The sequence below is a fragment of the Paenibacillus aceti genome, assembly GCF_003614185.1.
Classification (GTDB): Bacteria; Bacillota; Bacilli; order Paenibacillales; family Paenibacillaceae; genus Fontibacillus; species Fontibacillus aceti.
On the sequence record NZ_KZ987724.1, the window covers coordinates 946,113 to 1,003,783 of the forward strand.

Annotated in this window: 47 protein-coding genes, 1 pseudogene and 1 riboswitch (1 of these 49 only partly in view); of the genes and pseudogenes, 37 read left to right on the forward strand and 11 right to left on the reverse strand. The window is 45.5% G+C overall.

Annotation, left to right across the window (positions count from 1 at the left end):
• Together BFJ94_RS04310 and BFJ94_RS04315 are read left to right on the forward strand one after the other, a co-directional pair.
• Window positions 1-620 carry the 3' portion of an ABC-2 transporter permease gene (locus tag BFJ94_RS04310; protein WP_120461529.1) on the forward strand. The gene continues 19 nt to the left of window position 1, outside the view, so 620 of the gene's 639 nt are visible here — the last part of the coding sequence; its start codon lies beyond the left edge, outside the window; the stop codon is at window positions 618-620.
• A gap of 388 nt (window positions 621-1,008) precedes the next feature.
• Entirely contained in the window at window positions 1,009-1,824 is an 816-nt protein-coding gene (locus BFJ94_RS04315; protein ID WP_438803712.1) for an SDR family oxidoreductase, read from the forward strand.
• Window positions 1,825-2,305: 481 nt separating this feature from the next.
• Here the strand turns inward: BFJ94_RS04315 and gluQRS are convergent, their stop codons facing one another.
• Window positions 2,306-3,268: a tRNA glutamyl-Q(34) synthetase GluQRS gene (gluQRS, locus tag BFJ94_RS04320; RefSeq protein WP_120461532.1), complete on the reverse strand. Its 963-nt coding sequence runs from the start codon at window positions 3,266-3,268 to the stop codon at window positions 2,306-2,308.
• Window positions 3,269-4,183: 915 nt separating this feature from the next.
• On the opposite strand from gluQRS, the gene hrpB reads away from it, so the two are divergent.
• Window positions 4,184-6,709 carry an ATP-dependent helicase HrpB gene (hrpB, locus tag BFJ94_RS04325; protein ID WP_120461534.1) on the forward strand — a complete coding sequence of 842 codons (2,526 nt, stop codon included), beginning with the start codon at window positions 4,184-4,186 and terminating at the stop codon, window positions 6,707-6,709.
• Window positions 6,710-6,965: 256 nt separating this feature from the next.
• Here the strand turns inward: hrpB and BFJ94_RS04330 are convergent, their stop codons facing one another.
• Window positions 6,966-7,799, reverse strand: coding sequence for an AraC family transcriptional regulator (locus BFJ94_RS04330; RefSeq protein WP_162944159.1), 834 nt, complete (start codon window positions 7,797-7,799; stop codon window positions 6,966-6,968).
• 226 nt (window positions 7,800-8,025) lie between these two features.
• Here BFJ94_RS04330 and BFJ94_RS04335 point away from each other — a divergent pair, with 226 nt between their 5' ends.
• Together BFJ94_RS04335 and BFJ94_RS04340 are read left to right on the forward strand one after the other, a co-directional pair.
• Entirely contained in the window at window positions 8,026-10,155 is a 2,130-nt protein-coding gene (locus tag BFJ94_RS04335) for an alpha-L-fucosidase (RefSeq protein WP_120461538.1), read from the forward strand.
• 20 nt (window positions 10,156-10,175) lie between these two features.
• Window positions 10,176-11,204: a glycoside hydrolase family protein gene (locus tag BFJ94_RS04340; protein ID WP_120461540.1), complete on the forward strand. Its 1,029-nt coding sequence runs from the start codon at window positions 10,176-10,178 to the stop codon at window positions 11,202-11,204.
• Between the two features lie 195 nt (window positions 11,205-11,399).
• On the opposite strand, the gene BFJ94_RS04345 is transcribed toward BFJ94_RS04340, so the two are convergent.
• Entirely contained in the window at window positions 11,400-13,565 is a 2,166-nt protein-coding gene (locus tag BFJ94_RS04345) for a YhgE/Pip domain-containing protein (protein ID WP_120465084.1), read from the reverse strand.
• A gap of 599 nt (window positions 13,566-14,164) precedes the next feature.
• Between BFJ94_RS04345 and BFJ94_RS04350 the strand changes: the two genes are divergently transcribed.
• The 6 genes from BFJ94_RS04350 (at window position 14,165) to BFJ94_RS04375 (ending at window position 20,113) form a co-directional block, all read left to right on the forward strand.
• Window positions 14,165-14,665 carry a PTS sugar transporter subunit IIA gene (locus BFJ94_RS04350; protein ID WP_120461542.1) on the forward strand — a complete coding sequence of 167 codons (501 nt, stop codon included), beginning with the start codon at window positions 14,165-14,167 and terminating at the stop codon, window positions 14,663-14,665.
• 30 nt (window positions 14,666-14,695) lie between these two features.
• Entirely contained in the window at window positions 14,696-16,162 is a 1,467-nt protein-coding gene (locus tag BFJ94_RS04355; protein ID WP_120461544.1) for a PTS transporter subunit EIIC, read from the forward strand.
• 234 nt (window positions 16,163-16,396) lie between these two features.
• Window positions 16,397-17,575: an FtsW/RodA/SpoVE family cell cycle protein gene (locus BFJ94_RS04360; protein WP_120461546.1), complete on the forward strand. Its 1,179-nt coding sequence runs from the start codon at window positions 16,397-16,399 to the stop codon at window positions 17,573-17,575.
• A gap of 72 nt (window positions 17,576-17,647) precedes the next feature.
• Window positions 17,648-18,505, forward strand: coding sequence for a sensor histidine kinase (locus BFJ94_RS04365; protein ID WP_120461548.1), 858 nt, complete (start codon window positions 17,648-17,650; stop codon window positions 18,503-18,505).
• Window positions 18,474-19,112 carry a response regulator gene (locus BFJ94_RS04370; RefSeq protein ID WP_120461550.1) on the forward strand — a complete coding sequence of 213 codons (639 nt, stop codon included), beginning with the start codon at window positions 18,474-18,476 and terminating at the stop codon, window positions 19,110-19,112. Before BFJ94_RS04365 ends, BFJ94_RS04370 begins: the two co-directional genes overlap by 32 nt.
• A 266-nt stretch (window positions 19,113-19,378) precedes the next feature.
• On the forward strand, window positions 19,379-20,113 hold the full coding sequence (locus BFJ94_RS04375) for a TRADD-N-associated membrane domain-containing protein (protein WP_120461552.1): 735 nt from the start codon (window positions 19,379-19,381) through the stop codon (window positions 20,111-20,113).
• Between the two features lie 93 nt (window positions 20,114-20,206).
• Here the strand turns inward: BFJ94_RS04375 and BFJ94_RS04380 are convergent, their stop codons facing one another.
• Window positions 20,207-21,400 (reverse strand): transposase, encoded by a 1,194-nt coding sequence (locus tag BFJ94_RS04380; RefSeq protein ID WP_016311143.1) that lies wholly within the window; start codon window positions 21,398-21,400, stop codon window positions 20,207-20,209.
• 78 nt (window positions 21,401-21,478) lie between these two features.
• On the opposite strand from BFJ94_RS04380, the gene BFJ94_RS04385 reads away from it, so the two are divergent.
• From BFJ94_RS04385 to BFJ94_RS04425, 8 genes and pseudogenes are all read left to right on the forward strand, one after another.
• Window positions 21,479-21,883, forward strand: a complete 405-nt coding sequence (locus tag BFJ94_RS04385; RefSeq protein ID WP_120461554.1) for an RNA-dependent RNA polymerase family protein — start codon at window positions 21,479-21,481, stop codon at window positions 21,881-21,883.
• Window positions 21,884-22,137: 254 nt separating this feature from the next.
• Window positions 22,138-22,368, forward strand: a complete 231-nt coding sequence (locus tag BFJ94_RS04390; RefSeq protein WP_162944161.1) for a hypothetical protein — start codon at window positions 22,138-22,140, stop codon at window positions 22,366-22,368.
• Window positions 22,369-22,385: 17 nt separating this feature from the next.
• Window positions 22,386-22,943 carry a hypothetical protein gene (locus BFJ94_RS04395; protein ID WP_120461558.1) on the forward strand — a complete coding sequence of 186 codons (558 nt, stop codon included), beginning with the start codon at window positions 22,386-22,388 and terminating at the stop codon, window positions 22,941-22,943.
• 113 nt (window positions 22,944-23,056) lie between these two features.
• Window positions 23,057-23,213: pseudogene (locus BFJ94_RS04400) on the forward strand (DUF255 domain-containing protein); the annotation flags it as partial.
• A gap of 695 nt (window positions 23,214-23,908) precedes the next feature.
• The gene (locus tag BFJ94_RS04410) at window positions 23,909-24,271 is read left to right on the forward strand and encodes a replication termination protein (protein ID WP_120461562.1); all 363 of its coding nucleotides are present in this window, start codon (window positions 23,909-23,911) and stop codon (window positions 24,269-24,271) included.
• A gap of 112 nt (window positions 24,272-24,383) precedes the next feature.
• Window positions 24,384-24,583: riboswitch (cobalamin riboswitch) on the forward strand.
• Between the two features lie 157 nt (window positions 24,584-24,740).
• Window positions 24,741-27,047 (forward strand): 5-methyltetrahydropteroyltriglutamate--homocysteine S-methyltransferase, encoded by a 2,307-nt coding sequence (metE, locus tag BFJ94_RS04415; RefSeq protein ID WP_120461564.1) that lies wholly within the window; start codon window positions 24,741-24,743, stop codon window positions 27,045-27,047.
• 130 nt (window positions 27,048-27,177) lie between these two features.
• On the forward strand, window positions 27,178-27,804 hold the full coding sequence (locus BFJ94_RS04420; protein ID WP_120461566.1) for an FMN-dependent NADH-azoreductase: 627 nt from the start codon (window positions 27,178-27,180) through the stop codon (window positions 27,802-27,804).
• A gap of 125 nt (window positions 27,805-27,929) precedes the next feature.
• The gene (locus tag BFJ94_RS04425; RefSeq protein ID WP_162944163.1) at window positions 27,930-28,499 is read left to right on the forward strand and encodes an RpnC/YadD family protein; all 570 of its coding nucleotides are present in this window, start codon (window positions 27,930-27,932) and stop codon (window positions 28,497-28,499) included.
• Window positions 28,500-28,998: 499 nt separating this feature from the next.
• Here BFJ94_RS04425 and BFJ94_RS04430 read toward each other — a convergent pair whose 3' ends face one another.
• A complete protein-coding gene (locus tag BFJ94_RS04430) occupies window positions 28,999-29,139 on the reverse strand; it encodes an aspartyl-phosphate phosphatase Spo0E family protein (protein WP_120461570.1) in 141 nt (46 codons plus the stop codon).
• Window positions 29,140-29,400: 261 nt separating this feature from the next.
• Here BFJ94_RS04430 and BFJ94_RS04435 point away from each other — a divergent pair, with 261 nt between their 5' ends.
• The 13 genes from BFJ94_RS04435 (at window position 29,401) to BFJ94_RS04490 (ending at window position 40,699) form a co-directional block, all read left to right on the forward strand.
• Window positions 29,401-29,898: a metal-dependent hydrolase gene (locus BFJ94_RS04435; protein WP_120461572.1), complete on the forward strand. Its 498-nt coding sequence runs from the start codon at window positions 29,401-29,403 to the stop codon at window positions 29,896-29,898.
• A gap of 572 nt (window positions 29,899-30,470) precedes the next feature.
• Window positions 30,471-31,184, forward strand: a complete 714-nt coding sequence (locus BFJ94_RS04440) for an MgtC/SapB family protein (protein ID WP_120461574.1) — start codon at window positions 30,471-30,473, stop codon at window positions 31,182-31,184.
• A gap of 105 nt (window positions 31,185-31,289) precedes the next feature.
• Window positions 31,290-33,074 carry an ABC transporter ATP-binding protein gene (locus BFJ94_RS04445; RefSeq protein ID WP_120461576.1) on the forward strand — a complete coding sequence of 595 codons (1,785 nt, stop codon included), beginning with the start codon at window positions 31,290-31,292 and terminating at the stop codon, window positions 33,072-33,074.
• Between the two features lie 25 nt (window positions 33,075-33,099).
• Window positions 33,100-33,786: a response regulator transcription factor gene (locus tag BFJ94_RS04450; protein ID WP_120461577.1), complete on the forward strand. Its 687-nt coding sequence runs from the start codon at window positions 33,100-33,102 to the stop codon at window positions 33,784-33,786.
• A complete protein-coding gene (locus tag BFJ94_RS04455) occupies window positions 33,783-34,841 on the forward strand; it encodes a HAMP domain-containing sensor histidine kinase (RefSeq protein ID WP_120461579.1) in 1,059 nt (352 codons plus the stop codon). Before BFJ94_RS04450 ends, BFJ94_RS04455 begins: the two co-directional genes overlap by 4 nt.
• Before the next feature lie 120 nt (window positions 34,842-34,961).
• Entirely contained in the window at window positions 34,962-35,657 is a 696-nt protein-coding gene (locus tag BFJ94_RS04460) for a response regulator transcription factor (protein ID WP_120461581.1), read from the forward strand.
• Window positions 35,647-36,744 (forward strand): sensor histidine kinase, encoded by a 1,098-nt coding sequence (locus BFJ94_RS04465; RefSeq protein WP_120461583.1) that lies wholly within the window; start codon window positions 35,647-35,649, stop codon window positions 36,742-36,744. The genes BFJ94_RS04460 and BFJ94_RS04465 overlap by 11 nt, the downstream gene beginning before the upstream one ends.
• 224 nt (window positions 36,745-36,968) lie before the next feature.
• The gene (locus BFJ94_RS04470) at window positions 36,969-37,460 is read left to right on the forward strand and encodes an RNA polymerase sigma factor (RefSeq protein ID WP_120461584.1); all 492 of its coding nucleotides are present in this window, start codon (window positions 36,969-36,971) and stop codon (window positions 37,458-37,460) included.
• A 107-nt stretch (window positions 37,461-37,567) separates the two neighbouring features.
• On the forward strand, window positions 37,568-38,347 hold the full coding sequence (locus BFJ94_RS04475) for a DUF817 domain-containing protein (protein ID WP_120461585.1): 780 nt from the start codon (window positions 37,568-37,570) through the stop codon (window positions 38,345-38,347).
• A 52-nt stretch (window positions 38,348-38,399) separates the two neighbouring features.
• Window positions 38,400-38,798, forward strand: a complete 399-nt coding sequence (locus BFJ94_RS04480; protein WP_120461586.1) for a hypothetical protein — start codon at window positions 38,400-38,402, stop codon at window positions 38,796-38,798.
• A gap of 17 nt (window positions 38,799-38,815) precedes the next feature.
• Window positions 38,816-39,103 carry an NAD-dependent epimerase/dehydratase family protein gene (locus tag BFJ94_RS26115; RefSeq protein ID WP_308424707.1) on the forward strand — a complete coding sequence of 96 codons (288 nt, stop codon included), beginning with the start codon at window positions 38,816-38,818 and terminating at the stop codon, window positions 39,101-39,103.
• Complete coding sequence (locus BFJ94_RS26120; protein WP_338044281.1) at window positions 39,100-39,318, forward strand: hypothetical protein; 219 nt, start codon at window positions 39,100-39,102, stop codon at window positions 39,316-39,318. The genes BFJ94_RS26115 and BFJ94_RS26120 overlap by 4 nt, the downstream gene beginning before the upstream one ends.
• A gap of 91 nt (window positions 39,319-39,409) precedes the next feature.
• Window positions 39,410-40,699 carry an MFS transporter gene (locus BFJ94_RS04490; RefSeq protein WP_120461587.1) on the forward strand — a complete coding sequence of 430 codons (1,290 nt, stop codon included), beginning with the start codon at window positions 39,410-39,412 and terminating at the stop codon, window positions 40,697-40,699.
• Window positions 40,700-41,098: 399 nt separating this feature from the next.
• Here BFJ94_RS04490 and BFJ94_RS04495 read toward each other — a convergent pair whose 3' ends face one another.
• The 5 genes from BFJ94_RS04495 to BFJ94_RS04510 all read right to left on the reverse strand — a co-directional run bounded on the left by BFJ94_RS04495 (window position 41,099) and on the right by BFJ94_RS04510 (window position 44,880).
• Window positions 41,099-42,310: an MFS transporter gene (locus tag BFJ94_RS04495; protein WP_120461588.1), complete on the reverse strand. Its 1,212-nt coding sequence runs from the start codon at window positions 42,308-42,310 to the stop codon at window positions 41,099-41,101.
• 97 nt (window positions 42,311-42,407) lie between these two features.
• Window positions 42,408-43,019 (reverse strand): TetR/AcrR family transcriptional regulator, encoded by a 612-nt coding sequence (locus BFJ94_RS04500; protein ID WP_120461589.1) that lies wholly within the window; start codon window positions 43,017-43,019, stop codon window positions 42,408-42,410.
• 171 nt (window positions 43,020-43,190) lie between these two features.
• A complete protein-coding gene (locus BFJ94_RS04505) occupies window positions 43,191-44,081 on the reverse strand; it encodes a serine hydrolase domain-containing protein (protein WP_268238246.1) in 891 nt (296 codons plus the stop codon).
• Entirely contained in the window at window positions 44,078-44,392 is a 315-nt protein-coding gene (locus BFJ94_RS26040) for a serine hydrolase domain-containing protein (RefSeq protein WP_268238245.1), read from the reverse strand. The genes BFJ94_RS04505 and BFJ94_RS26040 overlap by 4 nt, the downstream gene beginning before the upstream one ends.
• Before the next feature lie 53 nt (window positions 44,393-44,445).
• On the reverse strand, window positions 44,446-44,880 hold the full coding sequence (locus BFJ94_RS04510) for a MarR family winged helix-turn-helix transcriptional regulator (RefSeq protein WP_120461590.1): 435 nt from the start codon (window positions 44,878-44,880) through the stop codon (window positions 44,446-44,448).
• Between the two features lie 185 nt (window positions 44,881-45,065).
• Here BFJ94_RS04510 and BFJ94_RS04515 point away from each other — a divergent pair, with 185 nt between their 5' ends.
• The 5 genes from BFJ94_RS04515 (at window position 45,066) to BFJ94_RS04540 (ending at window position 55,799) form a co-directional block, all read left to right on the forward strand.
• Window positions 45,066-48,257, forward strand: a complete 3,192-nt coding sequence (locus BFJ94_RS04515) for an RCC1 domain-containing protein (protein ID WP_120461591.1) — start codon at window positions 45,066-45,068, stop codon at window positions 48,255-48,257.
• Window positions 48,258-48,338: 81 nt separating this feature from the next.
• The gene (locus tag BFJ94_RS04520) at window positions 48,339-53,960 is read left to right on the forward strand and encodes an RHS repeat domain-containing protein (protein ID WP_120461592.1); all 5,622 of its coding nucleotides are present in this window, start codon (window positions 48,339-48,341) and stop codon (window positions 53,958-53,960) included.
• Between the two features lie 263 nt (window positions 53,961-54,223).
• Window positions 54,224-54,640 carry an RHS repeat domain-containing protein gene (locus tag BFJ94_RS04530; protein WP_120461594.1) on the forward strand — a complete coding sequence of 139 codons (417 nt, stop codon included), beginning with the start codon at window positions 54,224-54,226 and terminating at the stop codon, window positions 54,638-54,640.
• A gap of 274 nt (window positions 54,641-54,914) precedes the next feature.
• Complete coding sequence (locus BFJ94_RS04535; protein WP_120461595.1) at window positions 54,915-55,265, forward strand: ParB/RepB/Spo0J family partition protein; 351 nt, start codon at window positions 54,915-54,917, stop codon at window positions 55,263-55,265.
• Window positions 55,266-55,799 carry a hypothetical protein gene (locus tag BFJ94_RS04540; RefSeq protein WP_120461596.1) on the forward strand — a complete coding sequence of 178 codons (534 nt, stop codon included), beginning with the start codon at window positions 55,266-55,268 and terminating at the stop codon, window positions 55,797-55,799.
• 205 nt (window positions 55,800-56,004) lie between these two features.
• Here BFJ94_RS04540 and BFJ94_RS04545 read toward each other — a convergent pair whose 3' ends face one another.
• The gene (locus BFJ94_RS04545) at window positions 56,005-56,961 is read right to left on the reverse strand and encodes an IS30 family transposase (protein ID WP_120461597.1); all 957 of its coding nucleotides are present in this window, start codon (window positions 56,959-56,961) and stop codon (window positions 56,005-56,007) included.
• Between the last annotated feature and the right edge of the window lie 710 nt (window positions 56,962-57,671).

Sequence of the window (57,671 nt, forward strand, 5' to 3'; positions counted from 1 at the left end):
TGGTGCGTAAAGATTTCATATTGCAACGGCGTTATATCTGGATCATTGCTCTGTATGTAATCGGGTTCTCAGGATTGTTCATGAACAGTAATTTGAACATGCTATATGGACTGCTGCCGGGGATGATGTTAATCCTGGTCGTGAGCTCGGATATGCGGCAGGCTAATCAGCAATTTCTCGTGACATTGCCGGTTAAGCGCAGCCGCCTGGTGCTGTCCAAATATGTGACTTCAATCCTCTTTGTCCTGCTGGCGCTGGCAACATGCTCCATAGTTAACATGGGGATGTCGTTGTATCACTCACATTCTGCCAGTATTGATTATACCATGCTGTTGGCCAGTCTAATCTCAGTGCTGGTGTTGATGAGTATTTATCTGCCCCTGTACTATTGGCTCGGCATCCATGGAGGGCAGTATCTGAATGTGGCCATGATGATGCTGGTCATGCTGGGAAATGGCGCTGTATCTGGCATTGCTTCCGAATATGACTTTACGAACATGAGCACGTGGCTAAATTCACATCCGGTCGGTAGTATCGCGCTTGGCGTAAGCTCACTCCTGCTAATCATCGTTATATCCTACTTGATTTCTGTGAGGATTTTTAAGGGGAGGGATTTATAAGAGCGGGGATTTATGGGGGATGGATGGTCGATGCTGATGATATTCGTCTGCCTGTTGACAACAATGATAAGGTGAACTAGGTGTGATAGTTAGGTAAATTTTGGGAAAATCTATGCTCCGCTTGTCGATACATGATCGCATCAAGGGGGGCAAATACACCGGATATTACACGCGGCTACGCCATAACTTGTAGCCTGATTGCATCAAGCTTCACGCCATACAATGGTGTGTTCATCGCGGTCGCTGTGCCATCTGAATCTCGGTATTTAGGTGGTTCTACTGCTGTGGCAGCATGGGGAAATGAAGGTTCAGTGATTAAATAGCCCCTCATTATGGGTAATCTTGTGACATAGGCTTCTTCCTGGTTCGCATGATCTATAATGAGGAGATGTTGAAAATGGTAGGTAATTCGAGGAATACGGGCAGGTTCAGCGGGAAAACGGCACTCATCACCGGAGCTGGCTCCGGGATTGGCAGAGCTGCTGCTTTAAGGCTGGCGGGAGAGGGGGCGCAGATCGCTCTCTTGGATCTGATTGATGAGCGTACCCGCAGCACGGAGCGGCATATCAATGAAGTGATTCGTGGTAACTCGCGTGCCTTCGATGTGGATGTCTCTGATCCAATCCGGGTGGAGCGGGCGGTAAAGGAAGCGGCTGATCAGTTTGGCGGGATCGATGTGGTATTCGCCAATGCGGGGATTAACGGCACGCTGGCCCCTGTGGAGGAACTGAGCTTCGAGGACTGGGAGAAGACGCTGAGTATTAATCTGAGCGGCACCTTTCTGACTGTGAAGCATACCGTCCCGTATCTTAAGCAGCAAGGCGGGGGGAGTATCATTATTACGAGCTCGATTAATGGGAATGACCGGTTCTCCGGCTTCGGCATGTCCGCTTACAGCACGACGAAGGCTGGGCAGGTTGGCTTTGCGAGAATGATGGCGCTGGAGCTGGCCCAATATAAAATCCGCGTCAACGTCATCTGTCCGGGAGCCATCGCCACGAATATTGATTCATCTACCGAGCTGAGCGAGGACCTGCAAGAAATCGTCATTCCCGTCGAATACCCTGAGGGTGCCCAGCCGCTTGCCCATGGCCCCGGCCACCCGGATCAAGTCGCCGACCTGGTCGCCTTCCTGGCCAGCGACGAATCCACCCACATCACCGGCGCACGCATCGTGATCGACGGAGCGGAATCGCTGCTGTAGGTCATTGGTTAAATGGGGAGTGGCGCAGAACCCTGAAATCCCTACAACTGTGGAACCCGTGTAACTGCCCATTTCCCTGCAAAGAGATACTTCATACCCGCCAAACTGCTGCTGCTACTCCCATCACAAACTCGAAAGATGCAAATATGCAGGCTTTTTGCCCAAATCTACCTGATTTGAGTAAATTACTGCATATATGCAGGCTTTTCCTCATATTCCCCTGAAATCAGGTCATTTCGCAGAAAAAGGATGCATTTTCGCAGGAATTTACTCTCTGAGGGCGAAATATTTACGAAATTCCTGCATATTTGCAGGAATTTTTAGTGCCCGCGTGCACTGATGTTTATTTATCTAAATCTGCTCAATGCGCCCAATGTAGGTGTGAAAATAGGGGAAAGTTAGTGTGCTATGTAACGAGTGTCCGATCCCCCGCTTGGTATCTCAATAGTAACGTTTTCGGGGAGCTTCTCCTGCCTCGGGATTAGGAAGGCAGGAGCTGGCGGATCATCTGCCCGGTCAGTATGAACGGCTGATGCGAAATATGCGGCAGCGAGAAGCTGGAGGCCAGTTCGTATGGCTGGACGGGCTCGGGCATGTCAATGATTCCGCTGATGTAGGCCAGCCAGCCGATGATGGCCTCCGGTTTCGCGCCAGCCATGCGCAGCGCGGATATGCCCAGATCGCCGTGGCGTTTAGCCAGGCGATGTCCGTCTTCGCCGAGCAGCAGTGGTGCGTGGGCGAAGTTGGGCGGGGTTAGCTCCAGCGCTCGATAGAGCTGGAGCTGGCGCGGCGTGGAGTCGAGCAGATCCGCGCCGCGCAGTACGTCGGTGATGCCCATAAGGGCATCATCGACGGTGACGGCGAGCTGATAGGAGTACATCCCATCAGCTCGCCGTACGATAAAGTCTCCGCCGCTGCCAGGCGGAGACGATTGTGGCCCGAAGATGCCATCCTCGAAAGAGATGGCATCTTCGCCAAGAGCAAAACGCAGCGAAGGCGTCTTGCTCTTGGCTTTTTCTATGCGCTCCGCTTCGCTTAGGAAGCGGCAGGTCCCGGCGTAAGCCGCGCCTTCGGAGGAGAGGCCATGCGGTGCATCGGCCACGGCCAACAGCTCGGCGCGGCTGCAGTAGCAGGGATAGAGGCGGCCCATCTCCTGCAGCTTGCTCAATGCTGCATGGTACAGCTCCAGCCGCTCGCTCTGCCAATAAGGGCCATGGGCTCCGCCAAGCTCAGGCCCTTCATCCCAATCTAATCCAAGCCATTTGAGATCGGAGATAATCCGGTCTGTTATTTCCGGCTTGGAGCGTTGTGTATCAATATCTTCAATCCGCAGAACAAATTCTCCGCCTGCAGAACGAATTTGCAGCCAGGACAATAACGCGATCTTGGCGTTGCCCAGATGCATATCTCCTGACGGAGTCGGTGCAAAGCGTCCGCGTCTCATCTTTCATTCACTTCCTCGTACGAATAACTCTGTCTGTCCAAACATCCGACCACTTTACGTTTACTTCCAATTTCTTATGTATCCTAACGGTCCAAGCACATTATAACTCGTTCGCAGAATGCTGTGAACAAGAGCTTCCAAGTTTTAACTACATCGATATAGGTACTATAGGGTACGTTGACCATGATGAAGCAGAGTTGCTGAATGTGGTGTCGCAGCCCGTGAATGCATCGGCTAAATGACTGAAATGGCACAGTGATCTGGGCATTACTACTAAACCTCTCTATAGAACAGTAGTTTGTTGCGTTGTAATGGAACATGGCAGTGGTGAGGTAAGTAATTGGTTAATCGCATTGATGAGCTGGAAAATATGGTTGGCAGAAAGTTAGCGGATGGGAATAGATTGGTTGAACAGTACCGTGTTGGGGGAGCAAATATCGCAAGGTGAATTAGGCCAGTGCCCTCTTCTGCCGAGAAAGCCTGCAATTATGCAGGAATTTCGCCTATGTTCCCACCTCCAATGATAAATTCCTGCGAAAATGCATCTTTTTTCTCCCCATCGGCCTGATTTCAAAGAAATATGAGGAAAAGCCTGCAGTTTTGCAGGTATTTTCTAAAAATGGGGGATTTGAGTGTTAAAGCCTGCATATTTGCAGGAATTGTCCTCTACTGTCCTCTACTGTCAACCTTCTTAGTCAGTCCGGGCGGAATCAGATCTATGTAATCCCTGCTTAAGTTCCGTTAGCAAACAAAAAGAATGAGAGCTTGCGCACTGTAAGTGAATTTTATACGCTATAGATGATATAGGGTAGTGAGTAAGGGAAAAATGGTTGGATTGGGCCTTGTTTGGTAGTAAAGGTTAGTCCGAATCGATTAAGTAGCAAAAATGAGAAATTGAACGTACAGGAGTTAGTTATGCAGAATAGAGAAACGATACCAATCGATGAAGTATTGCCGTTGTTAATAGAGAAGTTAAAAGTATTCGGACGGGCTGTGCTGACGGCGGAGCCGGGAGCGGGGAAGACGACGCGGACACCGCTGGCCCTGCTGAATGAAGCGTGGCTGGATGGTCAGCAGATCATTATGCTGGAGCCCAGGCGGCTGGCTGCGCGTGCGGCGGCTGTCTATATGGCGCAGCAATTGGGGGAACAGGTTGGTGAGACGGTAGGTTATCGGATCCGCACGGAGAGCCGCGTGTCGGCCCGGACGAGAATTACCGTTGTGACGGAAGGAATTCTGACGCGAATGCTGCAGAATGATCCGGGTTTGGACGGAGTCGGGCTAATTATATTTGATGAATTCCACGAACGCAGTCTGCACGCAGACCTCGGATTAGCTCTGGCTATGCAGAGCCGTTCTTTGCTGCGGGAGGACCTGCGTATTCTGGTGATGTCGGCTACATTGGACGCAGCTGCGGTGGCCGGGCTGCTGGAAGATGCTCCGGTGATTGACTGCCAAGGAAGCATGTATCCCGTGGAGACGAAGTATATGCCCCAGGGAGCGAATGAGCCGCTGGAAGCGGCGGTGTCCCGCGTTGTACAGCATGCGCTGAGCGCCCATTCGGGCAGCTTGCTCGTATTCCTGCCCGGGGCTGGCGAGATCCGTCGCGTGCTAAGCGCGCTGGAGCCGAGGGTGGGCAGCGATTGTATACTGACCCCCCTGTATGGGGCGCTGCCGCAGGAGCTGCAGCAACAGGCGATTGCTGCACCGCCTCCAGGGAAGCGCAAAATCGTGCTGGCGACGTCGATCGCCGAGTCCAGCCTGACTGTGTCCGGGATCACGGTCGTCATCGACAGCGGCCTGCGTCGTACCGCCTTGTTCTCTCCGCGCACCGGCATGAGCCGGCTGGCGACGATGCGCGCGGCCCGCGACTCCGCCGACCAGCGTCGCGGCCGGGCCGGCCGCCTCGCTCCAGGCGTGTGCTACCGCCTCTGGAGCGAGGCGGAACACCGCCTGCTGGCGCCTGCCACGCCGCCGGAAATGCTGGAAGCGGACCTGACGCCGCTTGCATTAGAGCTGGCTGCCTGGGGCGCCAGCCCAGAGGAGCTGCGCTGGCTGGACGTGCCGCCAGCCGCTCCATACCGCCAGGCCGCCGGGCTGCTGCGCCAGCTCGGCGCCTTCGATGCGGCCGGCGTGATCACGCCGCACGGCCGCCAAATGGCCCAGCTCGGCCTGCATCCGCGCCTTGCGCATATGCTGCTACGCGCTGTCCCGCTGGGCCTCTCCCGCGCGGCCTGCCGTCTGGCCGCGCTGCTCGAAGAGCGCGACCTGTTCCGCGGTCAGGCCGCAGCCCAGGACAGCGATCTTCGCAGCCGCTTATCGCTGGTCATGACCAGCGGCGAAGCGGGCAGCGGCCCCTCTCGCCACGCGGATGTGGATCGCTCCGCCTTGCAGCGCCTGCTACAAGTGAGCAGCCAATGGGAGCGACAGCTTCATAAGCTGTGCCTTGCCGAACAGGCTGCACAGGAGGATTGGCAATCGTATTGCGGCCTGCTTGTGTCTTTGGCCTATCCAGATCGGATCGCACAGCGGCGGTCGGACGGCAGGTATTTGCTGCGTTCCGGTCGTGGAGCCGCGTTCCGCACCCGTCAGCTGCTGGGGGAAGAACCCTTCCTTGCCATCGCCGAGGTGGATGATGAGGGAGCAGAGGGGCGGATACTGCTGGCCGCTCCACTGTCGGAAGAGCATCTACATCAATTTTACCGGGAACAGATGGAGGAGGGCGCTCGTGCAGATTGGAATGAACAGACCGGTACAGTACAGGTGCGCCGTCGTCTGACTTTAGGAGCGATTCTACTGCAAGACAGGCCTGACCCACATCCGACGCCAGAGCGGATTACGGAAGCGCTGCTCGCCGCGGTGGCCGAGCAAATCGATGTATTGCTGCCCTGGAATGCCAAGTCAAAGCAATTGCAAGCGCGGGTCGAATTCCTACGTCGCCTCGATCCTTCCTGGCCGGATCTAAGAAGTGAGGCGCTGACTGCCAATGTTCATGATTGGCTCGCTCCTTATGTCAGCGGGATGCGCAAGAGATCGGAGCTGCAGAATCTCTCCATGTATATAATCCTTGAGAATATGCTCGGCTGGGAGCGCATGCAGGAACTGCAGGCAGAAGTGCCTACCCATCTGCAAGTACCGAGCGGCTCGAGGATACCGATTCAATATGAAGGCCCGCAGGCGCCTTATGTTTCGGTCCGTCTGCAGGAGGTGTTCGGCATGATGGAGACGCCGCGCATCGGCTATGGACGTATCCCGATTACACTGCACTTGTTGTCGCCCGCCAACCGTCCGGTCCAGGTGACCTCGGATTTGCGCAGCTTCTGGAGCGGCACTTATTTTGAGATCAAAAAGGATCTGAAGGGTCGCTATCCGAAGCATTATTGGCCGGATGATCCGCTCCAGGCCTCGGCCACCCGCAAGGTCCGCCCCAGCAAACCTTGAGAGGAAGTCTAACGAAACACCATATCGTTATTTATGCCAAAACAGGCTCTGCAAAAATGTAACGAAACAGGGCATCGCTATTCTGCCCAATAAGCCGCTAAAGGCCTGAATTTGCCGCAAATAACGATACATAGTTTCGTTAGAACGATTCCATATACCGCTCTGCTTCCCAATAAAAAACCGCCTGTTGAACTTCATTTCAGCAGGCGGTTTTTTATTGGCATATTTGCGACCCATAATTGCTCTTAGATGTTACTTATTTCTTTCGAAGCTCTGACGGTGGGAGGCCGAAATAGTCTGAAAATTGCTTGGAAAAGTAATGGATACTTGAATAGCCCAGGCTTTCTGCTACAGAGGTGATGGATTGATCCGTCTCATGGATCATGGCGTAAGCTCGGTGCATCTTAATACGGACAAGGTATTCGTTCGGGGAAAGTCCCGTCATTTGTTTGAACAAGCTGTAAAATTGCGATTTCTTTAATTGGCACAGCTCAAGCCAATGCTGGTAGGGCGGATGTCCTCCAGGAAACTGCTCCATCAAGTCGATGATTTTCTGAATTCGGTAATCTGGAATATTATCGGATAGCTTCAGATTGGCTAACTGGAGAATCCAGCTGTACAGCAGGCTATTGACAATCTCGTCCTTAAAATGAATAGCTACTCGATTTAACCTTATGATTTGGATAAAGGTCTGTATCATTTCAGGGTACCCCGATAACTGGATCACTCCCATTAATGAGTTAAGCACCTTTTTATCTTCAACTACAGACATCAGATCTTCATCATAATCCCGAGGGGGATCAAAGTAGAGGTGGATCAGGGTCTGTTTCTTCGAGTAAAAATCGCAATACATATCGTAAGCAGAAATCGGCTGGGATTCGCTAATATTGAAGGAATGATTGACCCCGGGAGGAATGAATAGCAGGGTTCCTTTTCGTAGAGGGTAGCTGCGACCGTTCATATGAATAGTGCCCATTCCTTTGTCAATGAGATGAAAAGCACAGCAATATCCAAAGCGATTCCGTTCTTTGACTCTGCCAGAGTACGAATAATAATGCGCGGCGCGGATCGAAGGTTTAATAGTTGCCATAGAGGACATCTCGTGCATCATATCCCTCTCCTCATTTTACAAAATGTTAAATTTAGAGTAACCAGCCCACTGCTTGAGAGTCAAGGCTGATCATCACGTATGAATATTTTTTACCGGAAAAAAGTACAAAGGAGCGGAAGTTATTCTAAATACAATACGGATCAGAAGGATGATAATAGATCTGGAACAGATACCATAATTGAGCTGAAATACGGGAGGGTATGGAATGAAAAATGTCGTCCAAGCTGCGGTGAGATTGACCGGACCTGATGGGCAAGTGGAACTTTCGGTCGGAGAATATTCACAATCTTCCTTCAAAGAACTGGGGCTGAAAGAAAGCAGCACCTATAACTCAATACATGTGGCGAAGGGATATCAAGCCATCCTATATGTAGAAGATCATTTTAGAGGAAAATCAACAGTTCTATGTGAAGGCCTTTATGAGAAGAGGGAGAGGGCTGACGGAATTTCACCTCTAGAACTCAAGTCGATACGTGTTATTCATCCTGTAAATCTATCGGCGGAGGAACGTGATCATCAAGAGATTGAGCGTGCTATCCACGAATGGTGGCCCCAATCGCTAGAAAATATGGAGTCCCGGATAGCCTGGTGGCGGGAAGCTCGATTTGGATGCTTCATACACTGGGGACTGTATTCTCTGTCGGGGGGAAGATGGAAGGGCAGCAAATCGGAAGGCTATGCGGAACATTTGATGAGAGCGAAGAAGATTCGTCTACAAGAATACCAAGAGACATTTATCGATAAATTTCATCCGCAGAAGTTTAATGCAGAGAGTTGGGTGCAGCTGATCAAAGCGGCGGGAATGAAGTATATCGTGATTACAGCCAAGCATCATGACGGATTTGCCCTCTATCCTTCCGATGTTTATCCGTATGATATCCGTATGACTCCATTCCAGCGCGATCCATTACTGGAGTTAAAAGAGGCTTGTGCAAAACACGACATCAAGTACGGATTCTACTATTCACATGCTTTTGATTGGGAACACCCGGATGCACCGGGTAATGACTGGGAATATTCGAATCCTGGTGGTGATCTTAGACTCTATGAAGGGGAAGGAAAGCTGTGGTTCACCGAACATCCCGAGCTTGTACCTAGAGTAGCGGATTACTATGTGGATCGCAAATCTATTCCCCAAATTTTGGAACTGATCGATAAGTATGAACCTGATATTTTATGGTTTGATACGCCACATAAACTGCCTTTATCCGAAAATCTCAGAATCCTGGAAGCGATTCGTAAAGCAGATGATCGTATAGTGATCAACGGTCGTTTGGCCGCCGGACAAGATTACGATACATTTGCGGATTATGTGAACACCGGAGATCGCGCGCATGAGATTATTCCCTGTGAGGGAGATTGGGAGACCATTCCAACAACCAATGAGTCCTACGGTTATTCCATAGATGATGACAGTCATAAACCGGCGTCTGAGTTCATTCAATTGCTAGTGAAAGCCGCGGCGCGTGGAGGCAATATGCTTATGAATCTAGGCCCAAAAGGGGATGGAGCCATTGACGAGCGAGATATCGCTATCCTCCATGAGATAGGTGCATGGCTTGAAGTGAACGGAGAGAGTATTTACGGAACTAGCAGATCACCGTTGGAGGTTCATCAATGGGGTGAATCCACAAGAAAAGGTAATATGCTCTATCTACATGTGTTCGATTGGCCTCAGGATGGAAAGCTGGTGCTAGGCGGATTGATGAATCATATCCGTAAAGCGTGGATTTTATCGGAGAACTCTCGAAAAGCCTTGGTAACCCGAAGGCTGAATTATTGCGATTGGATCATAGACCTGCCCCTATCTCCGCCAACCCCATCCTCCTGTTGTTCAGTTATCGCAGTTGAGGTAGTAGGAGAACCACGAGTTCGTTCGGGGCGTCTGATTGGTGAACGGGGTATTAACGTGTTTAGAAGCTTTGATGCCATAGTTAGCGAGGGGATGCGTTATGGAGACGGTAAGAAAGGAAATGAATATATCGATCACTGGACGAGTACGAAGCAACGTGTGACATGGAAAATCCGTGCCAATCATTCCATGAGAGTCAAGCTGGTACTTAAATATAAGGCTTTGGATGGAATGGGAGGCGTAGTTCAGGTCGAGCTAGGAGACAAGATGTATCAGGAACCGATTATAACAGGTACTGATTATGCAGCAGTGGAGACTGAATTTACGATAGGGGCTGGCAAACAGGATCTATCCATTGTAGCTGTTCAGATCGATGGCACTGAGTTAATGAGAATCTACTCGGTGACGATCTCACCGCTCGAGGTGTATGAAGACGGCAAGAGGGAGACATTTGAACGAGACCTTACTGATGTGGGAAACTAACCTAGAAGGGGCTTTAAACCATGGAAAACGAACGATTTATTGATCGATTATTACCGGCACCGATACACGGTGGATTCGTGATGAAGGATTACTGGATTTGGTGTGGGTCCGTTATCAAGGGGGACGACGGTCGCTATTATATGTTTGCATCACGTTGGCCTAAGTATTTGCCGATGCATCCTGGCTGGCTTCTGGAATCGGAAATTGTTCTTGCCGTGTCGGATACACCTGTGGGGCCATTTAAATTCCAGGAAGTGGTGCTTACTTCTAGAGGTGCTCAATATTGGGATGGCCGGAGTGTTCATAACCCTTTTATTGTAAAGTATAAGGATCATTATCTTCTCTATTATATGGGGGCCACTCATCCATTTGATGATATATCTCCTGGAGACGAGCTTACGTTAGAGGACCCCCGGGTCATCGTGGCCCGCGCAAATAAAAGAATCGGTCTAGCCATTTCCCAAAGTGTGCACGGTCCCTGGAAACGCCTGGACGCACCAATTCTGGGTGTACGGCCAGGTCATTTCGACAGCTTTTTAACATCGAATCCAGCACCGTTTGTGGACGAGTCGGGGTCAGTTCTTTTGATTTATAAAGCGAGGCGATATGTCGGCAATGGATATAGTGATATGGCTCTTGGTGCAGCATGGGCAGATCATTATGAAGGACCTTATCGGCCGCTGAGAGATGAGCCTATTTTTCCGCCATCGCAAATCCATCTGGAGGATCCGTTCATTTGGAAAGCGGATGATGGATACAGAATGATTGCCAAAGATATGACCGGTAATGTATGCGGCGAGCGACATGCGGGTGTATATGCTCTCTCAGAGAACGGGCTCGATTGGAGGATCGCAGACCATCCCAAAGCTTATTCCCGGACGGTCTTATGGGAGGATGGATCGATCAGAAAAATGGGGAATTTCGAGAGGCCCTTCCTTCTGTTCGAAGCGGGGCGTCCCACTCATTTGTATGCAGCTACATCTGACGGAGACGGTAATTTCAGTGGGAAGAACACATGGAATATGGTTATTCCATTAAAGAGTGAGTGAAATAGTGATCATATTGTCTCACCATTGCTACAAATGAAAGCTCTGATCGAGAATGTGCACAAGAAGATGATGTCTGGCTCGAACTCTGGCCACTTAGCTTGTTGGTTCGAAGCCAGACGTTAGACTTACGGTACAATTCGAATCAAACAGAAATTAAGAAACCTTGTTACTATTCGGGCGAGTATCCTCCCAAGCTTAATGAATCAAGTGCCCTGATTTGGCTTTTTTGACCCATTTTGCCGAGATGCGGTTTACGAATCTTTTCAGACCCAGCCCCAGTATCATGGACAGAGCAGCGTACACGAGCAATAGGCTAATATCTCTGGTGACCAGTCCTCCGACGCTTCCGCCCACGGCCTCGCGCATCAGGCCAATTCCGTAGGTGAAGGGCAGGTAAGGATAGATCGCCTGGAAAAAGGGCGGGGTGACCTGGATCGGGAAGGTACCGCCAGAGCCAGCCAATTGCAGGACGAGCAGCACGATCGACAACGCCTTGCCCACATTGCCGAATACGGACACCAGCGTATAGATCATCAGCATGAACACAGCACTGATCAGCATACCGAAGAGCATGAATCGGAGCGGCTCCGCGGCATAGGTCTTCAGAATCCACAGGTCCCCGGCAGTAACGAACAAGGATTGCAGCAGGGCCAGCGTCAAAAAGGTGAAAAAGCGCCCGAAGTATTCATGATAGCTGCGGATGGGAGCGCCGTGAACTGTCTTGTCATGGAATTCAACCGTCAGCATGGAGACGAGCAGCAGACCGCCCACCCATAAAGATAAGGTTGTAAAAAAGGGGGACATCGCTGATCCATAGTTCGGGATCGGGAACATTCTAGTTTCCTTCAGCACGACCGGCTCGGCAAAAAACTCACTTTCTTTGGAATAGTTCAGACTGAGCAGCTGGATCAGATCTTCAAGAGATCCCTTCTTCTCAAGGGCAGCGATATGATCGGTGACGGCTTTGAGCTTCTTTTCCGCCTCTGGTAAATGGGCGCGTATGACTTTGGCCTCCTTCGTCGCCGTGGCAAGGCCTTTCTTCGCATCCTTAATAATACCGCTGACCGCGGGCAGATCGGACAGGGCTTCGGATAGAATGTTTTCTGTATGCTTCGCATCTTTATCGGCTTGGTCAAGCGCGGCAGTCATCGCCGGGAGAATCATGCTGTCGAAGCTGCCGATCAGTTCATCCAGATCACCTGAGACCCGTTCGGAGACGGCGTTAAATTTGTTAAGGATCGCGCGGGTGACATCCTTGCCTTGATCGGCGGAGTTGGATAGGCTTGTGACGAGCTGTGCCAATTCCCTGAAATCCGCCTCAACGCGGTTTAATTTGGTAATGGCCGCGCTTAGTTTGCTGTTAGGGGTGATATCCTGCAATTTACTCAAAAGATCACTGAGTGAACGCGCGCCTTCCGCGGCCTTAATGAGCCTGGCCTGCAAATGCTCAGGAAGCTGCAATTCCCCCAGATCCTCAACCTGATCCAGCGCGCTCAGCAGATTGTTACCGGTCTGCGAGGACAGTTCGGCCATCTGCTTAAGCTGGATTAACGTCTCTTTGGCCAGCGGTGCAGCGGCTTGTAAGGCATCTTTGCCACGGGTTAAGAACTCCGAAGTCTTGGCCGCCAAGCCCCGTCCCTTCTCGGCAAGTCCAGCGACAAAGGGCAGTTCTTTTTGCACCTTGGATACGATCGTCTGGCTTTTTTGCAAATCCGCCACAGCGATATTGGCCACCTCATTGATCTCCGGAAAGAGCTGAACCATCTGAAAAGCGACTTGCTTGGCATTGTTGATCAAAGGCAGCTCCTGCCTTAATTCCACGCCGATTTCATTAAAAATACGAAAAATCGTTCCGTTCGCCGTTTTAATAAAATTGCGGCTGACCTCGCTAATCACCGAGCTGGCCCCTTTCGCGGTTATTTTGGGGGCGACGGCATTGATCTTCTCGTTGACATAGTATTGAATCTCCGCTTTCTCCGGGTTCGAGGTAAGCACAGTGGCAATTCGCGCCGAGAAATTGGTCGGAATGACGATGACGGCATAGTAGTCTCCTAGCTTCAAGCCTCGGATCGCTTTGTCCTTATCGGTAAACACCCAGCCGATATTATGATTCTCGCGCAGGGAATCGACGATCTCCTGACCGAGTGCTATAGGTTGTCCGCGCATAGTTGTGCCCCGATCTTCATTGGTGACCGCGATTTTAATCCCTGATGTCTGACCGTACGGGTCCCAGGAAGCTTCGATATTGAACCAGGCATAGAGCGAAGGGAGGATGACCAAGCCCGATAGGATAATGGCAGCAGCCCAATTGGTAATGATTCCACGTAAATCTGTAGCATAGATCGATAAAATCTTTTTCACAGCAAATCCCCATTTTCCTTTTTTGCTTATTATTCCGCATCCTTGCTTAATCATCCCTGTGCGCGTCTCTAACGAAATACCATTATCGTTATTCGGGTGAAAATACGTCATTTAGCCCCTTTTTGCTCACAATAGCGCTCCCCTGTTTCGTTAGCTTTTTAAATCGCATCTTTTGAGGCAAATAGCGATACGTAGTTTCGTACCAATATTAGTGGCGCTTTCAAATTTACTATTGACGTTACCGGAAGCTTGATTTATGATAGTCACATAACAAAATACCGGATCACAATTTGGCGTGTTACCATAACTTTAGTGGGCATGAGCCAAGAAGAGCAGTCCTATTCAATTAGGATTTCTTTTCTTGGCTCTTTTTTATTTGTCGCCTGTGTAGAAGGCAATTCGGGTGCAGGCTGCTACCCGCGAAAGTTTGAAGCATGGCCGATTTGTAAACGGTATCAATATAATGATGACGTTGGGAGGGACCGTATAGGAATAGTCCTTGTGCGAATGTCGGATTATAGAAGATAGCTGCATATTAGGACACTTAGAGCGGAGTTACCATGGATCATCTAACAACAGGACTAGGAGGAGTTTAACTCATGTTTTCTAAATGGAGAAAGAAATCTACTGAGAGTAAGCAGATCGACATATTAGCCCCGGTAACAGGAAAAGCAGTTCCATTAGCTGAAGTGCCGGATGAGGCGTTCGCTGCCGGACATATGGGCAAGGGGGTTGCGATTGAGCCTTCAGAGGGCAAGCTGATCTCGCCTTTCGACGGTACCGTCGTACATGTGATCAAATCGAACCATGCCGTGATGCTGGAGCATGCCTCTGGACTGCAATTTCTGTTCCATATCGGGATCAACACCGTTTCCTTGAAGGGGGAAGGCTTCACTTCACATGTCAATATCGGGGACCAAGTCAAGGCCGGTCAAGTGCTGATCGAATTCGATACCGCCACGATTGTTGGAGCGGGATATCCGACGATCACACCCATTATTGTAACCAATGCGGATGAAGTGACCGAGAGCCTGGAGGTACTCAGCGGGCCTGTAACGGCAGGCAAGGATGTCATTTTAAAGGCGGTTATGAAGTCTTAAATCACTATAATTTGAAAGGATGATTAATCAATGCTAGCAAAACTCCAAAAGCTAGGTAAATCGCTTATGCTTCCGGTAGCTACGCTGCCTGCAGCGGGGATTTTGCAAGGGTTTGCGAATATCAATTACAAGGAGGATCTACACTGGCTCTTTGGTGATACAGTCGGCGGCTTTCTGAATCAGTACATCGGAACTTTTCTGAATGCGGGAGCTCAGGCGATATTTGGCAACCTTGCTTTGATCTTTGCAATCGGCGTCGCCATCGGATTTGCCGGGGATGCGGTCGCAGCGTTATCGGCTCTAATCTCCTACATGGTGTTGACCAAGATACTGGCCGAAATCCCAGGGGTATTCTCTTTTATCGCTGATGATGTCAAATTGGATATGGGGGTTCTAGGCGGTATATTTGCAGGTTTATGGGCAGCTTATTTATATAATAAGTACCATAATATCAAACTGCCGGATTGGCTTGGATTCTTCGCCGGGAAGCGGTTTGTTCCCATCGTTACGGCGGCAAGTACCATGGTCTTCGCCGTATTTGCAGGTATGATCTGGAGCCCGATTCAGGATGCGATCAGCGTCTTTGGTAACTGGGTTGTCGGACTTGGCGGCATCGGATCATTAGTGTTTGGTATTGCGAACCGACTATTAATCCCGCTCGGTCTGCATCATGTTCTTAATTCGATCGCCTGGTTCCAAATCGGCGACTTCACGAATGCAGCTGGCGAGGTTGTACACGGTGACTTATGGCGTTTCTTCGCTGGGGATAAATCAGCAGGGATGTTCATGACGGGCTTCTTCCCGATTATGATGTTCGCGATGCCTGGTGCGGCATTGGCCTTTATCCATACAGCTAAGCCATCGAAACGTAAAATGGTAGCTTCGCTCGTTATCGGTTCTGCTGTCGCTTCGTTCCTGACTGGTATTACTGAACCGCTTGAGTTTGCATTTATGTTCGTAGCGCCTGTGCTCTATGTAGTGCATGCTATTTTGACCGGTCTGTCAGGTCTGCTTATGTATCTGCTTGATGTTAAGCTCGGATTTGCGTTTTCTGCCGGCTTGATTGACTATCTCGTCAACTTGAAGCTGTCGACGAATGCGTGGGTGCTGCTGCCAGTAGGTGTCGGATTCTTCCTGCTCTACTATCTCCTGTTCCGCATTATTATCGTCAAGTTCAACTTGAAGACGCTCGGACGGGAAGATGACAGCGAGGAAGACGAGGTTACGGATTCGGCAAGTGGCGATCATGTCGTCTCCTCCTCCGACAGCCGCGCCGCGAAGATCTTGACGCAAATCGGCGGCCCGGACAATATCCAGTCTGTGGATGCTTGCATCACTCGGCTCCGTCTTGTCGTTAAGGATGATAAGGCCGTGAATGACTCGGCACTTAAGAAGCTGGGAGCTTCCGGTGTCATGCGGCTGGGTCAAGGCGCAGTTCAGGTCGTATTCGGTCCACAATCCGAAGCGATTAAGGACGAGATCAAGAAGATGCTGTGAAGATGCTGTAATGTAATTCGCATTTTGACTTACCTTTCGTTTACCCACCCTCACAGGGCAGATCATTCCATCGATCTGTCCTGTTTTTTAATGGACGGAAAAACTCCGTACCAGATCATCCCTTCAATGTATGAATTATGATAATATAAACTCTAGAATATCTCACCTTAAGTCTTGGCACCCGGAAGGCTTCAACGAACGGTTCGACCAAATCCACAGTGAAGATGTGAGGATATGTATTTTCTCGATAGGTTCAAAAGATTTGACTTCGTTATTCTGTTCATTCTGCTGCTCTTCATGGGCATAAGCATTACGGTGTTGTATAGTGCTACTGTGAATACAGCTTATGATGGGTACCATGTGCAAATGGCGAAATACTACATTCTAGGCTTCATTGTGCTGGGCGTGGTTTCCTTGATCAATTACCGGATCATTCTGAAATTGGCGCCGTATATTTATTTGCTCGGCCTCGGTCTCTTGGTGCTCGTGAATTTTGTAGGCAATACCTATCATAATGCAACGGGCTGGATGACGATTCCAGTCCTGCAGATGAGCTTTCAGCCTGCCGAATTCTTCAAGCTGCCCCTGGTTCTCTTCCTGGGATATCTGTTGAACTGGAAGCAGAAGCCGAAGCTTGGATTCTGGCGGGATGTGGTGCCGATGTGCCTGGTGACGTTCATCCCGTTCGCTGTCGTTATGGTGCAGAATGATCTCGGGAATGCGCTGAGTTATCTCGTGATTCTGGCAGGCATGCTGTGGATCGGGAATATGAAATATATTCATGCTTTAATAGCTGCGGCATTAATCGTGGCGTCCGTCATCGGCGGAATTGGAGCCTATAAGACACATCATGATGAGATTTATCAGTTTCTGGTTGATATCGGTCGCCAGCACTGGATCAATCGGATCGATCCCTGGCTGATGCCGGAATTAGCTACGGATGATGCAGCTTATCATACGAGGAATGCGAAAATGGCGATCGCAGCCGGAGGAATGAGCGGGGAAGGCTATCTACAAGGGAAAAATGTCCAGTCGGAGCGGGTTCCTTTTACCTACTCTGATTCGATTTTCGTCGTGATTGCTGAAGAATTCGGCTTTATCGGCAGTTCGGTCGTGCTGCTGCTTTATTTTGTGCTGATCCATCGCATGATTCTGATCTCGCTGGAATGCAAGGAACGAGCCGGACCTTATCTGATCGTGGGGATCGTGTCGATGTTTCTCTATCAAATATTCGAGAATGTAGGCATGTTCATCGGCCTGATGCCACTGACGGGAATTACGCTGCCCTTCATTAGCTACGGCGGTACGTCGCTGGTGATTAATATGATTTGTATGGGGCTGGCGATCAGCATTCGTTTTTATGAAGAAGAGGAGAAGGAAGAGCAGCGGTCTGGGGAGCGCCTGAGGATGTAGTTCAAGGGTGGGCGATCTCGGATCACCTTTGACGAAACGCAGCATCACGGGCCCTATGAATGGAGGTGCAGCATGTCGTATCGACAGCTAAAATGGATGATCCTGATCGTCCCGACGCTGCTGATCGGGATTTGGGAGTATGTGAGGCATCAATTTCTCATGCCTTATTTATCGATGGATGCGGGTAATTATTTAACACCGGTGCTGCTGTTCATGATCAGTGTGACCTTGCAATATAAATGGTTCCGCAAGCTGGAGAGCATGCAAGAGGAGCTGCAGAAGGAGCGTGCTCACAAGGCGAGCTGGGAGGAACGGGAACAATTGGCGAGAGAGCTGCATGATGGTATAGCTCAATCGCTATTTCTATTGTCGGTCAAGGTGGATCGAGCCGAGAAAAGACAGCGCTCCAGCGGCGAGGCAGCTAATTTGGACGAGCTAAGGGGAGCGATTCAGGACGTCAACCGCTACGTCAGACAAGCGATATCTGATTTGAAGCTGCCGCCGGATATCGATGCAGAGGGAAATTGGCTCTCCTTTACAGAGCGGATTCAACAAATTGCGGATGAGTATCAGCTGGGGCTGCATCTGGACTGGACGCTGGCGGAAGAGCAGTGGTCAGCGAAGGAGCAGCTGGAGCTGCTCGCCTGTATCCGTGAAGCGATCGTTAATGCGGGCAAGCATGCCGCGGTTCAGGAAATATTCGTGCAGGGGATGGAGCAAGAGGGAGCTTTTCAGGTGAAAATTACAGACCGGGGCAGCGGTTTTACGGTAGGGGACATATCTCCTGAGCGCTACGGATTGCGGATTATTAAGCAGCGCGCGGAGAAAATGAAATGGAAGTTAACGATGGAATCGATGTCCGGTGAGACGACGATAACGATTCAAGGAGGTCATAAGAATGACGAGAACCCGCGTACTGATCGTGGATGATCATCCCCATGCCCGCGAGGCGATCGGCGATATTCTCTCGGAGGATGAGAGCTTTGAAATTATCGGATTTGCTGAGAGCGGGGAGGAGGCTGTCCTGCAGACGGAAATGTGGATGCCGGATCTGATTCTGCTCGATATTCACTTGCCGGGCCAGGACGGGCTGGAGACAACCCGAGAAATTAAGCTCAAGTTCCCTTATGTCAAAATCGTACTCGTGACGGTCTCCGATAATGTAGCCTATCTGTTCGAGGCCTTGAAGCAGGGGGCACAGGGGTATTTGCTGAAGAATCTTGAACCGGGCATTTGGCTGGAATACCTTCGCGCGGTAGCCAGTGAGGAAGCGCCGATGACGAGTGAGCTTGCTATGCGCATTTTACAGGAATTTTCGCTGCAGAAGCCGAACCGGACTGCCCAGCATCCGCTAACGAACCGCGAGCGTGAAATATTGGACCTGGTGGCCAAAGGGATGACGAACCGCGAGATTGCCAAGGATCTCGATATTTCCGATCAAACGGTGAAGAACCATCTGAAGAATATTATGCACAAGCTGCATTTGGAGAATCGGGTCCAGCTGACGCGCTATGCGATGGAGCAGGGCTGGATTTAGTGCAGGTCTGTTACATCCCACTGATGGGATGTTCGCGTGAATCAATTTTAAGATGCTTTCGCCATTGGAATTGGCGAAGGCTTTTTGTTTGAAAGTAAAAGAATACCGTTCGTCATATTTTTCCATTTCATAGTATAATAGAGCATAATCTTTAGGTGCGATTTGAGTTCCAGTTTGTTCGTTTATTTATTTAATTGTATTCTTTAGATTAATGAACTTCATCAACATTACGTTATAGGAAATTGCAGAAATACAAGGGGGATAACATGGAGAGCGAGATGAATAATACAGTTACTTCAGACGTAGAAACTGTAAATGTTAAGAATAATGGAGATGTAACGTTATTCGAACTAGCTTATATCAATTCAAGAATAGCTAAGCTAAATCATGAGAAAATATCTGATAAGCAAACAGTCACTGCCTTAAGAGCGTTATTTGCCATAATCACCTTGATTGGGTTTTTAATCATTATAAAAGTAATTGATACTTACTTATATATCGGTATCATTATTACTGTTTTTGGAGGAGTTATCTTCTTAGCAAGTTTCACAGATGCGAAACAAAGTAAAATCAAAGCTGAAATAGAAGGCTTGAATATGCAAAAAAAGTTACTTGAAAATAGTTCCGGTAATAATACCAATAGATATTTTGATAGCTTAGTAAGCATAAATTTAAGAAATCTTGAGGAATATTATGATTTGGTGAAAATCAGTAATAAAAAATCTTTTTATGCATCATTAACCATGAGCACTTTTGGAGTTTTAATTATAGCTGGGGGCCTCATTGTTTCTTACTTTATGGATGAATTTAAAGACATATCTTATATTGCTACTGCTGCTGGCCTGTTAGTAGAAATTATATCGGGGCTAATGTTTTATCTCTACAGTAAAACTGTACTACAACTTAAGGAATACCACGATAGCTTAATTGATGTTCAAAATGTTCTACTTTCTTTTAAGTTGAGTGTTTTGCATAATTCCGTTTCAGAGAAGAAGCGATAGCATATTCACTGTCGTTAAGGGGTAATTTTCGAAAATGGTATTATATGGGTGAAGAAAAGGGCAGACTTGCAGAATTTTAGAACAGCTCGTTTTTTAAGCGGCAGCCCGTTTTGAATGATGAGAAACGGCGAGCGCAGATGCAAGCAGAACAATGGCATTCAAATACTGGTGAGTTGTGACTTTCTGAATGCCCCGGACATGTGCGGCGTCTGCCGTCAAATAGGTTTTCAATCGGGAGTTGCAGCGTTCTACGCTGGTTCGTTCATTGTAAAGTTCCTTCCAACGCTTTGTATCCCGATGAGGGATGCTGTATCGCCGGAGATCATCCTTCGCATTTACTTTGACGACCATTCCATAGTTTGAAGACGAGCAGGCAGCCATGCCAAGCGGACAGTCGACTTTACCCGTGGCATGCGGGCAGCGAAATTTATGCATATCGCCGTCAACTCCCCAGTATGTCATCGCATAACCCATGGAACAGCACGGTGTTCCGTTCGAGGTCATGCCAGCAGGCGGTTCCTTCTCCCCCCGCAGATTAAGGGGAATGATGGCTTGTGCCTTGACGTTGCGGGCGGCCTCATAAACTTTCATTTGGTCGTAGCCCGCATCGAGTATGAAAAATCGTGTGCTCGTCCTGGACGCTGTTTTCTCGATCAGGCCCGGCGCCATTTCTCCATCATTGACATGCGCCGGCGTTACTTCCAAGGCGATCGGCAATTCACTTTTCGTATCGACCGCCAGATGAATTTTGTAACCAAACCATGTGATTTTATTGCCGAAGGAATCAATTTTTGCGCCCCAGTTCGCATTACCCGTTTGCTCGCTTTTGCGTTTGGGCTGCTTTTTCTCGTAAGCGCGGAGAGCGGCGCTGTCTATGGCGACGTTACTGCCTTCTATGATACCTTCCTGCTGACAGCGTGTGACCAAATCCTCAAAAAGCCGTTTTGCCAAGTCCTTTCTCGTCAGTTCTGAGAAAACTCGGCTTAATGTGGATATGGAAGGAGCTTCTCGATCCAGCGGAAGACCACACTGATAACGAAACCGGAGATCCGTATCCAAACGCTTATGCAACCCTGAAAAGGTACTTATTCCTTCAAGCGGCGCAGCCAAGAGTGCTCGTAGAATACCTTGTCTGCAGTATCCCTCAGCGCCTCGGGGTGAACGGCTTCTCAGTTCCTTGGCATACGGTCTCAGATCGAGAGAACTGAAGAAGATCGGCAATCTCTCCTTGGGTTGAATTTTTAAAAGTTCTTCGAAGGAAAACAGACATTCTTGGAGAATATACAAAGTGACTTCCTCCATCCTTGAGGTTTTTGGGTTTGGTCACTTGAAAACTTCTCCAAGTTGGGGTGAAGTCCCTTTTTTATGTCCGAAAATCCTTACGGCTCAAGGCCTCAGATTACTGCAAAACGCTCAATTAAAATATTAGAAAAAGAAATCGTACGAAGTAAACCCCCAACCTTTTTAGCTCCCGGTGCTTTTTTAGCGTTATTTATACCAGTTTGGTCACAATATGCTGTATTCTTTTTTAAAGCTTTTGATAGTACAAAATTCAATGAATCAACCAGTGTTTTTGTAACTTTTACTGTAGTAGCATTATTTATTTCAGTATGTATAGGAACTTTTAAAGCGATGTTTAGTTTAGTTGAAGATTTTTTCATGATAGAAATAAATATTAAAAAGAGATTTTTGGAAAAAGTGGAAGATGCGTTGCTCTTTTATAATGATACATGTGTTGATTTAGAATACGTTCTTAACAGAAGTAATTAGAATAGTGAAACTACTACTCTTGATTAATTGGAAATATTATTAAGAGAGAGAATAGATGGTTGTTTGAAATAAGATGGAAACATAATGCTAGAGTTAATTCGAAAGGGTTCTTTAGGTCGATTTATATGACACGGATCAGGGTTGGAATAATTATCATCTAAGGAGTTTTTTATTATGAACGAAGAGCAGAAAATTAGAGAACTAAGTTTCGCAATCAAAAAGAGAATCCTACGTCAGGTAATTATAGAAGATATATGGTGAATACTTACAATTATATTTTACAAAATTCCAATGCAGGAAATATGGGTTGGAGCAAAGCAAATACTCGGGAAATGCTAAATTTTGTATATGAAGGAACTCCGGATCATCTGGGCTATGAAATGGTGGAGAAATTCAAAAAAACTCTTAGAGATTTAGGATATATTAAGACAGTAAAAGAAGAGAATGAGTGGCGTACTTACATACTCAAAGAATTGGATTTTTAACTGTTTTAAGGAGAATTATGAAAAATACAACTATTATATTTGAAAATGCAAATAAAAAATTCTTAAATAATGAAGTGGATTTGATTCTTAGTGGTGTCTCAGAACGAACATTATGCGGTTCTTTAATGAGATATCTTCAGGAAGAGATTAAAGAAACTAATTATTCGAAATATCATGTGGATGTGGAATATAACAGAAACAATGGGAAAGTAAAGACCATTATTGATCAAAACATCGAAGTAATACCTATTAATTGTGATATCATAGTGCATAGCCGTGGCGAGATTCCTGAACAAAATAATATAATTGCAATAGAAATGAAAAAATCCACAAATAGAAATTCTGAAAAGATAAAGGATAAGAATCGTTTGATAGCTCTAACTAAAGAAACGTTCGATGATGTTTGGTCATTTGACGGAACAAATCTTCCTGAGCATGTGTGTAGATATAAATTAGGTATTTATTATGAAGTCAACATTAAAAGAAGTGAAGTTTATGTTGAGTACTATAAGAAAGGGCGATTGAGTTCTACAAAAATATTTAAGTTAAAGCTTGGGAGCAATCATGACAGGTAACCCATACCATATGGAGGTACTTTGTTTGCTTTACCTGCGCTTTCTCCCACCTTTTTGGGTAAACTAACCCTAAGTAATACTTCACCAAAATCCCACCGAAGAGGTGATGCCCCATGGCAACTCAAAAGATACCCAATAGATTAGCTAAGGAAAAGTCACCATATTTGCTGCAACACGCACATAATCCGGTGAATTGGTTCCCCTGGTCAGAAGAAGCTTTTGAAATCGCCAAAACGCGACAACATACCTGTCTTCCTATCTTTTAGCTACATCTAATTATTGACCTACACGTACCTGTCATTGATGAGATGTTCGTGTGAATCAATTGTATTCTTATATTTACGAACTTCGTGAATATTACATTATTTGAAAGATCGGCAATTTAAAAGCTTGACTAGAAAATAAATAACAACAAAGGAATGAATCGATGAAAGTATACTTAATTATCATTCAGGGCTTTTATTTATTGACTTTACTTCCTTGGTTTTTTATTTGGGGATTATCTTTTATGGTATTTGATAATGGAATCTCATTTTGGGGTATATCGATAATGATTGTAGTTTCTTTGTATCCTGTTGCTGTTGCAATATGTTCAATCTTGTCTTGGCTATTAAAGGAAAAGGTAAAATCACTAAATATTTTTCTTATTAGCGCAATTCCATTACTGTGGGTGACCTCTTTGGTGGCAGTAATAATAGGGTATTAGTTTTGTTCTCAATTATACAAGGTACTAAGTTTAGGTGCACACAATGGGGTATTAATTTCTAGAGCTACTATTTCTACAAATTCACTATATGAAAAATTCATAATAGAAAGATCAAATTCCTCCGCTTACCTTCTATAGCACTTATTCAACATTCCCACCTCTTTAATAACAATCTATTCCGTTTAAAAAGCGTATTAAACCAGCTATTGTGAAAAATTCATAGCTTAGGTATACTGGAAACAAAAGGGAGGTGGCGGCCATGGCTTTTATGATCGCTCAACGGGCTTATATCAAGTTATATCTGATTACGAAGGTGGAGCAGCGGCGGGGATACGGTTATCAGATGCTGGAGGAAATGAAGGAGGAATTTAAGCCGTTCGGGTATGTTCCTCCGCTGAGTGAGATTTACCGCGCATTGCATGAGCTGGTGCAGGAAGGGGTTCTGTATCGGACCAAGCAATTGAAGGGGAATGATCCCAGCGTCGATTTTCAGGAAATCGTGCTGTATCATTTTACGGAAGAAGGTCGGGATAAGGCCAAGCTGTACAAGAAGCAGGTGAAGGCGGATCTGGACCGCTGTATCGGCATGCTGCAGAAGGCGGTTCAGGACAATTATAACTAGTTATAGTTAATTCCGATAAGACTACTATTGTATTGTGCTTCTTTGCCATGTAAGATGATAGCTAAGTAATAATTGGATTCAAAAAGGCCAGCTCTTGAGCTGCTTATTCAAATTTAATATTGTGGGGATAGGTGTTCCTAGTCGCATAAATTGGGAGCTTAAAAGGGAAGTCCGGTGTGATACCGGCGCGGTCCCGCCACTGTAACAGAGAAGTCTGATGCGATGATTGCCACTGATGTGGGTTATATCGGGAAGGCAGCATGAAGACGCAGATTCTGGAGCCAGGAGACCTGCCTGTTCTGACAACACTGCATTACCTACGGGAGGATAGGGAGGTGTTAAAGATTACTGCCATTGTATCTATACAGAGGTTCTCTTTAGCATTGCCTAGAGGGAGCCTCTTTTTATTACAACTGGTGGAGTCTGAGAACCTGTATCCCGTCAAATATTATTCATGGAGGTTGATGAAATGAGCAATATCATAAGCGGTAATCTTGGCTACCCGAGGATTGGACGAAACCGGGAGTGGAAGAAGGCGATCGAGGCTTATTGGACCGGGCAGATTGCCGAGCCTGAGCTTCATGAGAGATTGACAGCGATTCGGCTGGATAATTTGAAGACGCAGCAAAATAAAGGCCTTGAAGTCATTCCGGTCGGGGACTTCACTTACTATGATCATGTGCTGGATACGGCGGTCATGTTCGGGTTGGTTCCTGAGCGCTTCGAGTATGACGGAGGCAATGTGCCGTTGGATACTTATTATGCGATTGCTCGCGGGAATAAACAGGCGGCAGCGAGTGAAATGACGAAATGGTTCAACACGAACTACCACTATATTGTGCCAGAGCTTGGTGGTAGAGAGCCACAGTTGACCGTAAATTATCCGCTTGAGGCATACCGGGAAGCAAAGCAAGTATTGCAAATTGAAGGCAGGCCCGTGCTGCTCGGTTTATATACGTTCCTGAAGTTGTCCAAAGGATATGCAGAGGGGGAATTCGGCGTTTGGATCGACAAGCTGCTGCCGCTTTATATTGAGGTGCTGCGTGAGCTTGCGGCAGAAGGTGCAGCTTGGGTGCAAATCGATGAGCCGGCTCTGGTGACGGAGTTGACAGCCGGAGATATTGAGCAGGTTGGTCTGATTTACAAGACGATTGCTCAGGAAGTGCCAGGGATCTCCGTTCTGCTGCAAACCTATTTCGCTCCAGTGTCTGGTTATCAGCAGGTAACTGCTCTGCCGGTACAAGGAATCGGATTGGATTTCGTGCATGGTTTGGAGGGGAATCTGGCGGCACTGCGCGAGTTTGGCTATCCGGCGGGTAAGGTACTAGGTGCAGGTGTGATCGATGGGCGCAATATTTGGCGTAGTGATCTGAAGGTGGTTAGACAGCTGTTGGATGAAATCGTGCAGCTTGCACCACAGGCCGAGCAGATTATCGTACAACCATCAAGCAGCCTGCTGCATGTTCCGGTCAGCTTGCAAGGGGAGTCGAATCTGGAGCCGCTCCTGAAGGATGCACTGGCTTTTGCAGAAGAAAAGCTGGATGAGGTAGTTGGTTTGCAGGCAGCTTTTGGGGGAAACGATATTCCTGGCTTATTCGCAGATAATGAGCGTGCTTTGGAGGCGTTGGCAGCCGCGCCGGTGCGTAATCGCCATAATGTGCGTAGCGCGGTGGAGCAAACATTGCAGCAGCCAGCGGTTAGAGAGAGCGAGTTCGAAGAGCGCAGGGTGAAGCAGGAGCAGAAATGGAAGCTTCCGATCCTTCCGACCACGACCATCGGCAGCTTCCCGCAGACGAAGGAAGTACGCTCGGCACGGCAGAAATGGCGCAAAGGCGAATGGGATACAGAGCGGTACGATCAATTCATTCAGGCCGAAATTGCCAAGTGGATTCGCCTTCAGGAGGATATTGGACTGGACGTACTTGTGCATGGTGAATTTGAACGGACGGATATGGTGGAATTTTTCGGGGAGAAGCTGCCGGGATTTGCCTTTACCCGCGGCGGGTGGGTCCAATCGTACGGGACACGCTGCGTGAAACCGCCGATCATCTATGGAGATGTGGAATTCGACCAGCCGATGACTGTCAAAGAGACGAAGTATGCTCAATCGCTGACACAGAAGCCGGTTAAGGGGATGCTGACCGGGCCGATCACCATTTTGAACTGGTCCTTCGTACGGTCGGATATTCCTCGCAAGAATGTCGCCTATCAAATTGCGTTGGCCTTGCGTGAAGAAGTCGAGGCGCTGGAACGCTCTGGAATCGAGATGATCCAGGTGGATGAGCCGGCCTTAAGAGAAGGGCTGCCGCTGAAACGGGAGGAATGGCAGGAATATTTGGATTGGGCGGTCAACGCGTTCCGGATCGCAACGAGTGCAGTGCGGGATACGACCCAGATCCATACGCATATGTGCTACTGTGAATTTCAGGATATTATCGATTCTATCCAGGCTCTGGATGCTGATGTCATCTCGATTGAAACATCTCGCAGCAATGGAGAATTGATCAGCAGCTTCGAGCAGCAGACGTATCCGCTAGGCATCGGTCTTGGCGTTTATGATATCCATAGCCCACGGGTTCCTTCCGAAGAGGAGATGCTGTCCTTGATCAACCGTGCCTTGGAGGTGCTGGACCCGCAGCTATTCTGGATCAACCCCGATTGCGGTTTGAAAACCCGGGGCCAGGAAGAAACTGTCGCAGCTTTGTCACATATGGTGTCAGCGGCCAAAACCTACAGAGAGAAAGTGATTTCAGGCACTTTCGCTACGAAAATGTGATAAAAGTAATAGAAAATTTCAAAAACTTCAATTGACAAATGATCTTGGGTAATTTACTATGTTATCGATATCTCTAGAGAAAAAGTTAGTGGATAGGCAAATAGAAAATGACCCAGGAGGAATCATATCAATGGCAAAAGTATTATTCGTAAAAGCTAACAACCGTCCGGTTGAGCAATCGGTAACTGTAAAACTGTATGAAAGTTTCTTGCAAACATACAAGGAAACTCATCCAGCGGATGAAATTGCGGAAGTCAACGTGTTTGATGCAAATCTTCCTTACTACGATAATGATCTTATCAACGGAGGCTATAAGCTGGCTAACGGCATCGAAGCAACTCCGGAAGAAGTCAAGGCAGTTGAGCTTGCTAACCAATATCTCGATCAATTCCTGAACGCGGATAAAGTGGTATTTGCTTTCCCATTGTGGAACTTCACCATTCCTGCACAACTTCTGACTTACTTGTTCTACTTGAACCAAGCTGGCAAGACTTTCAAATATACAGCAGAAGGCCCTGTAGGACTGATTGACGGCAAGAAGGTAGCATTGCTGCATGCTCGTGGCGGCGTTTACTCCGAAGGCCCAATGGCTTCATTGGAAATGTCCTTGAATTATGTAGCTAACACTCTTGCATTCTGGGGAATCAACAGCACAGAGAATGTGATCGTTGAAGGCCACAACCAATTCCCGGACCGCGCCGAAGAGATCGTTCAAGACGGCATCAAACGCGCTGCTGAACTCGCAGCTCGCTTCTAATTTCGTTTAGCATCTGGCAATCATCATTTCACCGAATATATAAGAAGCTACTCTGACAGAAGTATTTTCTGCGGGGTAGCTTTTTTTATTATACTTGGGAAGTTTAATCTATATTAGAGGGGATAGTGTATCCCCATCCCAGCCCTTTCATTTCATTGTTAACCCCTTGCTGTAAACGGTATAATAAAAATGCGCAAAAAGTCATACCGACTACCGCCGATGGTGCCGATCGTGCTGTACTTATTGATGTGGCTCGCTATACGGAGGAAGAGCTGCTGTCTTTGTCCAATACCATCGGCTCGGTGTTTTTGCTGGACCAAACGGAAGACCAAGAGCAGCTATTGGATCGACTGGGTAAGCTCATGCATACGATTCAGCAATTGCCTGATGATAGCCAGCAGAAGTTTGTGGCATGGATGGCCAACGTTTTGAAGCACCAGTTGCCAGAAGGCGAAACGCATATTGAAGAACTTGTGAAGAATGTGAAGGGAGGTACAGCCATTATGGGTTTGGAACAAACGTTAAGAAAGATAAGAAAAGAAGAAAGACACGAAGGAAAGATCAAGGGCAAAATTGAAGGCAAAGAGGAAGTTGCCAAACGTATGATTGACTTGGGGCTGGAAGCCTCGGTTATCGCTGCAGCTACTGGTTTCTCTCCCGAAAAGATCGATCAATTGCGAGAACAAGCTCATTAGTTTATATGATGGGGTTGTCCAACTTTTTTGTGGGCCACAGCCACAATCTCAAACTCATTATTTAATCGCGCCGGTTTCGATCATTGTACCATCTATTAAGCGTAGGAGATGGACGGTCAGGACTTCCACGGATCTAGCGGTCAAAAATGTCCGTTAGAGCATGAAAACGACAACTACGCTCCTCTAACGGACACTTTTGACCCTTAGAAGCGAAAAATGCCATTTTTCGCGGTTATTTCCCTTGTAATGGACATTATTGTCCGTTACAAGAGCGGGATGCCACAGAATCAACGCTAACGGACATTTATGTCCGTGTCCGATTGATCGGACCAGAACATGGGGATGTTCACATTTCTGGGCACGCAAAAGAGGCGTCTTCAAGTCGGGAGATCGACTTTAGAGACAGCCCCTTCGTATTGCTCTGATTCTTTCTAAGCAATCATTGATATTAATGTAGTAAAGCTTTAAAGGAGCCGCATGAAGCGGCCCCCCTGAATCCTTACTTGCTATTCCTGTGGTACTCGTTCAGTAATTCGTCAAGCTTCTGACTGAGAATTACAATTTTCCGGTCGGACAGTTTGCAAGTAGTAAGTTTATTTAATTCCAACCGGAGTTCTTCAATCTTGCGGATTAGCTCCAAAGTCGAACAACCCCTGAAATTAGAATATCTATGTTATACGTCCGCTGTGCACTGGCGACCGTTGTGCGGAATCCCTACTTTCAGCCTGCTCCGCACCAGGCGTAAAGTGGTAATAATTGATTTCTCTATATGAATAGGTACATCCTCCTTATAAGATCAAAAATGTAAGTAAAAGTCGTATAAAGGCAAAATATGAAACTGTTAGTTCTATTTTTTTGCTATAATATCCATTACAGCTTAGAGACACGGAGGAATTCTTACATGCTTCAGAAGACACATACACTGGCAGGGGTGGTCGCTGCGGAGTGCGTCATTATTCATTTCAACCAGCCACTTATATCCTGGGAAGCGGGAACGGCGTTACTGATCGGGTGCATCGTTGGGCCGCTCGCGGATATCGATAAGAAGGGTTCAACTATGGCCCGAATTTTGCTGCCCTTATCCTGGGTATTGCAATTGCTCCGCGTGAAGCACCGTACGCTAACTCATTCCTTGCTATTCCTGGTCCTGCTAGGTTATCTATTGGCACCGTTGCCGGAATTTTTCTATTGGACGATTCTAGCTGCCTATGCCTCGCATCCGCTGATCGATCTGTTGAATGATCAAGGGGTGGCGCTGCTGTGGCCGATCAACAAGAAGTTCCGGTTATTGCCGAAGCCGATTGGGATTGATACAGGTTCTTTTCAGGAGATCGTATTTAGAATCATCTTAGCGGTGGTAGCTATTATTTTACCGTTTATTTCACTAGGTTCATTTTGAGAGGTAGCCTAATAAGTTCGCTCTTGTTTCTACTTTTATATCTAACGAAACGTGGTATCGCTATTTACGCCTAAAAGGGCCTCTGAAAATTGTAACGAAACTGGGGAACGCTATTGGAGTAAATTTGGGGCTCAAAGCCTGAATCTCACCTCAATAACGATATGGTGTATCGTTATAATTATTTTACCGTTGTTTTTGGGCAAATAGCGTTCTGGAGTTTCGTTAGAGAGGTCATACAGGTGGGAGATTTGCGTCCATAGAATCCACCTCCACGAAAAGCCTGCAAATATGCAGGAATTTCCCCCATATTCCGACCCGGAAGAGTAAATTCCTGCGTAAATGCAGTTTTTTTCTACGAACAGGCCTGATTTTTAGGAAATATGAAGAAAAGCCTGCAAATATGCAGGAATTTCCTTCGAACAGGTGAGTTTGGATGGAAAAACCTGCATTTTTGCAGTTTTCGAGTTTGTGTCGTCCGTTTGACGGGGTACGAATCATCAATAAAGTTCAGGGGTATATATTAACTCTAACGGGATAAAGAAGGTTATGAATATATATGAAGGAGAAATGTTATGGTACTTGATTGGGAAATGGTGTTCAAACTGTGCACGGCCTTATTATTCGGTCTATTCATCGGGATTGATCGTCAGCTGAAGCAGAAACCGCTCGGGATTAAAACCTGTATGGTAATATGCATTTCAAGCTGTCTTGTGACGATCGTCTCTATTGAGGCGTTCCAGAAATTTGCCGGGCCGGATCATCCGAACATGGACCCGATGCGATTAGCCGCCCAGATTGTCAGCGGGATCGGCTTCCTCGGGGCAGGGGCGATTCTTCGCCGCAGCAATGAAGGAATCTCGGGGCTGACCTCAGCGGCGATGATTTGGGCTGCCTCCGGGATCGGAATAGCGATTGGCACCGGATTCTATGTGGAAGCGACGCTCGCTGTAATTTTGCTGATCCTCTCGGTCAATTTCGTGCCTTACCTGATCAAGTGGTTCGGGCCTTATAAATTAAATCAACGCGATGTTTCGCTCAAAATTGTGATGGAGGATCACGGCAATGTAACCGACCTGATCCGGACGATTGAATGCAAAGAGGATCAGGGAGGCGAAACCAAGCATATCCAGCATCGGATTCGGCGATTGAGAATTAAAGACCTTGACGAAGGGCGCCATCGGGTCGACATGGTCATTACTGCATCCGAAAAAGAATACACGACGGAAATTTATCATTTTGTGCGGAATATCGATCATGTGATCAGTGTGGAGGTAGAAAATCTGTAGTTTTGAGCCAGGCCCGTTTAACTTCAGTTTAAAATAGTAGGGTATTCTTTTCCTAAGGATCTTAAAGAAGATCCTCTTTAATGAAATTCCAGAAGGAGAAGAGCCATGAAAACGGATGTATCCAAACCGAATGCTTCATCATTTTTTAGACTCATGAAAGAAACCAAGCCACCGCTTACATTAATCATTGTTTCTATTCTGCTTAGTGTTATTTCTACGCTGGTTGGCCTGATTATTCCGATGTTCACCAAAAACCTGGTCGACGGATTCTCATTGGCTTCGATCAGCCGGATGCAAGTTGTCGGTCTGGTCGCGGCCTTTATCGGTCAGACTCTGGCAGCGGGGATTTCCATCTTCCTGCTGAATTATATCGGTCAGAAAGTGGTCGCCATCATCCGCGATAAATTGTGGAAGAAGCTGCTCGCTCTTCCGGTAGCCTATTTCGACAATAACCGAACTGGAGAGTCGGTCAGCCGGATGACGAATGATACGGGGGTTATCAAGACCTTCATCTCTGAGCATGTGGCCAGCTTCTTCAGTGGCATTATCTCGGTGATCGGCTCGGTAGCCGTCCTGATCTACTTGAATTGGAAGATGACGCTGGTCATGTTCCTGGTTATTCCGCTGGCAGCGCTCGTACTGGTGCCGATCGGTCGCAAAATGTACCAGGTATCGATCAGCATGCAGGATGAGACCGCCTCTTTCACGGCGATGATCAGCCAGGTGCTCTCGGAAATCCGGTTGGTGAAGGCCTCCAATGCCGAACGTATAGAGTATGAGAACGGAAGTCAGGGAATTCAGAACTTAATGAAGTTTGGGATCAAGGAAGGCATGATTATGGCCTGGATCAGTCCCTTAATGAGCTTCGTGCTTATGATGCTGCTCGTGATAGTCATCGGCTATGGGGGGATGCAGGTCTCCACAGGTGCGTTAACCGCCGGGGAATTGGTCGCCTTCATCCTGTATTTGATCCAGATCGTGATCCCGGTCACGCAGCTTAGCACCTTCTTCACTCAGCTCCAAAAAGCAAATGGCGCTACAGAGAGGATGATGCAGACATTAAGCGAAGAAGAAGAGGACTTCCGGTCGGGTCATGAGGTGACGGATGCGAAGCAGGTACTTAGCGTCGAGAACCTGTCATTCGGCTATAAACAGGATGAACCGATTCTGAAGCAATTAAGCTTTCAGATGAAGCCTGGTACAGTCACTGCCGTAGTTGGCCCAAGCGGTGGCGGGAAGACGACACTGTTCCAGATGCTGGAGCGCTATTATCTACCGTATGAGGGTCGGATCATGCTCGGCAACGAACCGATTGATTCCTTCTCGCTCCGTTCTTGGCGGGGAATTATCGGATATGTATCCCAGGAGAGCCCGATGATCGCCGGAACGATCCGTGACAATCTATGCTATGGCATTGAGCGTGAAGTAAGTCAGCAGGAGCTGGAGCAAGCGGCCAGAATGGCCTATGCGGACGGATTTATATCTGAACTACCCGAAGGCTTCGATTCAGATGTAGGGGAACGCGGCGTGAAGCTGTCGGGAGGACAGCGCCAGAGAATCGCCATCGCCCGTGCGCTGCTTCGCGATCCCAAGATTCTGATGCTGGATGAAGCGACCTCGAGTCTGGATAGCCGCTCAGAAATTGTAGTGCAGCAGGCACTCGATAATCTGATGGCGGGCAGGACGACCATCGTCATTGCGCATCGGCTATCTACGGTGGTTGGAGCGGATCAGATTATTTTCATTGAAAAGGGAAGGATAACCGGACAAGGCACTCACGAGCAGCTGCTGCAGAACCATAACATGTACCGAGAATTTGCAGCGCAGCAATTGCAGATTGCTGAAATTGCTGAAGCCGCTGCCCTGGAGCCGTCTCTTCAGGAACAATAAATCGATTGTAGGTGAAATGGCTATTATGGCGAAAATACTTGTAGTGGACGATGACTATCATATCCGCGAGCTGGTCAGGGTGCTGATCGCAGAGGCGGGGATTGGCGAAGTATTGGAGGCGGCCGATGGAGTTGAGGCGCTTGAGGTGATGGAGGCGCAGCGGGCGGATATGGTTATCCTCGACATTATGATGCCGAATATGGACGGCTGGGAGCTCTGCCGCGAGCTGCGCAGCCTGTATGAAATGCCGATCCTGATGCTGACCGCGAAAGGAGAGACGAGGCAGATCGTCAAAGGCTTCGATCTCGGTACGGATGACTATCTAGTGAAGCCGTTTGAGCCTGCAGAGCTGGTGGCCAGAGTGAAGGCGCTGCTCAAGCGCTATCAAGTAATCGCCTCTCAAAGCGTTGTAATCGGAACGCTCCATATGGATCGCAAGACGTTCCAGGTGGAGTCGGAGGGGGAGAGCTTCACGCTCCCGCTTAAGGAATTTGAACTGCTGTTCCTGCTCGGTAGCTATCCGGGCAAGACGATTACCAGAGAGCAGCTGATTGAGGATATTTGGGGCTATGACTTCGAGGGAAATGAACGGACGGTCGATGTGCATGTAAACCGGCTGCGCGAGCGGTTTCCAGAGCAGAGATTCCGCTTCCGGATCGTGACGATCCGCGGGCTTGGCTACCGCCTGGAGGTGTGCCAGGAAGAAGCATGAACATTCTGAAGAAAGTATGGAATCTTATTTTTCATTTCATCCAATATATTGGGGTTATTCTGCTCCTGATTGGGACTTGGATCGGCGCAATTTATATACTGCGCGGTGTCTATAATTACACTGGGGCCCCATCTTCCCCTTATGTATCGCAGGCGATTACGGTAGTTGTCGGCGTCCATCTGTTCTTTGCCAGCATGATATTGATCGGTCAGTTCTACCGCAAGAAGGAACTTGCCAAGATGAAGAGCATCCTCGATGCGATGCGCCGGATCGCCAAGGGCGACTTCTCGGTAAAGCTCGATGAGCAGGCCGAGTATCGTGAATTCAGACAAATCGTGGAGACGGTTAATGAAATGGCCGGGGAGCTAAGCCGGATGGAGACGATGCGGCAGGACTTCATCTCGAATGTATCACATGAGATCCAATCTCCGCTCACCTCGATCCGCGGCTTCGCAGAGGCGCTCAGGAATCCGCAGTTAGACGAAGAGCAGCGTGGCCATTACCTCGATATCATCGAGGGGGAGAGCCGCCGATTATCACAGATGAGCGACAATATGCTCAAGCTGTCCTCGCTCGAATCGGATCGCTCCTCGTTCGAGCATAGCCGCTTCAGGCTGGATCGGCAATTGCAGTCGATTGTGCTTACTGCCGAGCCGCAATGGTTGGCCAAGGAGATTGAGATCGAACTCGATCTTAAGGAGATATATGTCGAAGCGGCTGAGGAGTTGCTAAGCCAGGTGTGGGTGAACCTGCTTCATAACAGTATCAAATTCACACCGGTGAAAGGGAAGATTACGGTTACGCTTATTTTGGAGTCTGGTAAGGCGAAAGTGACTATTGCGGATTCGGGACTCGGTATTGCCAAGGATGATCTGCCCTATATCTTCGACCGCTTCTATAAGGCGGATAAATCGAGAAATCGGAATGCTGGCGGCAGCGGGCTCGGCTTATCTATTGTCCGCAAAATTGTAGACATTCATCAAGGGGAAATTGCAGTAGAGTCCCAGCCGGGGCAGGGGACACAGTTCATTGTCACCATCCCTTGCGAGTGGTAGTCGAAGGGGAATAGTGAAAAGCTTGTAATCCTTTCTTAACCTTTTATTTGGATTCGAGATTATTCGTCATGGTATGATAGAGGCGTATGTGTAACTCTAGTCGATAAAAGGATGAGTCGGATGAGCAAACAAATATTGATCGTAGATGATGATGAGAAGATCGCTAAACTGATAGAAATATATTTAATAAATGAAGGTTATGGTGTAGTTAAGGCTGACAACGGGCTGTTAGCACTGGAGATTATAGAGCAGCAGGATATCGACCTGATCGTCCTCGATGTGATGATGCCAGGTCTGGATGGAATATCGGTCTGTCTAAAGATCCGTGAGACGATGACAACGCCGATTCTGATGCTAAGCGCCAAGGATGGCGATATGGATAAGATCACCGGGCTCATGACTGGGGCCGATGATTATATGGTCAAGCCATTCAATCCCCTGGAGTTGGTGGCGCGGGTCAAATCTCTGCTGCGCAGGTCTTCCTATGCGGCTCAGCCCACCGCGACGAGCTCGGGCCATATTCTCAAGATCGGTCCCCTGCAGGTGGATAAAGAGACGCATAGAGTCACTGTCGATGGTCGTTCGGTCAAGCTGACACCGATTGAATTCGGGATTCTGTATCTTCTGGCCAGCCATCCCGGACGGGTATTCAACTCGGAGGAGATCTTTGAAATGATCTGGAAGGATAAATATTTCGAGAGCAGTAACTCCGTTACGGTGCATATCAGCCGTCTACGGGATAAATTGGAGAAGGAAATGGAAGGCGAAACCCTGATCAAGACGGTATGGGGGGTCGGCTACAAAATTGAAAGCTAGTCTCCGTTTTTTATCCTGGCTATTATGGACAGTCGTCACCTCGATTGTGGCTTTGCTGCTGCTTTCTCAACTCGCCAAGCTGACTTTTTTCCTATTCCCTAATCTGACCCTGCAGTCGGCATTGATCTGGATTAATCGGAATATCGGGTTCCCTGAGGTTTATTATTTATCGGGCGTGCCGATTCTGATGCTGTTCGCGCTCTATTTCTATCGGCGCAGCGTTCGCAGACATGAAGAGAAGTATCTCAAGCTGCTGATTGAGGAAGTGCACCAAATTGAAGAAGGCACAGCCTCGAAGATTCCGGTGGAGAACGTAGGTCAACTGGGTCAGCTTGCTACGGATATTAACCGCATGGTTGACCGTATCAGGACTTCTATTGAAGAAGAGAGGCGTGCGGAGCAGACCAAGAGTGAGCTGATCACGAATGTATCGCATGATCTGCGGACTCCGCTTACCTCGATTACAGGTTATCTGGGCCTGATTGATCAGGATCGCTACCGCGACGAGGTAGAGCTCCGCTATTATGTGAATATGGCATATGAGGAATCGCTAAGGCTTACTCAGCTATTGCAGGATCTGTTCGAGTTCACGCGTCTGCAGAATATGGAGATGAGGCTGGAGAAGGCGAGAATCAATCTGACGGAGATGCTGTATCAAATTACCGCGCATTTTGGCTGGCAGCTGCAGGAGAACAAGATGGAGTGCCGCCTTTATTTGAAGCCACAGCTCTTCGTACATGCTGATGGTGACAAGCTGCGCAGAGTATATGAGAATCTGATCTCCAACGCCATCCGCTATGGAAACGGAGGCAAATATATCGATATCCGTGGCGAAATGACGGCAAACGAGGTCATTACGGAAGTGATCAATTACGGGGAGCCGATACCAAGAGGAGATCTGCCCCATCTGTTCGACCGTTTCTACCGGGTGGAGAAATCGCGCGCATCGCATACCGGTGGCTCGGGAATCGGCCTGGCGATCGCCAAGCATATCGTCACTTTGCATGGAGGTACGATTATGGCTGAGAGCAATGAGCATCGCACCGTGTTTCGGGTTCGGCTGAAGAGGGATCATCCGAGCCAATAGCTCTTAAGTCAAAAACATAAATATTCCACTAACAAAAACCATTTAGAGGGCACTCTGAGTGGTTTTTTTGCGTGAAAAGGCAGTTTTTTAAGGATTAGGCAGCAAATCTTAAGATAAACTTAAGGAAATCTTATTCGAACTGCAAGCTATGTACTTCATAATGGACTATAGCAATTCTGAACTAGAACCCTTAAGAAATATAGAGAATAGAGGAGAAACCTAAAATGAATACCCGAATGATGGACGTTATTTACCGTGAATATAGAACTGATGTATATCAATATTTATATTATCTGTGCCGCAATCATCATAATGCCGAGGATCTAATGCAGGAGACCTTCTATCGTGCGCTGACCCGGCTGGAAGGAATGGAGCCGAAGCGGATCAAGGCGTGGCTGCTGCGAGTGGCTCATAACGCATATATTGATAAGCTGCGCAAGGATAGCCGTTCCAATCTGTATGAGAATGAATTCTTCTATAATCTGTCGAATGAAGAGACCCCGGAGACGAAGGTGCTATGTCAGGAAGTGCGCGATGAATTGTTTGATCAGCTGTCATTACTGCCGCCGAATCAGCAGCATGCGGTACTGCTATTTGATGTGCATGGCTTCTCCTACCTGGAGTCTGCCGAGCTGATGGGCATCGGATTGTCACACTTCAAGATTCTGTTGTACCGGGCGAGACAGAAGCTGCGCAAGGGTAGACAGACGGCTTAAGGGTCGTCCTGACACATTCCAGAAAATTGTTCTGCCGCTCTCTCCGTGAGTATGATAAAATCTTGTATATCTGATTTAATGGAATATTGAACTCATCGGAGGATAGTATGACCTTTATCCGCAACTTGCTGCAATTCGCTTGGCTTCAGGCTTTATCCTGTATTTTTCCACTTATCATTTTCGGGACGCTCGGGCTCACGAAGATCGTACATATTCCAGGCTTGCCGCGATATGATCTGATTCTGATCATCTGTCTTCTGGCGCAAATTGGCATGATCGTCTTCAAGCTGGAGACGCTGGATGAACTTAAGGTGATCTGTCTTTTCCATATTATCGGGCTCTGTCTGGAGCTGTTCAAAGTTCATATGGGCTCATGGTCTTATCCTGAACCGGCCTGGACGAAGATCGGGGGAGTTCCGCTCTACAGCGGATTCATGTATGCCAGTGTAGCCAGCTATATTTGTCAGGCTTGGCGCAGACTGCAGCTTCAAATGACCGGCTGGCCGAAGGGGTGGCTCACGGTCTTGATCTGTGCGGCGATCTACCTGAACTTTTTCACACATCATTTCATAGGAGATTATCGCTGGCTCCTCACCGCGTTGCTCTTCCTCATTTTTCTGCGGACGAAGGTGTACTATACGCTCAACTCCCAAACGTTTCGGATGCCGTTGATGCTGTCTTTTGTCCTGATCGGCTTCTTCATCTGGATTGCGGAGAACATCTCGACCTTTCTCGGAGCCTGGACATACCCTGATCAGGAGCATGTCTGGCAGCTGGTCCATATCGGCAAGATCAGTTCATGGTTTCTGCTCGTTGTAATCAGTATTATCATTGTAGCTCAGTTGAAGCATGTCAAAATAGGTATGACAGGGGACAGACAAGCTTAAGACGGGCGCGGTATACTGATAGTTAAGAGTTGAAATTCAGGGAGAGTCGGTTATGAATAAGTCGAAGGGTTACTTCTATTATTTGTTATGGATACTCGGTGCGCTGATCGTCGTGTACTACGGCAATCAATTCGTAGGAATGATGGAGTCGAAGAAGGGGGAGTTCCTCAGAATCGACTATAGTCTGCTGGGTAATATCCTGTATGCGCTCCTGTTCGGGATCTATTTAAGCCTGCTTAATGGATTGCCGAACCGCAGGAAGTTTCACAGGCCGTTATTCTTTTTCGTATTTCTGCCATGTTTGATTCTGATGCTCTACCCGGTACTGAATATTTTCTTTGAGATGCCTTATTATGCACTATACAACGATGTGGCCAGACAGGAGGGGCATTTCTTCTTCAGCCTGCTTTGCGGGTTAACGTTGATGAAGAGCTTATTTGGCAGTCGGTAAATGAGGAGGTGCCTTATATGGCTGAGAAAGTTTTGGTTCTGGGAGGCTCCCGGTATTTCGGGAAAAGATTAGTTCAACTGTTGGCCAGTGCAGGACAGTATCAAGTGACGGTAGCGACGCGTGGGCTGACAAAGGTGGAGTTGGCGGGTGAGGTTCAGCAGGTCGTGCTGGATCGCACGGACGAGAGGGCTTTGAGGGAAGTGGCGCAATCCGGGCCATGGGATATCGTCTATGACAATATTTGTTATTCTCCCAATGAGGCGCTTGCCGCGGTGCAGGCTTTTGAAGGCCAGGTGGAGCGGTGACGATCGGCCAAATTATAAAAATGATAGAACAGGCAACCGGTAAAGCGGCGCACATCGTGCCAGAGACGGAGGAAGCACATATGTCCCCGTTCGGTATTCCGACCTCATGGACGATGGATACAGCCAAGGCCCAGGCGGAGGGTTTCTCTTTCCGCTCTGTTCAGGAATGGCTACCGGAGCTGGTTCATGAGATTGCATCTATACATAGAATATGATCTGTTAACAAAAGGAGAGGCTTATGAGACCGATTTGAATAAATCATGTGACTCTTAGCGAATGGATGATTACAATTGAATAGGAGTGAACATGGTGAAATTCAGGCCGTCATTTTATTATTTATGGAGCTCACAGACGTTATCGAATACGGTCGATGTGCTCTATCTCGTTGCATTGACGACCTATGTACTGAATCAGACGGGATCGATTATTTTTGCTACATTAGTTCCGTTCTTTCGTGTAGTCGCTCAAATGCTAAGTGGGCTGATAGCACCGCTGCTTATTGACCGTTACCGCTTAACGTTCCTGTTGACACTGGCACAGGGCGGACAATTTCTGGTGTTTATCGCGCTTGGGCTCTACCTCTCGCCATGGATTAGCGGGGCGGACACGATGTTCATTTACGTCTTTATCGCTGGACTGTCTTTCTTGGACGGGTGGACGAGCCCGGCTCGGAATGCCCTGATTCCAAGGCTGGTGGACGATTCCGGCTTGATGAAGGCCAATGGGCTCATTGGAGCTACGGATCAGATCGTACAGTTCGCCGGCTGGGCGATCAGCGGGGTGCTGGTCGCGGCTATGGGTTCTTTTCCCGTATTGGTAGTCGTTGCGGTCTGTTACGGCATTGCTGCCGCGATCACGGTTCTGATTGAAGATCCGACGGAGGCTAAGCAAAGGAACCTGTTCGATGTGCGTACCTCAGTGACAAAAGTAAGGGAACTTGTGGGGGACAAGGACGGAGCATCTTCAGAAGCTTCAGAAGAGAAGGAGCTGTCTCGCTGGGAAATTCTGAAGGAGGGCTGGGTGGCTCTCTGGAGAGTGCCGAGGCTCCGTGCTCTAACGATGATGGATATATGCGATGCGCTGGGCGGAATGGTCTGGGTCGGTGCATTTATTCTCGTATTTGTTCAAGATGTGCTGCATCAGGATGAGAAGTGGTGGGGATACATTAATGCGAGTTATTTTGCCGGGGCCGTGCTTGGCGGATTTATCGTCGTCGCTCTGGTCAAAAAGTTTGAGAAGAAAGTATTCCTCTCCATGATTGTAGGTATGCTGGGCTATGGACTGTTAACCGCCTGGTTCGGGCTGAATCAATCGACTTGGCTCGCTCTAGTTATCGTCTTCTTGACCGGGCCTTTCAGCGAGCTTGCTGCAGTGACCCGACGTACGCTCATTCAGCGCAGTGTGAATAAAGATATGCTGCCCAAAGTGTTCTCAGCACAATCGACGCTGCTCAGTACCTTGTATGGGCTGTCGCTTCTGCTGATGAGCGGAATTGCGGAATGGTTCGGGATTGTAAATATGTATTTGCTGGCCGCCTTGATCAGCCTGATCACGGTTGTGATCGGTTGGGCGAATCGGAAGGCGATTCAGCTATAATTAACAAAAAACGGGGCTGTCTTAAAAGTCGATCTTCCGACTTGGAGACACCCCTTTTGTGTGCCCCAAAATGTGTACATCCCCATATTCTGCGGATCACTCGGGACATTATTGTCCGTTAGCGTTGATCCTGTGGCCCCCAGCCGTTGTAACGGACAATGATGTCCATTACAAGGGGAATTGTCGCGAAAAATTGCATTTTATGTTTCTAATGGACAAAAGTGTCCGTTAGAGGAGCGTAGTCGTTATTTTCATGCTCTAACGGTCATTTTTGACCGCTGGGCGGCCCGTTTTTGTTGAATGTTGAAAAGCGACAGAGCAAAAAAAGTTGGACGGAAAACATGACGTTTTTCCGACCAACTTTTTATTTTGGGACTTATTGGACAGCCCATCTTTTAGTTATTTGGTCGCTTGCTGGACCGTATTTGGCTTGCTGCTTCGTTTCGCTCTAAGCGAGAGCAGAAAGCACAGCACCAGGACGAACGCAGCCGAGATGTAAGGGTAGTTGATGTTATAATCGAACAAGAATCCGGCTACAATCGGACCCGCAATATTGCCGAGGCTCGTATATGCCGAGTTCAGGCCGGCAACGTATCCCTGTTTCTCCTCAGCCATCTTGGACATCTGTGTACCGATGGCAGGTCGCAAAATGTCGATCGACAGGAACAGAATGAACGTGACGATGACGATCAGCCAGTACGTGTGCACCAGCAGTGTCAGCAATACGAATGCAGCGGCTGTGATCAGACAGAATGAGATGACATTGCGTTCCCCGAATTTATTCAGAATCCAGCCGAAGATCGTCAATTGAACGACCGCGCCAGAGATGGAGCCAAAGGTAATAATGAAGGCGATATCTTTGGCCGTGAAGCCGAATTTATGATCGACGAAAAGTCCGAATACCGTCTCATAATTTGCGAGACCGAATGAAGCGACGAATACAATGATAAGAGCGATGAAATAAGGTTCTTTATAAGAGTTCAGTAATTGCTTGAATAGAGACTGTCTGGGAGCCTCGCTGACTTTATCTTGTACTGCCCGTGGTCGTTTATTGGATTCGGGCAGAGCTAGCAGTGTGATCGTGGCTGCGATGGCACCGGCAACAGCGGCTGCGAAGAAGGGAACGCGAATCCCGAATTCAGCGATGAATCCGCCGATGCCCGGACCGATAATGAAGCCGGTAGTAATGGCCGCATTGATGAAGCCCATCCCAGTCGCCCGCTCGTCATCCGTAGTCGTGTCTGCCGTATAGGCCATCACCGCTGGGAAGATGAGTGCGGCGCCCAATCCGCCGATCATTCTGCTTGCGAACAGAAGAGCTGGTGCGTTAGCGAGCCCGAAGAGGAGCTCCGATACAGCGAATACGATCATACCGATTACAATAATTTTCTTGCGTCCGAGCATGTCGGATAATCTCCCGGCATAGGGAGAGAATATGAGCTGTGTTAGCGAGAAGGCTGCGACCAGCAGGCCGACAGTGCTGCCGCTAATATGCAGCTCGGTCATGTAGGACGGCATGATGGGAACGACGAGGCCGATCCCGGTAAATACGATAAAAATATTAAGCATGAGAAGCAGTAACGCTCCCCTATTTTTCAATAATATCGACATAATAAGAATATCCTCCGCATGGTAAGTACAATAGTTGAGGCTGTCGGTGGATACATCCGATTCCTGAAACTATACTGACCGTTCATTTAATAGTAAATTAATTTGAAATTCCATATAAAAAAACCTTGATCGCCTGTTGATACAGCATGAGCGCATTTTCCAACTTCAATTGACGTGACATTTGGCTAAGCCCGATGACCATGCTCTCCAGAATGGCCGCGTGACACTCGACATTATCAGACTTGAATTCTCCATTATCGATCCCCTGCTGGATTAGATCCTGGTTGAACTTAAGGTGTCCCTGCATCATCTCAATAATACGTTCTTCGATATCACTTGGTTTCTCATTATAATTAAAAAATTCATTAGCCGCTTTGGAGAGTGGGTGATGGAGGTCATCGAGCACTATCTGCCTCGCGAAGCCGTACAGCTTATCCGTCACTGTCTTATATTGAGATTCATTCTGCTGCCATTTCACTTCCCATTCATGGTCCCATTCATCGATCAGATAGAGGAACAGGCCTTCCTTGCTCTTGAAATGATAATAAATATTGCCCTTACTGCTGCCTGTAGCCTCGGCAATATCTTCGATCGAAGTTGCCCCGTAGCCTTTATTCACAAATAAAGCTCTGGCCGCCTCGGCTACCTTCCTCTTCGTCTGCTTGCTCTGCAGCTGCTTCTTATTGGTTGAAGCGCCCTTCACATCCATGATAATCGGCTCCCTTCCATGATATGAGAACGCAAAATATTTTATACTGAACGTTCGTTCAGGATTATAACAAATTTGTGGGGGTGTGCGCAAGACTCAGTTTGTTATCACGTTCGCATATCATAAAACAAGAGCATACATGCAGCATGCTCTTAGTTCTGATTAAGTATATCAATCAACAGGTTGATAAGGGACCTCAATCCCTTCATCGATGAATAATTGATTCGCAATATCTACATAACTCATCGTATTACGTATCCAATAATAAGACTCTTCGATTCTAAAAAGAGGGACAGACAGCTGATGCTCAAATGAAATCATAAATGGGGCAGGGGCGCTCTTTTCAATCGTAAATCTTGTGCCAAGTTCATCCGCTAATTCGTACTGGCCCGTAATATCATCTTTATTACTGTCTGGTAAAATGACTACTAGCTTTGGCGCTTCTACCGCATCCTGTACGCCCATTAAGCAATTCATAATTTCATATTCATATAGCGGAAATATTTCCTGATTCGTCGCTAGCACAATCACTTCTTCCGTTGCTCTATTAATGAAGGCTTGTGCTGAACAACCCATCCACCCGCCTGTATGACCGATCCATTGATCCTGAATCATAAAGCCATGACCATAATGCTCAGCGGATTTTCTTGGGGATAGCATTAACCTCACAGTCTCTTTACTAATGTACTGACCTTGCCAAAATGCTAATAAAAACTTGCCCACCTCTGCCACTGTTGCATAAATACCACCGTCACCATAATTATCATTAAATTTTTCAGCTTCGTGTAAATAAGGGTCTTCAAGCGCTTTTTGATATTGCTGGTTCTCATAATCATAGGTCTGAGCTTGTGCCTTCCATTGTTTGGCGGGCTGGGTCGTCGTACGAGTAAGATTTAATGGCTCTGCAATATATTGTTGTAAATAAGCTTCATAAGATAACCCGCTCACTTTCTCGATGATCTTAGCCAGTAAAACATAATTTGTATTACTATAAGACCAGTGCGCGTTCGGTGTATGTAGTGGAAGCGATAGCTCGACGAATTCTTCAACATCTGTGGTCAAACCTCTACCAGATACTCAGGAATACCAGAGGTGTGGGTTAGCAGCTGTGCGACGGTCACTTCTGTAAAATGAGTTGCGTTTAACCAATTGGTAATTTTGTCTGATAACTGCGGTCGTCCTTGTTCGATGAGCTGGAACACCATTACAGCGGTGTACATTTTACTTAAGGATGCCAAATTAAATTGAGTACTCTCAGAAATATACCGCTGCTCAGCAATATCTTGATAACCCAAATAATACTCATACTTTTGTCTATTCTTTTTGTGATAAACAGCCCCATTGAAATCAATATTTTTAAGTAATCCTTCCACATGTAATCCTCCTAAATAAATTAGATATCTAACATATTGGGCGTGAAGAAATTTTATAATTCCTTCAGTGCGACCTTTTTTAATTTTTCAACAATGCGTTCTAATTCGTCTAGCTCTTGCGATGAAAGCTTGCTATATATTTTATCTGCGATTAACTGCTCCACATAATCTTGCTGTGCAAAATACTCCACTCCCTTGTGATCCAAAGTTATAAATACTTCCCGGCGATTTTGCAAATTTATTTCTCGCTTGATATATTGATTCTTTTCTAATTTTGCAATCAATTGACTAACCGCGCTAGAGCTAATATCCATCTCGACCGCAATTTCACCGACCGTGATGCGTTTGGCTAAGTACACAATATCCAATACCACCGCTTGCTGTGTTGTAATGCCGCTATCCAAATACTGCTTATAATGCTTAAAGATCAGGCGGTTAATTGTATATTCCGCTTCATTAATACGCTTCACCTGCTCATACAAAGACAAACCAATCACCCGCCCATACGTTAGATACCTAACATATTAACAAATAATATGTGGGAGCGTCAATTTTTTATTGAGGTTTAATCGGGTGTGAGTGTGGAAGGTTATATACAAAAACATATAAATATAAGATAATGAGGGATAATATGTAATTATATTGAAGATATTCCTTTGCAGGAGGCGATGTTTTGTCTAAGATTGGAAGATGTTTAGTTGCTTTCGTCACAATTCTGAGCTTTTTGGTGTTTGACTTACATGCCTATAGTTCTACTACATACTATGATTATGATTCATCGAATCGATTGATCCACAAAACGGTTACTTCTTCCACTGGTGAAAAAACTTCATGGGAGTATACATATGATTTAAATGGAAATTTGATTCGCAGGATGGTTGTTGGAAATTTAGATAGTCTTACAAATTCGAATTTTGAGCAGTATTCAGGAAATAATGGGGTAGCAGATCACTGGGAGATATACAGGAGTGGGAATGGAACAGCTGTATATGATATTTCAAATACCTCTTATTCCGGGAGGCAATCTCAAAGGATAAGTGCTAGCGGTGTTACCAGTGGATCTTCGATTGGAATTAGTCAAACTATAGCTGTCCATGGGGGAAAACCATATATTTTAGGGGGTTATTATCGCGCAATAGATCTGTTTGGTGCAACTGCGCGATTAAAAATTGAATTTTATAATTCATCCAATGTTCTAGTTGGTAGTGAAATTCAAGAGATAAATGAACCGAATCAGGGCTATGAACATATTACAATCCGGGGAAATGTTCCTATTGATGCGGTTAAAGCAAGAATAATAATAGCAATCCATAGTGTATCTTCAGGATCTGGAAGAATTGAAGTGGATAACATGAACTTCGAATATCCGCAGCCAGTTAATTTGATTGCAGGCGGGAAATACGTAACATATGGGCTAAGGAATGACGGTAAAGTATGGGGATGGGGGACAAACAGTTCAGATAAATATACGAGGGTCCCATCTGAGTTACCTGGATTTGAGAATATAAAGTCACTTGCTGTAGGAAATCAAAATAGACATGTTGCTGCTATTAAGGAAGATGGAACGGTATTGACTTATACTTATTATAATTATGGTGGAGAAGCAGGTGACGGAACTACCGAAATGAAATATACACCCGTATTAGCTGTAGGTCTCACAGATGTTATATCGGTTGCTGCGGGCTATGATTATACAGTCGCACTGAAAAATGATGGAACGGTTTGGGCCTGGGGATCTAATTCTCAGGGACAATTAGGAGACGGGACTACTATTAATAGATCTATTCCTGTTCAAGTTGAAGGTATTAGTAATGTTGTTGCAGTTGCTGCAGGTGATAATCATACTGTTGCTTTGAAAAATGATGGAACGGTTTGGAGTTGGGGATTTGGTGATAGTGGAAGACTAGGGGATGGAAGTGCAGTATTACATAATATACCGGTTCCAACCCAGGTCCCTGGATTAAATAATATAAAAGCAGTAACTGCAGGTGATAGTCACACCTTAGTTTTGGATAATAATGGTGAAGTATGGGGGTTTGGAAGAAATAGTTATGGTCAATTGGGAATTGGTAACAAATCTTCTCCTCAAACCACTCCTGTAAGGATAGAGGGGCTTATAGCGTCATCAATTGTTGCCGGTGGAAATCACTCACTTGCCTTAAAGCCCGACGGTACTGTAATGGCTTGGGGAAAAAATTGGAGTGGAGAAATTGGTGATGGTTTAGGCGGAAGTATTGGAAGTGTTCAATTAAAGCCTACTCAGGTTCTTAATTTGACAGGAGTGGATTCCATTGCGGCAGGTAACGAGCATTCAATTGCACTAAAAAGTGATGGAACACTTTGGACATGGGGGGATAATACTTTTGATCAAATTGGAACCGGTAATGGTAAAAAAAGCTTGGTTCCTATTCCTGTCTGGACAAGAGGACACGAATCTATTCCTCCAACCAAGCCTGAAAGTCTAAAAATCGTGGAACAAACGGCTAATACTGTGACCTTAGAATGGGAGCCTTCGAGCGATAATTCGGGAATTACTGGTTACGATGTTTATAATTATGACTCAAAGTTGTCTCGCTCTAGAACGAATAGGGTCACTCTAGAAAAACTAGAAACAAACATGACTTACTTAATAACAATTAAAGCGGTAGATCTATCTGGAAACATATCGGAACCGAGTAATTCAGTAATTGTACAGACAGGTCAGGACACTGAACCTCCAACTGTACCTACTAAATTGACTAAGGTCTCCTCCACCTATGATTCGGTTACTTTGAAGTGGGAAGCTTCGAAAGATAATGTTGGGGTCGCCGAATATGAGTTGTTCAAAGATGGAGAGCAAGTAGCAGTTACTACTCAACTAACCGTAACTATATATGGCTTGACTGAAGGTGGAACCTATACCTTTACAGTAAGGGCCAAGGATATGGCAGGTAATGTATCCGAGCATAGTTTACCTTTGATTGTAACTCTATCATCCGATCATGAACCACCTACCGCTCCAACGAATCTGGCAGCTTCAATAATTAGTGTTACTAGTGCACGGCTATCGTGGACGAAGTCAACTGATAATGTGGGAGTTGTTGGCTATGATATTTATCGTATCTCTGACTCAGAACCGGAGCTAGTTGGCTCGAGTACAACAACCTCTTATACACTAAATCAACTTCATCCAAGTACCACTTACACTGTCATGATCAGAGCCAGAGATAATGCAGGAAATCAATCGGAAGATAGTGCAAGCGTAAGTTTCACTACTAAGGCAGACACTACGAAGCCGAGTACACCCACCAATTTAACATTGGTCACGATGACTAATAATTCAGTTACTTTGAAATGGGATGAATCGACAGATAATGTTGGTGTGGTTGCTTATGATATTTTTGAAGGAACGAATCTCGTTGCAACAGTTGTTCTCCCTAGTGGTGGAGTAATTAATCTACTTCCGAATACACCCTATAAATTTACTGTTGTTGCTAGAGATGCTGCGGGTAATAAATCGAGTCCAAGCGCTCCGCTTAATGTGACGATTATACCTGATAATGAAAGTCCTTCTGCTCCAACCAACCTCTCATATACAGAAATACTGATGGACAGCATTAAATTGGAATGGGACGAATCTACGGATAACGTAGGGGTCGTGGGGTACCAAATATATCGTGACTCAGAACTGGTTGGAACCTCGAGTGTGAATTACTTTCAGGATATGGGATTAACACCAGGCACCTCTTACAAATATGAGATCATTGCTTTAGATAGCTCAGGCAATCTCTCTTTACCTAGTGAAGCTTTGGTTGTATCCACAGCTGGCACTATGGAGCAAGAAATATTGCAGAATATAGACACTGGGCTGCAATCTTCAAATTAAATTTTTCATAAAACAGCTAGAGAGCCACTTAGATTTGCAGTCATAAGTGGCTCTTTAAATTATATAATTGGGAGGTTCACAATGAAGATTCTTGTAAAATTGCTTGTTGTTGCAATGCTAATCACTTCCATAAATCCTGGTTCGTTGGTATTTGCGGCTTCATCAGAGTTCTCTCAACAAAATAACACTTCTGATTCATCTTCTTCTGTAAGTAAATCAGCAAACGAAATAGTGCCAGAGGCATTTACTTATAAAAGCTCGGAGAGTAAAAATTTTAGCCTAGATTTTCACAAAACAGATAGTACCTTAAAGACTACTGGTCGCAATCAATATATTCAAAAGAATTTCAGTCCAAAACTGAAACAAATTCTGGCATATTATCAGCCCGAGGAACTGGTCAATTTAACGGAAGAGCAAAAGCTAGAAGTGGTCAATTGGAGTGAAGAGCAAGTAATCGCTATCATTGAACATTTGTCAGAAAGAGAAAAAGAACACTTGAATAAAATTGTGCCAGCAGCTATTGAAAACTATAACTATGTTAGGAATCGTGAGGGATATTTACAAGAGTATCAATCTGATTTGGAGGAGAACAAAACAATTACTCAACTTATGACCACTCCTAATTCCTTGAGTAATATTAATTCCGCAAAGCCGTTTCAAGTCGATGAATTTAATAGTGAGTACAATTATTCAGTCCAAACAGGTAATATTGTTGACCCTATATATAGAACAGCAAATCATAGCGTAACGGATATTCAATTAACAGGAAAGTATGGATTGGGGCTAAATCTGAGTCGGTCCTATAATTCTTTGTTCAGTAAAGTTTTATCGCCAGAATATGAAATTAACATTGGAAATATAGGAAAAGTAACTTCAAAGGCTGAGATTAATGGTTTTATAGCTACTGGGTGGACTCTGAATATCCCTAATATGCAAATCACTTCCGAGATTGCTGAGATCAAACCAGAGTTACTTAGTTGTGCTGCAGTAAATAATCCCTGTGCCGAAGATCCTAATGCAAATATCCCAACAAGCGGATTCCTGACGAAGTATTCATTACAGTCCTCAGAAGTAGAGAAGATTATTTTTACTTTGGAGAATGGGGCATCCATTGAGTTCCATAATGGGGTTCCGTATCAATATCCTTACCAGAACGTAGCCTTAGTTAAAGAGAAATCCAATTATAAATTAACTGTAAATGAGGAGTTTACATATACGTTTAGTCCCTCTGGAAGAATTTTAAGCAAGGAAAACCGCTATGGTGATAAAATCTTGTATCAATATAATGATTTTAAAACTGATGGTAATGATAATATCAACATAATTGACTCCTACCAGAGAAATATTACTATCTTCAGGAAAAGAGATTTGAATTTTAAAGATAGCCCACTCATTATAACTGGAATTAAAGTAACAGATGAGACGGCAATTGTTAAAGATATAAAATATGATGTGTCTCGCTCGGTAACAAATCTGGCATACAGAACTTGGTCGGACGAGGCAGGGGCTCAAATAATAGAAAATCCTAATTTGGGTTATTGGCAGTTAGAACAAGTAATTGATCAAACACAAGGAAAGAAAATATTGGAGTCCTATGATTACTATACGATTGATTCGACTAAATTGGCGGATTTTAATTTCAAATCTAATGATTATGCCTATAGTTCTAACGCCGATGGCACTCCTACGCCCTACGATGCAAATCAATGTACAGATAAGACGAAAATTTGTTATTCCAATCAATGGTTGTGGAGCTCAGATAATCAATATGTTGAATCAAGTAGTATTGTTCAAGTGAACAATATACAGTATGGAGAGATCGCCTACTTATTATTGAAGAATATTAACTTTTTTAATGGCCTAAAGGTTAAATTTAATTATCAGAACTATAATTCTGGTTGGTCCATTAACCCAGAGTATGTACAGAAGGAACTATTCAGAGGCAGTACAAGATTATATACGGATGCAAATGCTATAACTTATTTCGGTTATCATGCGGTTGAACGGGTTGACTATATTTACGAAGAAAATAATCAGACTAAGCTAATTTCAGATTATTATGCGAATCAGCATTTGGATCATGGTTGGCAGTTTAATGAATATTGGAAGAACCATAAACAGAACATCCCTCGACTTAGAAATAGTTCTCGATTTGGCCATAAGCAAACGATAAGAACACAGAAGCAAGTTGGAAAATTGCAAAATTATAGCTTTAAACAGTATGAATATGAGCCTGATGGAATTAACTTTGTTTTGAAATATAATTGGGTTAACCCTGAGGATTACAATCCGTTGGAGCTTAATGATCAAGGGATTCATTACACGAATCGGAATAGCTATATTACTAGCTATGAGTATACTCAAGGTACCGAGCAACCAAACGTTATTTCGTCTTATGTCGGTAACATATCAGATGTTCAGAGTCCTCCTCCACCTCCTCACTCAAGCATTAAAGAGTCATACACATATGATGAATGGGGGCTGGTAACTAAATATGTAGATAAATCGGGAAATACAACATTATATCAATACGATGGTCCCCAACATAAACTTACAAAGAAGATTATTAAGAGTTCAGATCAACAGCAGGAAGTAGTCCAAGAATTAGTGTACTATTCAAGTAATGATCCTGAATCTTACAAGAGAGAGCAACTAAAATCAACAATCTGGACCCAGAAGTATAGAGATCCTGTAAACCCATCTAAAATGAATTCAGACACTTATAAAACCGAATACACATTATATGACAAAGATAGAAATGTACTTCAAACCTTGGAATCAGCTGCTGGAGATCAGTTTGAGAAGGTACCGCAGGTTACAGAAAGAAACTATACTTACACTGCTTTAGGACAGGTGGAAACTGAATCAATTAAGACGAAATTATCCAGCGGCCCTTACATTTCTAATTTGAAGACAGAGTATAGATATGATATTCGTGGGAATATAATTCGAATTTTGTATCCGGATCATTCATTTAGGGACTACAAGTATGATTCCATGGACAGAATAGTATTTTCCAGTTTTACATTGACTAGAAGAGATACCTCAATTTCTTATGATGATGCGAAGCGGCAAGTAACTATCACATTACCGGATGGAGAAATTCAGAGAACTGAGTATTCTCCGTTTGGATTAGCTCTACGGGGCGAACAGTCCAGGGAAGGTATGAGTCGAGTAACTTTTGTCAATCAGACGACGGATGGTCAAATCATTGATGCTGAACTCCCATTTGGTGAGCCATCCTTACAAACAAGTTATACTTATGATTCCATCGGAAGACAGAAGACAAGAACAGATAGCATGGGGAATACAACCGTCTTCACTTATGCGAATACAGCTATTGGAAATAATGAACGCTATCAAGAAACAGTTGAGATGAACTACCCAGATGGCAAGGTAGAGACTAAATATTACAACACAATCGGACTATTAGAGCGGATTGTTGAGAAATCTTCTGATCAAGTTCGAACGACCTCTAAATCATATTCAGCATTTGGTGATGTAACTAAAGACCAGATAATTACTCAGATTGGGGGTTCCCCAGGAAGCAGTAATACTACGGAATACAGCTATGATTCAAATCATCATTTAATTCTTCTGAAAGATCAGGAGGGTAAGCAACATAAGTATGCTTATGACCATAATGGTAATCTATTAACCTATTATCTTAACGGAAAGAAGCAAACCGAAAATTCATATAATGAAGCCGGTTGGATTATGAGTAGTACCGATGCTTCTAGTAATAAGGAAAGCTATGAATACAATAACATTGGTCTAACTGCAAAATTTATGGACAAAAAGGGTCAAGTTACACGTTATGCATACACAAATCTAAATGAGCTTGAGTCTGTTGAAATTACTAATTCAAACAGGAAAGTCTACGGGATTACGTATGCTTACGATAAACTTACTCGCAAGATTACTAATTTAACTTCTACGGAGTATGGGGAACAAAACAAAGTTGAGAGTATCGACTATCATTACGATCAATGGAATCGTATCGATCAACAAACAGTAGCTGGACGCAACTATCAACTAGGATATGATAATTGGGATCGCTTGATAAACCTATCTTTTCCAGATGCCAAGACTCAACAGATTTCGTATGACAATCTAAGTCGTATTGAATCCGTTGAGTATGGGAATTCTGGGATAATGAGATACAATTATTCAATTGGCCTTAATAACAATTTTTATACTATTTCGTATCCAAACCGGACATCCCAACGAATACAGCAGAATGAATTTGGTGAGATCATTGGACTAACTCATCAAACGAATGGCGTGGCTACATTTGAAGAACTTAATAAGTATGATGGACTGGGGAATATAGTAGAAATAAATAGAACGAGGGGAAATCAGTCTTCGAATGAGCGTTTTTCATACGATAGTCTAAATCGCCTTGTTCAGGAAGAAATAGAACCAGGGCAAATTAAATATGTATATGACGAGCAAGGAAATCGTCAGCAACGAAGCACGACCTTTGATGAAGAACAGCCTTCCACCAAACAGACTCATTATTCCTATAATGCTGCCAACATGCTTAATGGTTTTTCAGACAAAGAAGAGGGTACAGAATATTCCTACACGTATTACGCTGATGGACTCAGAGCAACTAAGATGGGAACGAATGAGAGAGTTCGGTACGTTTATTTAAACGGCAATGTAATTGAAGAGTTAAACCTGGATTCAGATGGTAATGTAACAGGAGTAAAAGCACGAAATATTTGGGGTAATGAGCTTCTATATCGAGAAGATAACAACTCAAATAAAGCAGGATACTACCTATACAATGGTCATGGTGATGTTATACAAATAAATGATTCTGCTGGAACAATGCTCAACAGCTACGAATATGACACCTGGGGCAAAATCACTTCAATGGTTGAATCTATGTCTAACCCCTACAGGTACACAGGTCAATATTATGACGACGAATCAGGTTTATACTATTTACGCGCTCGTTATTATGATCCAGTAGATGGCAGGTTTGTGAGTGAGGATACGTATAAGGGGACATTGACGAATCCACTGACACTAAACCTATATACGTATGTGCAGAATAATCCGTTGAGGTATATTGATCCGAGTGGTAATGTTGCAATAGATCCTCTACTATGGGACTATAACTACAGAATAAATGAGCAGAAAATAAATTGGGCTGAAGCGAATGAAAGAGAAGATTCTGCTGCTAAAAAAGCTGCCTCAAATGAAGCGGATAGATTAAGAAAAGAATTTTATAACAAAACAACTAATAAGAAGGCACTAAGAGATGGTTTGTTGCAAAGTACTGAAACATTTTTAAATAGGTTTAATGTAACTAACAAAGATAATGACAAAATCACTACAATTTTAGTTGACAAGAACGGCACAGTATATTATGGGGCTAATCCAATGTACGATTACTGGGAGCAGATTCATACTTTTTCGAAAACAGAGCAATACCACGCTATAGCTGCAAAAGCAATTATTGGCTACGGAGTAGGAACAGTTGCAACATTTGGAACAACTCAAGTTGTTATGCACTCTACCGGTGCAGCAGCTTCATTAGGTTTAGAATTTATTCCGGGTGGACCGAAAGCAGGAGCAACCAAATCAATGATTTATAGAACAAACAAAGATACCGGTAAAATTGACAACATGATTATTGATACTGAAGGTTATTATGTTACAAATGCCAGGTACTGGAAGAGGTATAAATGATATGAAAAAAGTTTATCAGTGGGTAATCATAGCTCTGATTTTAATAATATTAGGGTTCATAGTGTGGACATCAACAAGCGATAAAATTAGTGCAACAATTTTTATAATCTACTTACTGACTATTTTTACAATCGGTAAATTTCTGAAAATGAAAAAGGCATTTAAGACAGCACTAGTTGTTGGTGTCAATTTATTATTTGTATGTTACTTGCTCTTTAAGTTTTTGAGCTAATCAGGTGACCACATGTGAGTGTATAAACTCCATGTGGTTCTTTTTTCTTGATCGCATTACGTATCCAAACCGGACATCCCAACGAATACAGCAGAATGAATTTGGTGAGATCATTGGATTAACTCATCAAACGAATGGTATGGCAGGATATGAAGAGCTTCATAAGTATGATGGATTGGGGAATATAGTAGAAATAAATAGAACGAGGGGAAATCAGTCTTCGAATGAGCGTTTTTCATATGATGGTCTAAATCGTCTTGTTCAGGAAGATATAGAGCCCGAGCAAATTAAATATGTATATGATGAGCGAGGGAATCGCCAGCAACGAAGCACGACCTTTGATGAAGATCAGCCTACCACCAAACAGACTCATTACTCATACAACGCTGCTAACATGCTTAACAGATTTTCAGACAAAGAAGAGGGCACAGAATATTTTGGAACTTGAGCAATGGGTTGCTTGGATATTGGACTTCTAGTAGGCTTGAAACAATAGAATCAGTTCTCACCACAAATCCATATACATTGGGAAAAGGAGCTTATCAATTAGGAAGAGCAATGTATAAAGGAGAAATAACATTAGGGGACATAGCAAGTTTTATAGGCGAAGACTTAATAACTCCTTTTGAATATGTTGTTGAAAACGGTAATTACATTTTTACTGGAGACCCAACAAAACAGGAGGCTTACATATATGGAGAACAGCTTGGAAAATCCAATCCATGGATATTATTGGGAATTCCGTTGCCGGAGGAGCAGTTCTGTCATCAAAAATTGCGGCAAAATTCTCGAAGTCAGCCCCTGCTTTTTTGAGATCATTTAAGAAAATTAAAGTTAATGTTTCTGATTTGGTTAAAAACCCAAAAGATGAATTCGATTTTTATAGAGGAAATTATAATAGAGATGCTTTACGTTCAGCAAGAGAATATATCAAAGACCACGGTACAATAAAACAACCTATTGATGTTCGAATTCTTGAGGATGGAACATTCCAAATTATTGATGGACATCATAGATGGTGGGCGGCAAAACAAATGGGGTTAAAAACAGTTCCTGTAAAGGTGGTGGAGTGAATGGGGGCAGAAAGTTTTTTCGTTAAGTTTTTACCTAAAGGTATTTCAAGAATTCCAATTGAAAATGATTATGAAAGTTATGGGTATGCTGGTGAATCAGAAGTATTTCTTTTACAACTTATCGAAAATTTTACAGTATATAACATAAAATGTGTTCCTAGAAGTCAATATGAGTTTATAATTAATGATTCTTTAATATTAACAGTTCACTCTGAAGAAAGTAAGGTCAGAGAAATATCAATTGAAGGTTGTTTTTCTTGGTTTGAAGAATGCATTAATGAAATTTATAAATTATCAATGATTATATATAGCCATATAGTCAGAATTGAACTTTATCATCCTCAAATTGATAGAGAATTAAAGTCACTTGATGTAAAGGAGTTCTGTGAAATTATTAGTGGTTTATACAAAGAAAAATACGAAGATTATATGAAATTATATGGAGTTAGGGGTGTTGTTTGTCTTCCTAGAGAAGGTTTCTATAATTATGTTGGACGACAAAACAAAAAAAATAATAAAGAAAATATTCAATAAGTTTAAGTTTAGTAATTGAAAAGAAATTCGGTATTAGATAGTGAAATAGTGAGGGAGAATTATTATGTTGGAAAATATATTGAAAAGGTATGCTCTGTTTTGTAAAGAGTGTGGAAATGAGTTGAATACAGTTGGTTTCGGGAAAGAAGTAGATCAATTAAAATGTATGATATGTAAGAAAGAATATTTATTTTATGACGGATTGTCAAGGCAAGTGCGACAGTTCCTCTGAAAAAGATTCGCGAGCGGTTCTCCATCCCAGACATTTTCGTGGTCTGTGGTTAATCAGATCAAGAGCATGGTGTAAAGCCTCGTCCGTAACTTGAGCGAAGTCCGTTCCTTTGGGAAAAAACTCTCGCAAGAGGCCGTTGGCGTTCTCATTGGAGCCTCGTTGCCAGGAGGAATACGGATCAGCAAAGTACACCTGTATGCTATGGGTGGCCTCCAGATTGGTGTAGCAAGCAAACTCCTTGCCACGATCTGCTGTAGCGGTTTGAAAGGCTCCGATAGGATACTCAGAAGCAACTACACCAAAAGCGATCTCCATAGACAACGCTGTGCGGTCTGGCATCCGAATGGCTTTGTACAAGCGCGTTTTACGCTCAATGAACGTAGCTACACAGCCCTTGCTTTTCCCACGGCCTGAGACCACCGTATCGAGTTCCCAATGACCAAACGTTTCCCGAGACCGTACCTCTTTGGGACGCTGAGAGATAGACTTGCCCACGGTAAACTTGCCACGCGTCTCAGCAGGCTTCTGCCGCTTGCCTTTGTGTCTGAGAACGGTGAGGATGCCTTTGGACAACAGGCCCGCGTACAGCCAGCGATAGATCGTTTTAAAGCATACGATGGCTTGCTTCTCCTGCCGAAACCGCTGTGTGATCTGCTCCGGAGACCAGGTGGCCTGAAGCTTCTCTTCGATGACTCTAGCCAGCTCCGGCGTCCACTTGCCTTCGGGAACCGAGGTTTTACGACGCTGGGTATAGCTCTCCTGGGCTCGCTGTGCACCATAGGTCTCCTGACCCTCGTGACGCTCCAGTTCACGGCTGATGGTGGAATGATGTCTGCCGAGCTCTCTGGCAATCGCTCTGGCACTTTTCCCCTGCTGGTGGAGGATTTCTAGCTTGCTGCGCTCGATTATGCTAAGATGTGTGTAGTTCATGGTGGATTCTCCTTGTGTGAATGTAGGGTGTAGGAACTTTCATTCTACACGAATCCGGCCATGGGCTCTTTTTTATTTATTTCCAGCAGGTGTCGCACTTCATTTTACAATCCGTCTTATAAAAAAAATAGAGAGGTTCGTGTGATTAGTAATAGTTTTTTTGACCAGTATAAAGATTTTGAATTTTTGCTTGGTGAGTATCCAGGTATACCAACAAGCAAAGTTTACTGCCCCAAAATTTATCGAGTTTTATTTAAAAAGTGGCTATATAAGTATAAGTAGATTTCAAAGGCTTATCCTAACCTGCATGAGGAATGAGGATAAGCCATTCTTTTGTTTGTAACAGCCACCGCATTGAAAGAACAGTCAAAACAGGTTAAAAAAAATTATAAAAACACTTGAAACGTCGTTTGTGAAGTCTGGGACTGTAGTTGCTAATGATAAAAAGAACGAAAACAACTTGATGTATTATTTGACCACTTTAGATTTACAAACAAAGTACGAGATTATCGACGTAAATATGGCAAAAGATATTCTTAAGACGTTATGCAATGATTATGTATGGGGGTTCTCATCAGCTCGCGCAGGTAAATTCGATACTCAATCAATAGTGTCGATATAAATGTCCATTTCATTCAAGCTGAGCATGATAGCAAACATAAAATGCTAAATTGCAGTTTTTATATTAACAGTGTATCTAAAATTGATGC

Coding starts and splice junctions, on each gene's coding strand:
- BFJ94_RS04315 (WP_438803712.1), top strand. CDS start 1,009: ATGTTGAAAATGGTAGGTAATTCGAGGAATACGGGCAGGTTCAGCGGG.
- gluQRS (WP_120461532.1), bottom strand. CDS start 3,268: ATGAGACGCGGACGCTTTGCACCGACTCCGTCAGGAGATATGCATCTG.
- hrpB (WP_120461534.1), top strand. CDS start 4,184: ATGCAGAATAGAGAAACGATACCAATCGATGAAGTATTGCCGTTGTTA.
- BFJ94_RS04330 (WP_162944159.1), bottom strand. CDS start 7,799: ATGGCAACTATTAAACCTTCGATCCGCGCCGCGCATTATTATTCGTAC.
- BFJ94_RS04335 (WP_120461538.1), top strand. CDS start 8,026: ATGAAAAATGTCGTCCAAGCTGCGGTGAGATTGACCGGACCTGATGGG.
- BFJ94_RS04340 (WP_120461540.1), top strand. CDS start 10,176: ATGGAAAACGAACGATTTATTGATCGATTATTACCGGCACCGATACAC.
- BFJ94_RS04350 (WP_120461542.1), top strand. CDS start 14,165: ATGTTTTCTAAATGGAGAAAGAAATCTACTGAGAGTAAGCAGATCGAC.
- BFJ94_RS04355 (WP_120461544.1), top strand. CDS start 14,696: ATGCTAGCAAAACTCCAAAAGCTAGGTAAATCGCTTATGCTTCCGGTA.
- BFJ94_RS04360 (WP_120461546.1), top strand. CDS start 16,397: ATGTATTTTCTCGATAGGTTCAAAAGATTTGACTTCGTTATTCTGTTC.
- BFJ94_RS04365 (WP_120461548.1), top strand. CDS start 17,648: ATGTCGTATCGACAGCTAAAATGGATGATCCTGATCGTCCCGACGCTG.
- BFJ94_RS04370 (WP_120461550.1), top strand. CDS start 18,474: ATGACGAGAACCCGCGTACTGATCGTGGATGATCATCCCCATGCCCGC.
- BFJ94_RS04375 (WP_120461552.1), top strand. CDS start 19,379: ATGGAGAGCGAGATGAATAATACAGTTACTTCAGACGTAGAAACTGTA.
- BFJ94_RS04385 (WP_120461554.1), top strand. CDS start 21,479: ATGTCCGAAAATCCTTACGGCTCAAGGCCTCAGATTACTGCAAAACGC.
- BFJ94_RS04390 (WP_162944161.1), top strand. CDS start 22,138: ATGGTGAATACTTACAATTATATTTTACAAAATTCCAATGCAGGAAAT.
- BFJ94_RS04395 (WP_120461558.1), top strand. CDS start 22,386: ATGAAAAATACAACTATTATATTTGAAAATGCAAATAAAAAATTCTTA.
- BFJ94_RS04410 (WP_120461562.1), top strand. CDS start 23,909: ATGGCTTTTATGATCGCTCAACGGGCTTATATCAAGTTATATCTGATT.
- metE (WP_120461564.1), top strand. CDS start 24,741: ATGAGCAATATCATAAGCGGTAATCTTGGCTACCCGAGGATTGGACGA.
- BFJ94_RS04420 (WP_120461566.1), top strand. CDS start 27,178: ATGGCAAAAGTATTATTCGTAAAAGCTAACAACCGTCCGGTTGAGCAA.
- BFJ94_RS04435 (WP_120461572.1), top strand. CDS start 29,401: ATGCTTCAGAAGACACATACACTGGCAGGGGTGGTCGCTGCGGAGTGC.
- BFJ94_RS04440 (WP_120461574.1), top strand. CDS start 30,471: ATGGTACTTGATTGGGAAATGGTGTTCAAACTGTGCACGGCCTTATTA.
- BFJ94_RS04445 (WP_120461576.1), top strand. CDS start 31,290: ATGAAAACGGATGTATCCAAACCGAATGCTTCATCATTTTTTAGACTC.
- BFJ94_RS04450 (WP_120461577.1), top strand. CDS start 33,100: ATGGCGAAAATACTTGTAGTGGACGATGACTATCATATCCGCGAGCTG.
- BFJ94_RS04455 (WP_120461579.1), top strand. CDS start 33,783: ATGAACATTCTGAAGAAAGTATGGAATCTTATTTTTCATTTCATCCAA.
- BFJ94_RS04460 (WP_120461581.1), top strand. CDS start 34,962: ATGAGCAAACAAATATTGATCGTAGATGATGATGAGAAGATCGCTAAA.
- BFJ94_RS04470 (WP_120461584.1), top strand. CDS start 36,969: ATGAATACCCGAATGATGGACGTTATTTACCGTGAATATAGAACTGAT.
- BFJ94_RS04475 (WP_120461585.1), top strand. CDS start 37,568: ATGACCTTTATCCGCAACTTGCTGCAATTCGCTTGGCTTCAGGCTTTA.
- BFJ94_RS04480 (WP_120461586.1), top strand. CDS start 38,400: ATGAATAAGTCGAAGGGTTACTTCTATTATTTGTTATGGATACTCGGT.
- BFJ94_RS26115 (WP_308424707.1), top strand. CDS start 38,816: ATGGCTGAGAAAGTTTTGGTTCTGGGAGGCTCCCGGTATTTCGGGAAA.
- BFJ94_RS04490 (WP_120461587.1), top strand. CDS start 39,410: ATGGTGAAATTCAGGCCGTCATTTTATTATTTATGGAGCTCACAGACG.
- BFJ94_RS04495 (WP_120461588.1), bottom strand. CDS start 42,310: ATGTCGATATTATTGAAAAATAGGGGAGCGTTACTGCTTCTCATGCTT.
- BFJ94_RS04500 (WP_120461589.1), bottom strand. CDS start 43,019: ATGGATGTGAAGGGCGCTTCAACCAATAAGAAGCAGCTGCAGAGCAAG.
- BFJ94_RS04520 (WP_120461592.1), top strand. CDS start 48,339: ATGAAGATTCTTGTAAAATTGCTTGTTGTTGCAATGCTAATCACTTCC.
- BFJ94_RS04530 (WP_120461594.1), top strand. CDS start 54,224: ATGTGGTTCTTTTTTCTTGATCGCATTACGTATCCAAACCGGACATCC.
- BFJ94_RS04535 (WP_120461595.1), top strand. CDS start 54,915: ATGGATATTATTGGGAATTCCGTTGCCGGAGGAGCAGTTCTGTCATCA.
- BFJ94_RS04540 (WP_120461596.1), top strand. CDS start 55,266: ATGGGGGCAGAAAGTTTTTTCGTTAAGTTTTTACCTAAAGGTATTTCA.
- BFJ94_RS04545 (WP_120461597.1), bottom strand. CDS start 56,961: ATGAACTACACACATCTTAGCATAATCGAGCGCAGCAAGCTAGAAATC.